We start from the raw sequence: 56,620 nt of genomic DNA, 5'->3' as shown, positions 1-56,620 counted from the left end.
AAAGGCGCTCGAGGAATTTAGGATCGCCGCGGCCGCGTTGCCGAACGACAGCGACATCGGTTACTTCAGGGCCGCGATTCTCCGCCGGCAGGGTCAGTTCAAGGAAAACCTGGAACTGCTGAAGACTACCCAGGCGGTGGACCCGGGCAATGTGCACGTCGCCCTCGAAATCGCCTTTACCTACGCGATTCTTCACGACTGGCCGCAGGCCGCGCGGGCTTACGATCGCGTGGTCACTCTCGCGCCGGAATCGGCCAACTATAAGATCAACCGGGCCTACATCGATTTTTACTCGACTGGAAAAACCGCTCCGCTGAAAGCGGTCCTGGCGCAAATCTCACCGGGAATCGATCCCGCGGGCCTGGTCACGAGGGCGCGCTGGGATTTGGCCATGATCGAACGCGATTTCGCGGCCGCCGAAATGGCCATGAGCTCCTGTCCGCTCGACGTCTTCGAATCAAACGGTCTCCCGACGCCAAAGAGCTTTTATCGCGGATGCGTTGCCCTCGCCCGCGGCGATCTCGCCGCCACCCAAACCCAATTCGCGGCGGCTTTGCCCGATTTCGAAAAGGCGGTCCAGGAGGCCCCCGGCAACGGCGTGCGCCACGCCAATCTCGGCCTGCTCTATTCGTTTATGGGCCGAAAGGAAGAAGCAATCCGGGAAGGCCGGCGGGCCGTCGAGCTTTTGCCCGAATCCAAGGACGCGGTGGACGGACCTTGGGTAAACGGATTTTTGGCAATGATCTATGCGCGGACGGGCGATGCCGATTCCGCGTTACCGCTTTTGGAACGTTTGCTCGCCACGCCCGGCCAGGTCGACAACACGAATTGCTGCATCACGGCCAGCGATCTGCGCTCACGCTGGCAATGGGACCCAATCCGGAATGATCCCCGTTTTCAGAAACTCCTGGCCAAACCTTGATCTTCTGTAGCCGTCGCCCTGTGGGCGACGCCGAGGCGGGGCGGTCTTCGCCCTGATCGGGTCGCCGCCCAAAGGCGCCTCCCACGTTCGCTTCGCACAGCGAAGCGGCTACAGAAGCAATTCCCAGAACGCGGCGCCGAGATTGTCGAGGACGTCGCGCGGCAACAACGATTGTTCGGTTTGGCCGCGCTCGACGATCGCGACCTCTGACGCACGGCCGCAGGCCCACGCGCCGATTCGGGCCACGTCGTATAACGAAACTCCCTGGCCCATCAAACCGGCACAAACGCCGGTAAGCACATCCCCCATCCCGCCGGTCGCCATGCCCGGATTCCCGGTTGAGTTGTAACTGAGCGGCTTCCCGCGTTCGCAGACAACCGTCCGGGCCCCCTTGAGCAGCAGAGTCACCGGAAACAAATCGGTGAAACTGCGGGCGAGGCCGGCGCGTGACATTTTGCCCGGATCCATCAGCCGTTTCATTTCGCCGGGATGCGGCGTGAGAAGGCGGGGACCGGCGCAACGTTTCAGGACTTCAACGTCGTCCGACACGATGTTCAGACCGTCGGCATCAACCACCATCGGGGCGGTCGCGCGCTCGATTAGCCGCAGGACATCTTTTGCCTGCGATTTGCCCAAGCCGGGTCCCACCGCCCAGACGTCGATCTTCTCCTCCAACAAATCCCGGTACGAGCGAACGGCCTTGACCATGGCCTCGGCCGGCGCGGCCGCGGCCACAATCGGATAAATCTCTTTCGGGACAAAAACTTCGACCAGACCCGCGCCCGAACGCAACGCGCCCTGCGCGGTCATCAGCGCCGCGCCGATAAATCCCGGCGACCCGGCGACGACGCCGATCCTTCCGAACTCATTCTTGTAGGCGCCGAATCTTCGTCTCGGCAAAAGCGCGCGGAGCGATTGGTCGGTGGCCAGGAGATCGTTCGCCGGAACCTGTGGAGTGACCAGATCGGCCAGCGGAACGACCGCAATCCGCCCGACGAGATCGATCACCCGGTCCGCCACCAGGCCGTGCTTTGCGAATGCGATCGTGCTGGTAAAATCAGCCACGACGCAATCCGGATCGCTGTCGCCGTTGTCCCCGTCGAGCCCGGTTGGCAAATCGACCGCGAAAACGAACATCCTTTCCTCGCGTCGAAGACGATTGATTTCCTGCGCGGCTGTCCGGACGGGTTCCCGCAAAAGGTGTTTCGACCCAAGCCCCAGCACGCCATCGAGAATGATGGAAGCCGAGGGACGCATTTCTGCGAGTCCATCGACGATCGAACGCTCGGCCGTCCTGCATTCCTCCAGCTTCTTGCGGGTCAATTCCGCGCAATCGTTCTCGGGAAAAACCAGACGCAGATCGATTTCCCATCCCGCCTCCTTCAAACACCTGGCCGCCACGAGCGCATCACCGCCGTTGTGGCCTTTCCCGACGAAGACGAGCGCTTTGCCCGGCTCAGGAAAGAATTGCCGGACTGTCCGGGCAACACCGGCGCCGGCGCGATCCATCAATGCTTCCACCTCGACACCGTTGGCAAATGCGGCCTCTTCCGCCGCCCGCATGGCCGCAGAACTTACGATCGGCGATTCCAATTAATCCTCCGACTTCTTCTTCTTCGATTTTTTCTTCTTCGGCTTGTCGCTGTCGCTATCGCTGCTCTTAGATTTCTTGCTCTTGCGCGAGGACTTCGAGGATTTCGACGACTTCGACTTCTTCCGGTGGCCGGAACTTTCCGGCGGAACGCGCACGAAGTCGTTCCCGAGCGACAGACTTCTCAAACTGGCCGTGAGGGGCTTGGAAGACATCGGAGGTTGCCGGTTAATGCCCCGCGCGATTTGCTCCGCCAGGCTTTGGCGATATTCCGCGCTCAAGGCGAGCCGCCCCTCGGTCGGATTGGTCAGGAACCCGCATTCCACCAAAACCGAGGGAATCGCGGTGCGCCGCAGGACATAAAAACCGCGCCGGCGGATTCCGCGATTTTCCGAAGGCGAAATGGAAACGACGTTGCGATGAATGCTGGCCGCGAGCGACGCGCTGTCGGAACGATAATAATAAGTCTCGATCCCGTTCGCTCCCACGCGGGAGGCGCAGTTGAAATGAATCGAGACGAAGCTCGCTCCCCGGTAATTGTTCGCGATCGCGGTCCGCGTTCCCAGGGGGATAAAGACGTCGCTGTCCCGGGTCATGATTACGCGATACCCCTGGGCCTGCAGGATCCGCTTCAAACGCTGGGCAACATCGAGCGCCTTATCTTTCTCGCTGATCCGCTGGCCGGGAACGCCTCCGCGGTCAAAACCGCCGTGCCCGGCATCGATTATAATGGTGCGGGATTGGCCGTAACCGGACGAGGCCAGCGCCAGGAAAAGCGCAAGCAGAGCGCAGCGGCTCCAGGAAAAATGAAATCGATTCATCGCTGAGAATTAACGGTGCTTCTAATCGTCCGCCACGGGGTGCGGAGGACGGTTGGATACTTTCGGCGCGGGACTGCGCTTCGATTCAGCCACAGGAACGTAAAGCATTCCACCACGCACCGCGATAACGCCATCCGCCGTGTGTCGCAAACGCGGACGCGATTTTGTTTCGAGAAAAGTTGAGTGCGCCAGGAGTTCCCCATTCAGTCCCACATGAGAATAACTCCAGGTTCGGGGGGCGGCGCAATGAAGAACGTGAAGCTGGTTGGCGCGGTCGAGTTCGGCCTGCGGCTCGTCGTTCGCGATGGTTCGGCCTAACGAGTAAGTGGTGTAAACCACGCCCCGGTCCTTGTTTTCCACCCGCACATAAAGAGAGGTGTAATCGGGGAAGCGATTCGAGAGAAGCGAGAACGTCCGCACCTCCCCTGCTCCGGCCGTGTTCTCCGGAATCCCCACGGTCTTTTGCCAGATCGGGCGCGCATCGGACACCTGGAAAACCTTGGTCGCGGAATAGAAGAATTTGTTGAGATCGGGAAAATAAACGTTCGCCCGGACATGGTAGGAACCGAAATCCTGCACCGGGAAAAGAGAAGTCAGGTTGATCTTTCGGGTGACGGTTTTGCCGGCCTCGACGTGAAGAGCGGGCTCTGGTGCAGCCTGGCTGAGAGGCGCCAGGAGGCGGCCTTCGCTCGAATTGATTTCGAAACCGAACCATTGGTGGCCGCTGTCGTCCCGGAGATCGATGTCGCGTCCGGAGAAGTTCGCGATCTTGACCGTGGCGAGGATCGGCTCGTGGGCAATGTATTGCAGCCGTTGAAATTTTAGTTCCACCTGGATTTGCGCGGGCGCGTTAACCGTTAGAAAAAAAACCGTGATCAGGCTGAGGGACCATTTCATCGGGTTTCAGAATAACGCATCTCGCTCAGGGAAGAAAGAAGGCACTGGCTGGCGGCAATCTTTTAACTGCGCAGGAGCCCGGCAAAAAACCCGCGCTTCTTCGGCCGTGGCGGTTCCACGGGCCGGGGTTCCGGCCTCTTGGAAGGCGAGCTGGCCTTCTCCCGCTTCTCCTCTTTGGGAGGAGCTACCTCGACAAGGGCCTCGGTCCACGACAGGAAGATTGTCTCCGGGACGCGCGCTTCGGAATCGTAGGCAAATTCAACCTCGTCCCAACCGGCGATTTGCAGGAGCGCCTCTCGGCCACGCGTGACCGCGCCCTCCGCGTGCACAATCTTGCCCTCCCGCAGATAGACAATCCCGCTCCGCTCCCCCTTCACGATTTGCACCGCGCCAGTCCGCTGGCTCAGGCAGCACATCTGCAAGACATCGAGAACGTGAAACAAATCCGCGTCCGTTTCCCGCGGGTTCGCCGCGGCTTCGATCGCTCCCAGCACGCGTTCTCCATCGATCGGTTCCGGAAAAACCTTCGTCCTCGCGATGTCGAGACACCGTTCGGCCGCGGAATACGCAGGCAGAAATAATACCTGCAACCCTGGAAAAATTTCACTCAGCACCCCGCCGAGAGAAAGACCATCGACACCGCTACCCTCCAATTGGGCAAGAAGGAGATCGCAGCGCGCGTGGGTCTGCGCCCAGCGGAGCGCCGCCGCGTCATTCGCGACCAGATCGCACTGGTGGCTCGTGTAGTCGGCCACCATTCCCGCCAATTGTTCCCCAACCTCAGCGTCGTCGTGGACGATGAGCAATTGCATCACTGCGAAGGGGCACTAAGAGGCGGCGGGAAAATGTTCAGGAGTTTGGTGGGATCGGCGCGGGCGACCTGTAACTGATCGTTGTAATAAATGCGCACGATATATCCCAAATATTTCCGGTGACCGCCTTCGCCGGGCGACTGCGCGGCCTGGTCTTTTTTCGCCGTGGTTTTCTTTTTCGTCGTCGCCGACGGCGTTACGGAAGCCGCCGCGGCGGCCAGGTCCGCTTCAGTTGACGCGGTTTTCTTCGCCCGCAGGTAAGTTACCGCCAGCACCTCCGGATTTGTGTCCTTCCAATCGTGATGAGGCGTGAGCCATTCGTAACTGACGTCGGCGTCCGTCAGGACGACATCCTTGTTATCAACCGTGTCGTAAAAGAAGACCTGAATTTTTACCTTCGTATGATCGATCGGCGTATTCGGCTTCACTTTCACGCTGATCTTCAGCTTCATGTTGGTATCCGCCTCGGGATCCGGCGTGTCCGTGGCGGTCAGTTCGGTAATCCCGAAGGTCGAGCCGTCCGGGATGCCATCGGCGTCGGTCCGGGTCGTTCCTGCGTCCAGCGGTGCCGTTCCGGTCAGGCCCGGGCCCGTTGTGGTGGCGGGCGCCTGCGTGGTTGGCGCGGCTTTCAATTTCATTTCAGCCAGCTCATAAAGCGGGCCGGCCGAGGGACCAATCTCCTCGATTTTTTTCCAGGTCTCGGTCGCGCGGTCGGGAAGCTGGATCGACTCGTAAATCATGGCCATTTCCGCAAACACTCTCGCGTTTTTCGAATCGCGCTGAGCGGCTTCCTGAAGCCGGGCCAGAGCGCTCGTCGTGTCGCCCTTGTCGCGCAGTTCCGTCGCTTCCTTCAAGAGCTGTTCCGCGACCGACAGCGCGGCGGAGCTCGGAGAGGATTGGGCCGTGGCCGGCTGGCTCGTGGTGGTTTCGGCCACCGGCGGGGCCGATGCCGCTGGACTCGCGGCCGGCGCCGTTACTTTCGGATGCGACGCGATGTATTCGGTGCGCCACCGGTTAATGTAAAAAACACTGAGCCCGGCAATTTCGGCCGCGCCAAAGGCCAGGACCACCAGCATGGCGATCCGAAACACCTTGTCGGGTGGCGGCGTGGGAGAAATGGCCTCGGTTTCTGCGTCCATAGGATTTCTGGAATTATGCCTTGGATTCGTGCGGGCGCAAAACCGTTCAAATTAATATCCTATCGCAATCGTGCTCGTGATCGAAACGCGGCCAGATCGAGCACGAGCACGAGCACGATTACGAAAGAAGCCTACCGCGAAATATCCGCCTGGCTGAGAAGCTTGAAGCCTTCCCCCAGGAGAACGGACGACGCGCAGTCGGTGTCGTCGACATGCAAGGCGAGGGCGGCGAAACCCCGGGGATGGGTCAAAAGCGGGTAGGTGAAATGCACATTGACCTCAGCCATCAGGAGCGCGGCCAGGAGTTTCGCAAGCTGAGTCGCCACCTCGCGCAGTTCCACCACCACCATCGAACAAACCCCGAAAGCCACGTTGTGTTCCCGAAACAATTCCTCGACCCGTTCCGGATCGCTTACCACGATCCGCGCGATGGCAGAGTCGGTGGACTCCGCAATGCTCATGGCGACGACATGGGTGTTGTGGGTGTGCAGCAGTTTCACCACATCGAGCATGGCCCCGACCTTGTTCGGCAGGAAAATCGAGAATTGTTTGACGAGCGGTCCCTCGGTTTTCGAGGCGGTTTGTGGCAGATCAACGTCCATAAGGAAAGGTCGCGCCGGGAGCTCGAGCGAGCCAGGACGCGCGAAAGTATCTCATCGGGTCGGTTTTCTTTGCAAACGAATAAGTGGAGCGCTGTAGCCGCGCCGCGATGACGCCCCGACTGAGCAGGGCGCCTGCAGGGCCGATAAAGGCTGTTCATTTGAAGGCAGCGCTCTAAATTCGCACCCACAGTGGACGAAGAGAATCAGCTCATAGCGCAGCGGCGTGAGAAATTGGAGGCGCTCCAGGCCCGGGGCGCCAATCCTTTTGGCAGCGCGTACGAAACGTCCGGCACCATCGCGGAAGTGCGCGAAAAATTCGCCGAAGGCGTTTCCCTCCGGGCGGCCGGTCGCATTACCGCCCACCGCGACATGGGGAAAAGCCATTTCGTCGACCTCCGCGATTCCACGGGGCGAATCCAGGTTTACATCCACGCGAAAGAAGTCGGCGATGAGCTGATCGACCTGTTCAAGCTGGTCGATCTCGGGGATTTCATCGGCGTCGAGGGGAGCTGTTTTCTGACCAAGACCGGCGAACCGACCCTGAAAGTGCACACTCTCCAGATCCTGGGAAAAGCGCTCCGACCGCTCCCCGAGAAATGGCATGGGCTTCAGGACGTCGAGACGCGCTACCGGCAGCGGTATCTTGATCTGATCACGAACGAACAATCACGAGCGGTCTTCGAAAAACGGATCGTGATTGTGCGGGAGATCCGGCGATTCTTTGAGGCGAAAGGCTTTCTCGAAGTCGAAACGCCAATGCTCCAGGCGGTCGCGGGCGGCGCGGCGGCAGAACCGTTCCGGACCCACCACAAGGCGCTCGGGCTCGAGCTTTTCCTTCGGATTGCGCCCGAGCTTTATCTCAAGCGATTGCTGGTCGGCGGCTTCAACAAGGTCTTTGAGCTGAATCGAAATTTCCGAAACGAAGGGATCTCGCGGAAGCACAATCCGGAATTCACCATGCTGGAAGCGTATTGGGCCTACGCCGATTTCGAAAAGATCGCGGACCTGGTGGAAGAAATGATCTGTCATTTGGCGAGCGTTTTGGAGGGCGGAGCTCCAGCGACGCCGGACGCCGAACCTCGCGGGAGCTCGACCCTCCAGATCGAACACAAAGACGCGGAAGGAAATGTCACGCGCACTCTCAACCTCACCCGTCCCTGGCGACGCGCTCGTTACCGCGACCTGATCCGCGAAATCGATCCGGAGTGGTTTAACTACACCACCGAAAAACGACGCGAACGTTGCGGCGAGCTCGGGGTAGAGATCAATCCACGCATGGAAGATTATGAAGTGACGCAGCAGGTTTTCGAAAAGCTGGTTGAGGAGAAAACGTTCGACCCGCTTTTCGTGACGCATTGCCCGAAGGAACTGGTGCCGCTGGCGAAGCAAAATGTCGAAGACCCGACCTTGGTGGACGTTTACGAACTGATCATCAACGGCCAGGAAATTTCGCCCGGCTATTCCGAGCTGAACGATCCGATTGTGCAGCGGCAACGGCTGATCGAGCAGGCGGGCGAAGAAACCCAGAAGCTCGACGAAGAATTTCTTCTCGCCCTCGAACACGGCATGCCTCCGGCAGGCGGGTTCGGCGTCGGGATCGACCGGCTGGTGATGCTTTTGACCGGCGCGGAATCGATTCGGGATGTGATTTTGTTCCCGCTGCTAAAGCCGCGGAGGTGAGGAAGCTTCTGTAGCCGTCGCCCTGTGGGCGACGCAGCGTGCGGTTATCCACGTCTATCTCACGCTTCGCACAGCGAAGCGGCTACAGAAGACCTAGATCGCCCGCTCGGCCACCCACTGGACGGCGAAACGCGCGACTTGCCGCGCGTTTTGCAGATTCAGCTTTTCCTTAATGTGCGTCCGGTGCGTCTCCACGGTCTTCGGACTGAGGTTGAGCGCCTTGGCGATCGCCTTGACCTCTTTCCCGGCGCCAATCAGTTCCAGCACTTCCAATTCGCGGTCGCTTAACCTGTCCGTAATTTCCTCATCCGGCGCGACCCGATTGACGACTACCTTGGAAATCACCTGGCTCGCCATCTTCGGGCTGAGGTAAGTGTGGCCATCCATCACTTCGCGCACGGCCTCGAGGACACTGCCGAGCGCTTCCTGTTTCGTGACGTAACCGCGCGCGCCAGCCCGGAGCGAGCGCACCGCATACAGCGACTCATCGTGCATGGAAAGAATCAGCACCGGCATCTGCGGGAACTCGGCCACAATCATTTTCGTCAGCTCAATCCCATTGGTGCCTTTCAAGCCGAGATCGGCGATGACCAGGTGCGGTTTTACTTTGCGAAGGACGTCCATTGCTTCCCCGGCGCTGTTGGCTTCGCCACAAACCGCGAAACCGTCGTCCGAATTCAAAAGCTGAATCAGGCCATGGCGGAAAAGCGGATGATCGTCAACTACCACGATCCGAATCGATTCCGGCAGGGCGCACTTCGGGTTAGCGACCAGCCCGCTGCCGAGCGCGCCGGTCGATTTCACATCGGGCTCGATGGCCAGGCGCCGCGCTTCTTTGGCGCTGGGGCCCGAGGTCGGCTTCTTCGCCGACGATGGGGCCTTGGCAGGCTTCAATTTTGGACCGGTAGCCATGGCGTAATCATAACAACATCGCGCCCGCTCCGGCGAGTGTTCGCATAATTCTGTTGCGACTGAAAACGTCGCCCGCAGGGCGGCGGCTACAGAAAATCCCTCTGCTGCTGACAACGGCTACAACGTCACAGGCAATCACCGCTTGATCGGGATCTTGCAGGTTATGTCCATGCCGCCGGTCTTGCGGCGCTCAATGGATAGCTCGCCCTCCAAGGCGTTTGCACGGTAGCGCATCATATGGACACCCAAACCTTTTCGCCGTTTTCCGAGATCGAACCCTTTGCCGTCATCTTGCACGCTTACGCAAATGTGAGTCGCGCTCCGATCCAGCGCGATCAAGATGTTATGGGCCCCGGAATGTTTGAGCGCGTTCGTCACTGCCTCCTGCGCGATCCGGTATAAATGCAGTGCAACCGCGTCATCCGTAACGCGAACACCCCGGGCAGCTTTGAAGTGACAGTTTACGCCGCGATTTTGATTCGCGGACGCTGCCAGGTCGCGTAGCGCATCTTTCAATCCGGCCGCCCTTAGCTCGACTGCTTGCAATCCGCGCGCCAGTTCCCGGGCGATGCCGACATTCCGGTTGACGGTCTCGGCGGATTCTTCCAGCGTTTGGGCCGCAGCCTCGTCCTTCCGCGCGAGCTTCTTCGCGGTCGATTTCAAATACAGCGCCGTGGCCGTCAGCTCCTGGCAAACCATGTCGTGCAGGTCCTCGCCAATCCGCCGCTTCTCGCGCTCGCTGATCTCGAGCAACTCACGCTCGAGCTGCCGGCGCTGCGCCATCGTTCGTTCCAGCTCATTGTTCGTCGCCACGACTTCGCGCGTTCGCTCGATGACGCGCTGTTCCATTTCTTCCTTGGCATGGAGCAACGCGTCTTCAATCTCACGCTGTTCGGTCGCATCGCGGCAGATTTTCGCGAAGCCGCGCAGTCCCCCGTCCCGTCGATCGATTCGACGCATGACTCCATCCGCCCAGAGACGCGACCCGTCCTTCCGCCGGTGCCAGCGGCGGTCCGGCGCCCGGCCTTCGCGGACAGCAGTTTCGATCTCTTTTTCTACTTCGCCTTTCTTCTGGTCGGCGTCGGTGAAAATGATCGCGCCTGTCTGCCCGACTGCTTCCTCCGCGGTCCAGCCGAACACTTTTTCCGCGCCCGTGCTCCAGAAGGTGATTACGTTTTCCGGATCGAGGAGGAACATCGCGTAATCCGGCGTCCCCTCGACGAGCAACTGAAAGCGTCCCTCCATTTCACGTGTGCTTGCTTCTGCCAGCTTGAGATCGTGGATGTCGGTGGCCGTTCCGAACCAGCCCGTGATGCGATTTTCCTTATCGCGCAGGGGCACGTTGCGCCCGATGAACCAGCGATAGTCACCGTCCGCATTTCGCAGCCGGTATTCGCTGTCGAAAACTTCGCCGGCCTTGAGCGCCTTCTGCCAGCGATCCCTGGAGGCCGGCGCGTCATCAGGATGAACGACCGCCTGCCATCCTGGCCCGGCGGATTTCTCGAAGGTAAGGCCCGTGTAGTCGTACCAGCGGCGATTAAAGTAATTCGCGGTCCCGTCCACGGTATTCGTCCAGACGATCTGCGGAATGGCATCTGCCAGACGCGCCATGCGTTCTTCGCTTTCTCGCACGGCGTCCTCCGCGCGATGCCGGCGCGTAATGTCGATAAAGGTCACGACGACACCGGCGATGCGATCCTGCAGCGCGCGGTACGGAGCGATTCGCACCAGATACCAGCGGGCCTCTTCCTCCCCTCCATCCGGCCGGTCTCGAGCTACTTCGCGCTCAATGGTCGTCAAGCGATCGAGCACGTCTTCCACGTCCGACATCAGAGCGTCGTAGTCGATATGGTGAGTAATGTCCGCCAACGGCCGGCCAATATCGGTAGGGAGCAGATTGAAAATCTTTTGCGCGCTGGGGGTGAAGCGATGGACCCGCAGTTGGCGGTTCAAAAAGATGGTGCCGATGTCGGTTGACCCCATCAGGTTGTTGAGGTCGGCGTTCGCCCGGCTCAATTCTTCCACGCTATTCTTCAGCTCGGCGTTGACCGTCGTCAGCTCTTCGTTGCCGGACTGCAATTCCTCCTTGCTCGTTTGCAACTCTTCCGTGGCCGAGCGCATCTCTTCGTTGATCGCCTGGAGCTCTTCGTTCGATGCTTTCAGCTCTTCGTTGGTCGCTTCGTATTGCTCGACCGCGGTGGCGAGCTGCGCCTTCAGGAACGCGATTTCCTCGTCCAAACCGCGCGCTACGTCTGCCTGGAGGAGCTGATTCTCCGCCGCGGCGCCGGGCTCGTCCTGCCGCTGGAACAGGACGAGGAAGAAGTGTTCGCCCTGGTTCGTCTCGACGCGGCGGACATGGAGAGCGACGACTTCGTCATGCGAGTCGAAGTGGACCGTCTGCGGCGAGCTCCGCACGTTTTGATCCCGGTTTTGCCCCGCGCTGAAAAGGGCGGTGCGCAATTCCACCTGGAGCTCCGGCCGGACGAGCTTGAAGATATTTGCCGAAGGTTCGCCCGCAGTAAAACGCAGATAGGCCCCGGCGTTCACCGAAAGATGAACGACCTCGTGCTCGGCGTTCACCACCACCGAGGGTGGCGCGTACTGCTCGAGCAACCGTAAATGCAGTTCGCCAAAAAGGGCGCCGCGCCGCTCCAGGCTTAAGGTGTCGCTGGCCTCCGATCTCCTTCCGGCATCCTGGACCGTCGCCTGGGTGAGCGGTGGCAGCGCGGCTTTCGGCAAGGCGCGCGCCGGCGGCTCCTGCAGCGGCACCGACACCGGCACCACCGGGATCTTCCAAACCGGGCGCGGCACCGAGCGGCGGGCATAGATTCGGTGGTTCGTATCCACCGGCGAAAAAAGCGCGTGCCCTGCGCTGGTTTCCGAGCCGCCCAGGAAAAGCAGGCCGGCCGAGCGCAGTGAAAAATGGAACACCTCGAAGGCCTGTTCCTGCGCTTTGCTGCCGAGATAGATAAGCAGGTTGCGGCAGGAAATCAGATCGATCCGGGAAAAAGGCGCGTCCCTCAGGAAATTGTGGGCGGCGAAAAGAACTTTCTCGCGGAGATGCTTTCGCACCCGATAGCGTCCCTGGTCCTTGCTGAAGAAGTGCCTCAACCGGTCCTGCGAAATATCGGCTTCGATGGTATGCGGATACAACCCTTCGCGCGCTTCCAGCAACGACTGTTCGTCGATGTCGGTCGCGAAGACCTGCACGATCGGGGGCGACTCGAACCGTTCCGCATATTCCGTCAGCAGCATCGCGACCGAGTAAGCCTCTTCGCCCGTCGCGCAACCGGCCACCCAGGCGCGGACCTGATCGTCTTTTGTTTTGCCACTAAAAAGCTGGGGGATGTTTGCCTCCAGCGCGGCGAACGCGTCCTGGTCGCGGAAAAAATGAGTGACGCCGATGAGCAAGTCCTGGAGAAGGGCCAGAGGCTCGTCCGAATGGCGGCGCAGAAAGCCGAGGTAATCGGGAATGCTTTCGACCAGGTTCACCTGCATCCGCCGCGCGATCCGGCGCAGGATCGTGGCCCGTTTGTAATGGGTGAAGTCGTGGCCGGTTTGCGCTCGCAAATGTGCGAGCACTTCCATGATCGCGTTCTCATCGGTCCGCGACCGGGTTTCGTCCGAGACCGTTTCGCCGCCGGGCGCATCCTTCAACTTCGCGTCGCGCTCCGGAGCGTCTGGAATTTCCGGCGGCAACTTCATCGCGTGTTCGTTGCGGACGAAGTGAACCAGCTTCGGAGGGATCTCGGCCACCGGCAGCACCCAGTCCACCATTCCTGTGCTGATCGCCGTCAGCGGCATGGCGTTGTGTTCCGCCTCGTCCGGGTCCTGCGCGATCGTCACGCCACCCTGCGCGCGAATGTGCTTGAGCCCGATCACGCCGTCTGAATCGGACCCGGAAAGAATGACGCCGACCGCGCGCTGCCCGAACGAGTGCGCCAGGCTGCGAAAGAAAAGGTCGATCGTCACCGGACGCCCGTTCGGCGGCGGCCGCTCGAGCAGCTCGAGCATGCCGTCGTCAAAGGCGAGTTGGTTGTTGGGCGGAATCACGTAGGCGTGATTCGGTTTAACCTTCACCCGGTGAGTCACCTGTAAGACAGGCATCGCGGTGTGCTGCTGAAGGATGCTCGCCAGGCTGCTTTCGTGTTCCGGCGAAAGATGCATCACGACCACGAACGCCAGCCCGCTGTCTACCTGCATGTCGGCAAAAAATTGCTGCAACACACTCACGCCACCCGCGGAAGCTCCCAGACCGACGACCGCTACCGGCTCGTTCGGATCACGGCGTTTGCGGGCCCCGTCATGCAAGTTCGCACCCGGCATATCGGCCGCCGCCGCATCCAGTTGCGCCGCCGGCGGGGCGCCGTTATGCCTCGCCCTTGTTTCGGTTCCCAGTGGCGCGTTCTTGTCGGACATGACGTTCAGCCCCGCTTTCGAGGGGGGCCGCAACCCGACTCTACTGCGGTCAGGTTTCCTTTACGAATCTAAACGCATCCGCTTTGCCTGCTGGATTCCTCCTGCTCATGATCGTGGTCATGATCCCACCTCTACGAATAGTTACGTCGCCAAACGCTCGAGCGCCGCGGCTGACTGGCTTCCCATACGCGCAAAGCGGCGTTGAGTAACGCGACAGTTCGCGTGAATTGGGCTCGCGACGGGGCGGGCTGTCCGGCGGTCTCTGCCGTTCCGTGCACACGGCGCTTGGCGCGTCGCGGCCGCGTTTCATTCCGCACTTCTCCTGAATGCTCGATTCCGCTCTTCATGCCGTCCCTTATTTCCCTCTGGCGATAATTGAAACGGCCTTGGCTCCCGCCACGGATGTAACCCTTTTCCAAAACGGGGATGATTCACTCACACGCCGGGGTAAGATCGAACAGCGGCCACGCCCACACACGCGCCCACCTTCAACCGGAACGGTTGCCGTGAAAGCCCGGGCAATCCGGCCAGCGCTCGGCGAGGGAGGCGCGCACCTCGGCGGCAACCCGCCAATGCTCGCCATACTGAAGCGCGTCGACAATCAAAACGCCCACGACCTGGCGCATCTCGTCCGAGGCTTCGGTCGGGTGAAGCGGAAACTCTCCCATCGAGAATGCGAACGCGTCTTCGATTGGGATCGTGATCCGAAACTCCAACTCTTCTTCGTCGCTTTGCACCGGTTCTAACTCGCCTCTCTGAAGGAGATACGCGGCGCGACCTGGAAAAGGATTGCCTCGGAGATCACGGCGACTCTACCGCGGCGCTGTTATGCCCCTTCGGTCCGTGCGGGAATTTTCCGATTGGTTTCATTATTGATCGCGGGAGTTACGCCATTCATTGCCCGCCTCAGCCAGGTTCTGTTCGATACGCTCGATCGTTGTTGAGAGCTCGCTCACTTTTTTCTGAATTGTAATCGCGCGCTCGTGAATATTCATGGTGGCATCCTCCCCTTCGGAGGCCGGACGTTGATCAGACAATGAGGAATTCTCTTCGAACATCGCCCAAACAACCCTCTCAGGAGTGATGCCGCAATCGGGAGCCACCACCATTGATTGATCGGGACAATCCCGATTGAGCCCCGGCGGCGCGGGTTGTGTGGCGCTCGCGAGCAGGTCGCATTGCGGGCGACAGCAGCCGCCAGGATCGTCCACGGCCTCGTTGTTAGCAGGCGGATTGCCCCAGAATGTTCAATAGCGTGCGTAGCTCGTGGAGGTCGAATGGCTTGGTCAGGTAATGATCAAAACCGGCGTTCTTCCCTATCTCGTAATCCTTTTCGGAACCTCGCGCAGTCAACGCGATGGCCTGAATCTGTGGTTGCAGGGTCTTGGCTTTCGCGACGAGATCCAGCCCGTCACCGTCGGCAAGCCCGAGATCGCTCAGAAGAACGTCGACCGGGGTGTGCCCCAGAAGCTGCAACGCCTCCGTAACTCCGTCGGCCGTGATCATTTCATGACCGGAGCGCTCGAGGAGCGCGGAAAGCACGCGGCGCGTATCAGTATGATCTTCGACGAGGAGAATAGTCACGGCTCCCGTCTCAATCGTTTCCGGCGCCGGATTTGATTGCGTGAATGTTTAGTGCCCGCACCTTTCGCCGCTAGCCCCGAACACGGATCAGGCGGCGTGCCCGCAGTGGATTGCTCCGAGAATAATCGGGCAGTGTGAGAAAATTATGCGCCCCGCAGGCGCGCACTCTACTTGCCAGTTCCGTTCTATACCGAAGGGTTCAGAGGGGCATGGGAAAATCAGGAGAGGGAAAGAGCAAAATTGGCGAACCGAACCAATCCTTGCTCGCCAGTTGCGAGACTCTTCGCGCCGACGTCGCCCGAGCGATCCAAGCCTCGCGGGAGCGTCGTTATTGCTTCAAAACGAAGACGGTAAGCCGGTTGCCGGGAGGTCCAGCAAAGGACGCGGACGCCGCGAAAAATACACGACCCGCCCGTAGCGCCGACCAGGTCTCAGGCCGCCCGGCTTGAGTGGCGTTTATCGGCGGCCAGGATTTCTTTTCGTTTCCGGCCCGGCCGGGAATTCATCCGCGCGAGGACCATTTGCAGATTCAGGAGGTCGACCGGTTTTGGGTAATACATGTCAAAACCGGCATCGCGACACTGGCATTGGTCGCCCGCGGTGAAGTACGCGCTCATCGCGATCGCCATTACCTTCGAGTCTTTTTCCCGGACTTGAGCAATGAAGGCAAAGCCATCCTTATCGGGCAGTCCGATATCGCTCAGAATCACATCCACTTCATTCGTGTCCAGAAAGGCGAGACCGCGCGCCGATGAATCGCTCGTGGAAACCTCGTGTCCCCAGTTCCGCAACAGACCGGCGAAGGCTTGCCGGGTATCAGCGTGATCTTCGACGAGGAGAATGGAGCACATGGCGTGAGGCCGATGGAGGCCGTCATCGAATGGTTCGGGCTTCGATCCCAGCTTGGTCGGGTATTCGCTGATAATAACATAGGGATTTTACCGATGCAAAAGCCCAGCCCCAACGTGGGCAACGCCTTGCAGCGGGGCAGGGTTTTGGAAAAATTCTCTGCGCCGCTCAGCCAGAGCGACTTCATCGGCATTAATCCGACGCCGCAGGCAGCCTCGCGACCGATTGCCAAAAAAGCGGGGCGCTGGGATAGTGCATTATGGATTCGGAACCGGCCGGGCAAACAGGAGATGAAGCCCGGGCGGCCTTGCTCGCCCGCCTTTCCAACATTCTCGAAAACTCCCCTCGCCCGAGACGGCCTCGCTCCTTGCAACCAACCCCGGAGGCAGCCAAAAGCCGCCTGGCCAGGCTGCGGCGCAAGCAGCGGATGCTTTTGCAAAAATCGCCGCAACGAATTTCAAATTCGCCCGCGCCCGATCCGTTGGCGCCTTAGGAAAAATCTGTCCCGCCTAGCCCGTCACCTTCGAAACAAGGTTCTTGAGCGTCGCTGCCACTCCCGTTTTCTTTTCGGGTTTTTTCGGCACCTTCTTCGCCCGGAGGTTAATCACGGATCTGGCGAGCTTGGTCAGCTTCTTGTCAGTCGCGCTTTCCTCCTGGAGCGAAGTGTCCAGGAGGCGCGCCCCTTTCGTGTCGCGGAGAAGCTGGGCGTAGGTGTGGGCGCATCCGTAGCCAGCGATCTCGTAATGCTCCACCCGTTGGGCGGCAGCGATCAGGCCGGCATCGCGGACCTCATCCTCCGCGTCCTCCCTGGCCATCTTATCGCCTTCGGCAATCAGACCCTCCATCCCCTCGCATTTTGGGCCGCGGGTCGATTCGCCGTGGCTCTTGAGAATTTGTTCCAGCCGCTTTGCCTGGCGCTTGGTTTGTTGGAGATGCTGGTTGAACGCGGAGCTCAACTGCCGGTTCTTCGCCGCCTTCGCCATTTTGGGCAACGCTTTGATGAGCTGATTTTCCGCACTGTAGAGGTCTTTCAGCTCGTGCACGTAAAGGTCTTTCAAGGTTTCCAGTTCCATGCAGATCATTCGCGGCTCCTCCTGAGGCCGGTTTCAAATTGAAAGTTCGGCGAGCGGATCCCGCCGGCGGCCCAGGATTCTCCGAAATTGACCGAGTCGCGGATCAGGCTGCACTCCGATTGGGGACGGAGCGCCGAACTGACAGAGTGAGGCGTGAACGGAAGGAATCTCGCAACGGACCATGCCCTCCAGGAGAAAACTGATGGCCGATAGCGAATCCCCCGCCGACCGAAAGCTAAAACTGCTCCAGCGTCTTGATCGATTCAGGCCGTGGCACAGCACGACTGATCGCCGGCTTTGCCTCGTCTGCGGGCGATTGATCAGCGGCTGGCAGATCAACGTCAGGCGAAGCATGTATGGCCTCGGACTTCTGCGGTTGCGATGCCCGACTGAGAATTGTCGCTCCGGTCCGATCGACTGGGTGGAACCCGATGCGCCTTGAGCCAGCCCCAAAGCCTTCCTGCCCCTGAAGGCAAAAAGTTTTCTAGCCCCAGAAAGTTACTTCGGAACTGCGGTGATCGGAAGTTTTCGGACGGGAAGAGGCGTTCCCGCGGTAAAACCAATCGTTCGGCAACGCCGGGCAGCCTTGCGTTGGACAACTCAGGGAATATCCCCCGCGTGAATCACGGGTGATCTCGATCTGGCGGCCGGTAATAACTCGCCCGCACAAAACGCAGACCCGCTGATCGTCGAGCGAATGCCACTTCCGCCGCGGATCGGCCGCCTGCAGAATCGCCAGTTTTTCCTCGGATAATAAATGCGCGCCCATCGAATCAAGTGACTTGATTAAATACGAAAAGGGCGGGGTTTTCCATGAGTCGACTGGATGATGTGTCGATAGGTTAAACCCCTAAAAGAAACCAAAGTTTCTCAAGCGGGCCCACGCCTTGTCATCGGGATTTCTCCTACCGCTCGATGCTCCGGTCGGCTTATAGCCTCTTGCTGAGGCTAATCCGAATTAACGGCATGGCCTTATTTCCCGAACTGCAGATTTCGCATGCCGGCGGTCCCGAGATTTCAATCCTGGGCGACGAAACGTTGATGGAAAAAATCACGCAACGCCAGCAGCCGGCCCTGAGCGAGCTCTACGCGCGCTACGCCCGTTCGCTTCGCGCCCTGATCGGCAGCGTGGTCCATGAAGAATCGGAAGCGGATGATGTTCTCCAGGAATCGTTCCTCCAAATCTGGCGGGAGGCCCATCATTATTCGCCGAAAGCGGGGAAGCCGCTCGGCTGGGTGATCACCATCGCGCGACGCCGGGCTATCGACCGGGTTCGGCGGCGCGACAGCTATCGCCGGGCGAAGCAACGTTTCGAAGAGGAAATCAAGCCGCAGGCGCATATCACCAGCGCAACCGGGACCGCCCACGAAGTAACCCAGACCGATCTGCGGCGGTTTCTCGGGCGGCAAATGAAGACTCTGCCGAAGGTCCAGCGGGAGGCAGTGGAGCTTGCCTATTTCGGCGGCTTAAGCCAGCGCGAGATCGCGGCTACTACGGATACGCCGCTGGGCACGGTGAAAACGCGGCTTCAGTTGGGCCTGCGAAAATTGACCCAGGGCGTCCGGCCGCTTCGAAACAAAATATAGCGTTGGAGACGGCCTGCCCTCCGGCCGTTGGGGAATGACGCCGCTGCTCCCACGGCCCGATGGCGGGCCGTCTCCAACGCCTACACCAAATCGCAGGCGTCGCCGGGCATCCAGTGCGCGTCTTTCCCTTCCCACTTCACATTGCAGCCAATCGGGTTCGTTAACGGGACGCTGATCGGTTTCCCGGCGAGATGCTCTTCCAACGCGCGATCGAGATCGTGCGTCTTGGCCTTGTCGGCCTGGCGCGGATTGTCGACGGCGCGGCCCGTGTAAATCAGCCGGCGGTTCCGATCGAAAACATAAAAGTGCGGCGTCCGTAACGCGCCGTAAGAGAGCGCGATCTCCTGCGTTTTATCGTAGAGATAGATCCACGGGAATTTCTCCTCGCGCATCCGCTCGACCATATGGGGAAAATCATCCTCCGCGTAGGTGTTGGCGCTGTTGGAATTGATGGCCACAAAGCGCACCCCGCGCGGCGAGAATTTTTCCGCCGTGCGGCGGGTCGCCTCATCGGAGCCGATGACGTAGGGGCAATGGTTGCAGGTGAAGAAAATCACCAGGACCTGGTCGCCGGAAAAATCGTCGAGCGCGTAGCTCTTTCCGTCGGTGGCCGGTAATTGGAAGTTCGGCGCGGACTGGCCGATCTGCAGGGTAAAGCTCATCTGATTTCTTAGCGCCGCGAAGAGCGAATGCAAACGGTGGCGGCCATGCTACCTTAGCGGACATGGATACGCCAAAAATTACCGCCTATTTGAAAACCAGCTGCGGCTGGAGCAACGGAGTGCGCGCCGTGCTCGCCAAATACAATCTTCCTTACACCGAAAAGGACATCATCCAGAACCCGGCTTTCCGCTGGGAAATGGAAACGAAAACGGGCCAACCCCTCTCCCCGTGTGTCGAAATTAACGACAAAATGCTCGCGGATGTGAGCGGCGATGAAGTGGAGAAATACCTGGTCGAGAACAATTTGGTCGCAGCGAGCACTGCCGACGCCGGAGCGCCGACCAACGCGCCCTGCGCCCATGAACAGCACGACAGTGCCGTTCAGATGCGGGTTTAGCGTCGTCAAACCGCTTAAGGGTTGGATCGTTGAAGGGTTAAAGCGTTGAACAGTTGAAGCGTCGCGGCTCTCTAACGCTGCAACTGTTCAACGCTTTAGCCCTTTAACGACCCAACAATGAAGCTCCTCGCTCGCACCCGGGCCCGGACAAGAAGCCGGACCAGGATCCGCCTTCCGTGGAAGTTGGCGCTCCTGGGGTTGCCCGTCGTCGCCATTTTCAGCGTTCTCTTTTTCTACGCCGTCTGGGCCCAAACCTACGACCTGAAACGGGTCGGCGACATGCCGGAGCGCAACACCGTCTTCGACGTGGACGGGAAAATCTACAGCCGGCTCGCCGGAGCGAACCGGGTCAAGGTCGACCTCAACGAGGTCTCGCCATTTTTTATTGATGCGCTTCTCGCCCGGGAAGACACGCGATTTTTCGAGCATGGCGGGATCGATTGGCGCGGAATTGCGCGGGCGCTTTATCGCGACATTATGAGCGGCTCGGCCAAGGAAGGCGCCAGCAGCATCACCCAGCAGCTGGCCCGCAACAGTTTGCCACTCGGCGGCCGGACCCTCAGCCGCAAAATACTGGAAGCGATGGTGGCGCTGCGGATCGAGCGCGATTTTACCAAGCAGCAGATCATCGAGCTTTACATCAACCGGATCTATTTCGGCTCCGGCTGTTACGGAGTGCAGACCGCCTCGCTCGCCTATTTCGGCAAAGATGCCGCCAAGCTGAACCTGTCGGAGTCAGCCATCCTGGCCGGTTTGATTCGCAGCCCAAATCGGTTTTCACCGTTGAAGAATCCGGAAGGGGCCGCCTTGCAACGCGACGCCGTGCTCGATCGCATGGTGGATTTGAAAAAGATCAGCGCTGGGCAAGCCCAGGAAGCGAAGCTCACCAAGGTCGCCTCCCATCCCAGGAAGATGCCGCTAATCCAGGAGAACTACGCCATGGACGCGGTCCAACGTGACCTCAATCTGTTGCTCACGCCGGACCAGATCGATAACGGCGGCCTTTTCATCTACACCACGCTAGATCCCACGGTGCAAAACACGGCCACGCAGGCACTCGAAACCCAGCTCGCGAAGATCGAGCGCCAATCGAATTTCCATCATCCTGTCAAAGCCAACTACCGTCCCCCAGAGGAGGGTGAGGATTCTTCCATGCCTTATCTCCAGGGAGCGCTGGTGGCGATCGACAACGCGAGCGGCGGAATCCGCGCCCTGGTGGGCGGCCGCGATTACGCCCAGAGCAAGTTCAATCGCGCCCTCGCGCCGGCGAACCGACAGGTCGGTTCCTCTTTCAAACCGTTCGTCTATACCGTCGCGTTCAGCCATGGCCTTCTCCCGGGCGCGGCCGTAAGCGATGGCCCCATTCAGCCGGGCGAAATCCAGGGCGCGGGAAACTGGGCGCCGGGGAATTCGGACGGCACCTACGGCGGCATTCAACCGGTTTCCTACGGCCTGATTCATTCCCGAAACACGATGAGCGTGCGCGTCGGCGAAATCGCGGGACTCGATGGCGTGCAGAAAATCGCGACCACTCTCGGTCTCGGCGAAAACATTCCCCGCGGCCCGGCAATTTTTATTGGCTCGTTCGAGACCGATCTGAAGGACCTCACCGCCGCCTACACGGCTTTTCCGAATGGCGGGGTCCGTAAGCAGGCTTACATCATCGAACGGATCGACGACGCGGAGCACAATCCGATCTACCGCGCCGCGCACGTGACCGTGCCCGCGCTCGATCCCAGCGCCGCCTGGATGACCTCGCAACTGATGGAACAGGTCCTGATCAGTGGAACGGCCGCGAGCGCAAAGTCGCTGGGCTTCAAACTTCCGGCCGCGGGCAAGACGGGCACGACGAACGATTACAAGGACGCGTGGTTCGTCGGATACACCACCGCGTTGACCTGCGGCGTCTGGGTTGGGTTCGATCAACCGCAGACGATCATTCCGCACGGTTATGGCGCGGCCCTCGCCCTGCCTGTTTGGACGCAGGTAATGACAAAGGCGGCGTTGCGCTATCCGGCGCAACCCCTGGAACCGACAATGCCGCTGGCCCATGCGGCCGTTTGCTCCATTTCGAACCATCTCGCGACCACCGGATGCAACTCAGCCGGGACGGCCTACGAAATTGACCTGCCTAACGACAAGGTCCCAAACGTCGCCTGTGAAATTCATGGCGGTGTCCAAACCCAGTTCGCCCAAAAAATGCAGGACGTGGGACAAAAAGCCGTCACCCTGCCCGGCCGGATCTTTCAGTCGTTCCGCAAATTTTTCGGAGGCAAATGACACCGGTCACTCTTTTGCGAATCGCGGCTGGGTTTTGCTTTCTGGCGGTCGGCTTGGGCGCGTTCGGCGCTCACGCCCTGAAAGCGACGCTCCAGGGCAACGACATGCTCGACGTCTGGAACAAAGCCGTGCTCTATCACTTTCTCCACGCGATTGCCTTGGTGGCCATCGCTTTGCACGGGGCCGGAAATCGCGCCGCCTATTTTTTGCTCGCCGCCGGGATCGTCCTTTTCAGCGGAAGCCTTTATACGATGGCGTTGACGAATACTCGATGGCTGGGCGCGATCACCCCGCTGGGCGGTCTTTGCTTTCTGGCCGGCTGGGCCTGGCTGGTGATTGCGCCGAAGCTGTAGGTCATTCCGAGCGAAGCGAAGCGTGGTCGTCGCTCCCCACGGCCCGATGGAGACGGCCTGCCCTCAGGCCGTTTGAGTGTTGCGTCGTCGCTCCCCACGGCCCGATGGAGACGGCCTGCCCTCAGGCCGTTTGAGTGTTGCGTTGTCGCTCCCCACGGCCCGACGGCGGGCCGTCTCCAATGCAGCGCAACGGAACTTGTCGCCATCGACTTCGGGCTGCTAATCTAGGGCCAGGCAATGTTGCATTTCCTCGAGACCCAAAAGGCGACCGTCACGGTCCTGATCTTCTTCGGGACGTTTTTCGGCGCCCTAACGATCGGCCGGTTGCTGAAACGCCGAGCCGCGGTGCGTCTCGGGGTTCTTTTCCAGCTCTTTTGTCTCACCCTGGCCTTTTACGCGGCCATGTGGTTCTACGGCGTCAAGGCCGACTGGCGAAACCATGTCGGCGCGCTCGTTTTCATTCTCAGCGTCGCGTTCGCCCTTGCGCTCCTTGATCGCTATTTCTGGGATGCCTATTGGGAAAAAAAGCGGCGCGCGACGATTCCGCATTTTCTCCGCCAGGTCGTCGCCCTGTTGATTTACCTGGTCGCGCTTCTGTTGGTCCTGAGCATCGGCTATCACGCCGAAGGACAGCTCAAAGCTCTTCTGGCCGGATCCGGCATTTTCGCCATCGTCCTTGGATTCGCCCTCCAGGATTTGTTCGGCGGCATCGTTTCCGGCATCGCGCTTCAGATCAGCAAGCCCTACAAGGTCGGCGACTGGCTCCATATCGCCGACAAATATGCCGAGGTCATGGAGATCAACTGGCGTTCGACCAGGCTCCGAACCAACGACGGCATTTACCTCGACATCCCCAATTACCAGGTCGCGCGCAATCCGATCGTCAACCTTCATTACCCAACGGAGGTCCACGCCATGCGACTCCGGGTCGGGGCCGATTACAATGTTCCACCAAACCGGGTGAAGGACGCGCTGCACCGGGCCGCCACCACTGCCGAAGGCGTGCTCCCCGATCCGCCCGTCAAGATTTACGTGATGGATTTCGCCGACTCGGCCGTCATCTACGAAGTCAAGTTCTCGATGGGCAATCACCGATTCTATAACGACGTTTGCGACGCGATTCGGACCAACATCTGGTACGAATTCCGCCGCCAGCAGATCACGATTCCGTTCCCGATCCGGACTTTGCAAATCCAGCGCGGCAGCGCCCGCGCGGGCGATCCGAAAGCTGAAGCCCGCGCAATTATTCGCAACGAAGCGCTCTTCGACTGCATGAACGACCTGCAGCTGGAGAACGTTCTCCAGAATTCGCCGATTCATCGTTACGGCCGGGGCGAGCGCCTGATTCGTGAAGGGGACGAGGGCGATTCGATGTTCGTCATGCTGCGCGGTACGGCGGGGGTCAATATTGCCCGTAACGGCACCAGCGTCCGCGTTGGAACCATGCGCCAGGGCGATTGCTTCGGGGAATTTTCCCTTCTCACCGGCGACCCGCGCACCGCCACGGTCCAGGCTGAGAACGACTGTGAAGTTCTCGAAATCAGCAAGCCGATCATGGCGGAAGTGCTGCGCGAGTCCCCCCAATGCCTGTCCGCCCTGAGCGAGCTGTTGGCCAGGCGCAAACTCGAAGGCGAAGGCCTCGTGAAAGAGGCCATCGCGCCGCTGGAGCACGAACAGAAGGAGTCGGAGTATCGCTCCTCGCTCCTGCGGCGCCTGAAAACCGTTTTCGAATTGTAGTGGAGACGGCCTGCCCTCAGGCCGTGGAGGGTGACGTTGCTGCTCCCCACGGCCTGATGGCAGGCCGTCTCCACTGCAACGAGCATTTACCCGTTGCCAGCAGGACAAACCTAACTACAGTGCCCCGCTTTCAACGGAGCCGTCATGATTTTTCTTGCCCTCAACATTCTCAATTCCGGTGTTACGCTTTCCATGGTCTGCGCCGCCCTGGGGTTGCTCTTCGCCTTTTTCCTCATTAAGGCGGTCATTCGGCTCTCGCCCGGGAACGACCGGATGCGCCAGATCGCCGGCGCGGTCGAGGAAGGCGCCAAGGCTTACTTGAAACGCCAGGTCGTGACCATCAGCGCCATTGCCGCGGTCATTTTCATCCTTCTCTTCATCTTTCGCGACAAATTTACCGCCCTCGGTTTCGTGATCGGCGCGTTCTGTTCGCTGGCCGCTGGTTATATCGGGATGCGCATCGCCGTCCTGGCCAATACCCGGACCGCCCAGGCCGCCAGCCAATCCCGCTCCGCCGCGATGCGGGTCGCGTTCAATGGCGGCGCGGTCACCGGTCTTCTCGTCGTCGGTCTGGCGCTGCTCTCGGTCGGTATTTTTTACACGCTGGTAAATAACTGGGCCGGTCACGACATGGCCGTGAAAAGCCTGGTCGGTCTCGCTCTGGGATCGAGTTTGATCAGCGTTTTCGCGCGGCTTGGCGGCGGCATCTACACCAAGGCCGCGGACGTCGGCGCTGACCTCGTCGGCAAGATCGAGAGCAATCTCGAGGAAGACGATCCGCGCAATCCGGCCACCATCGCGGACAACGTTGGCGACAACGTGGGCGACTGCGCCGGCATGGCCGCGGACGTTTTCGAGACTTACGCGGTCAGCCTGATCGGCGCGATCCTGGTCGGCGCGCTCACCCTCGGCACCTATCCGGCCGCGATTATTTTCCCATTCGTCCTCGGCGGAATTTCTGTCCTGGGAGCGATCATCGGCATCCTCTTCGTGAACTTCAGCGGCGGAAAACCCGGCTCGGTTCTAATGGGCGCGGTCGGCGCCAGCGGATTGATTTCGGCCATCCTATATTGGCCTGCGACCCACTGGCTTTTCCCCGACCCGGTCACGATCGGCGGCGTTGCCCGTTCTGCTAACGACCTCTATTTCGCCTCGCTCGTCGGCTTGCTCATGACCGGCATCGTGGTCGTGATCACGAATTACTACACCTCCACCGCCTACGCGCCCGTCCGGAAGATTGCCAAGGCGTCCGAAACCGGCCACGCCACGAACATTATCGCGGGCCTCGCGATCGGCCAGCACGCCACGGCGTTGCCCGTCGGCTTTATCGGCATCGCCATCCTGCTCAGCTTCCATTTCGCCGGCCTCTACGGGATCGCCATTGCCGTCATGAGCATGCTTTCGATGGCGGGCATTATCATCTCTCTCGATGCCTTTGGCCCGATTACCGACAACGCGGGCGGCATCGCCGTGATGAGCAATCTGCCGAAGGAAATTCGCGGCATCACCGATGAGCTCGATGCCGTCGGCAACACGATGAAGGCCGTCACGAAAGGTTACGCCATCGCTTCAGCCGGTCTGGCCGCGCTAGTTCTTTTCGGTTCCTACGTCGAAGAGCTCAAGGCGCATTTTACTCTTGGGAATAAAGCGTATGCGTTCCAGTTTTCGCTGACGGAGCCCAAGGTCATTATCGGTCTGTTCATCGGCGGCCTGCTGCCATTCCTTTTCACCGCGTTCAGTATGGACGCCGTGGGTAAAGCGGCCGGCGCGGTTGTTCGTGAAGTCCGGCGGCAATTAACCGCCAAGCCCGGCATTTTGCGCGGCGAAGATACTCCGGAATACGGCACCTGCGTCGACATCGTGACCAAGGCGGCCCTGCGCGAAATGATTGTGCCGGCGTTGTTGCCGGTCGCGTTTGTTATCGCCGTTGCGGTCATCAAGCCGCTCGGTCCTGTGGTCCTGGGCGGCCTTCTCGTTGGCACCATTGTAACCGGCCTCTTCGTCGCCATCGCGATGACCTCAAGCGGCGGCGCCTGGGACAACGCCAAGAAATTCATCGAAGAAGGAAATCTCGGCGGCAAAGGCTCCTTCGCCCACGCCGCCTCCGTCACCGGCGACACCGTCGGCGATCCCTACAAGGACACCGCCGGCCCCGCGATCAATCCGATGATCAAAGTCGTGAACATCGTCGCGATCCTGATCATTCCGATTTTCTTCTAGGCTTTAGGTGGCTCGCGCGGGTCACTCAGCGGGACGTTTTGCTGACGCTGTTTCGCGAAGGCAATAACTTCAGCCAGATTTTTCGCATATCGCCCGATCCGCTTCTTCCTCTCGACCTGACGGCCTTTTGGATGGCACCGGGAATTACACCTAACGAGAACAAGATGAGGAACGGCTGGCGGGACGCCCCGTCGCTGCCGGTTGAGGGTGGGAATTTCATGGAGAGTGAGGAGCCAAAGCGGCCAGCCCTTCGCTCCATCGCCTGGTTAAATGCGTCATCGCACTTTGAGTGGAGGCGTCATGCGTAGCATATACTGACCTCGACCCGACTCTTGTCGAACGTCCTCCTTGTGAGAAAGCGTCGGACCCATGTCGAAGTAAATCTCCCTTTTTCCTTTAGGCGTGACAAACCACCAGTTGCTGATCGAATGGCCATTGTAATTCAGGATAGTATGACCCCAGCGGGTCGTCGCAGAAGCCCGTGCGTCACCACGCTTCGCCTTTTCAGTGACTTCAGCCACCTCATCCCTCTGCGCGAGAAGCGGCGTGTAACGATGGATCTTCATCATCCACTGCATTTCCTCCTCAGCGGCTCTGGTCGGGTCGCGCTGTTTCAATGGAATACGGTTAGCGATGGTCGCCCCATCCGGCGGCCCCGCGAGCGCTGCCGATCCCGTAATGAGTGCTATCGCTGTCAAGATGTAAAAGCGTTTGAGCATCTAACGAGAACAAGATGAGCGACGGCGGACGAGACCGCGCGTCGCTCGGAGTGAATGGGTGGAAATCATCTCAAATGTGAACGCAAAGCGGTCCGCTGTTCGCTCCGCTTCGGCTTGCTCAGGGCCTTGAGCTGTCGAAACGGGATCGTCTGGTTAGACCTCTTAGCGGTCATTGCGATACGCCCGATCGAGTGGCCAATCTATCTGGGGTGCTGCTCTCAGCAGTTTGTGGGTTTTGGGGAAATCCCGAATCTTGAAAAATCCGCTCAGGAAATGAGCGGCCGCGCTACGAATCTCCGGACGCTGCTTTTCCAACGCACTGGCAAAGTTCTTATCGCCCACAGCTGGAAGCACCTCTTGGAAGATACGGTGGATGGCCTCGAGGTCTTCGCCTCCGAGGAACGGCTGACTCAACCGAACATACGCGGCGAGAAAGCACGTACGAAGAGCGTCTGGAGCGCCGCGTTTTGCGAGGCCCTCCGCGGCTGTGCATGCGCGCCATGGGTCGAACACTTTTTCATAGGGAGCATCTAGCGGCGCCGGTTCGCTCTTTTCGGCTAACGCACATGATGCGCCAAGGAGGAAAAAAAAGAGAATGCGATGCATACGTCTAACGAGAACAAGATGAGCGACGGCTGGCGGGAATGCGCGCCGCTACGGGTTGAGAATCGAATTTCATAAAAGGTCAGGAATAAATGCTGCCAGCCATTCGCTCAATCGCTTGGTTAGGCTGTGTTCGAGTCTGGCGGATAAAACGCGTGACCTCCTCTGTTCTTAAAGCGCAGATGCTCAAGCAGGGTTGAAGCGTAAACTGAATCCACACTGAGTGCTGGTGGATCGCCTTCGTAGTGGGTGGCGTATTTCCCGGAGGTCCAATCCCGCAAAACCATTTCGCGCGCGCGCCCCTCCGCTGCCTCTGCTGACGCGGCGCGGACCGAACGGGTGACATAGAATCCAGTGCTCGGCGCCTCGCCCTCGGGATCGGGAACCCGAATGCCAGTACCATGTAGAATCACGCGAAAGAATGGCATACGCCAGCGGTCTAATGAGAAGTAGATTGGAAAAACCTGTCTTCAAAGGCGGGATTTTCCGAGCTATCAAGATTCGCGGTCCGGATGAATATTTTCCAGACTGGGAGGCATGTCCCAGAACGTACCCGCCGCGTTGGCCGGTCACAAGCCGAAACTGCTCGATGAGTCCGGGACGCCATTTGGCGAAGGCATTTCAGCATTCGAAGCGAACGAATCTATTGTGATTGGATCCGGCGCTTTATCCGAGAAAGGGACGGCGGTTTGGAAAGCGCCGCTCCTTGGGCTCGCGTCGAGGACGATGCAGTAGCCGCGGATTGATGCGGATGGGTGGGGATGAAGTGGCCCGCTTATTGGAACCACTTCAATCGCCTCGAGAGTGGAGGCCTGATGGAGAAAAAGCGCCGGCGCTCAGCAGCGTGGCCAAGCGCCGGCGGCATCCTAAACAAACAAACCAGACAGCGATCAATCCTCGTCGAGGACGACGCGGCTCACCACCATGTCTTCGCCTTCGGTGGTGTACTGCACGTGGACCGGAATGCCCACCTTGATGCGGGTCTTCACGGTCTCTTCATCGAGCGTCTTGCCGCTCTTGGTCACGTAGGTCACGGTCTTGCCGAACTTGTAATGCCGCGGCCCGCTTGTCTCCTTCAGGACGATTACGCTGCCAGGCGTGTACTCGGTAATCGTTCCGCCGCCATCCACCGTCTTTGTTGTCGTTGTTGTCGTGCTTGTGCTGCTCGTTTGCGCCCAGGCAAATGGTGCGACCACAGCCAGCGCGATGCTAAGAATTGTCTTCTTCATCGATTCCCTTTCGTTGTTAACGTTCCCTTTCACGGACGCAGGACTGCTCGAGCGAGCAGCTCGTCCGCTCTCTTATGATTCGAATGGACGCAGCCGTCTGGACGTTGCCGAACCGGGGATTCTCGCGCGCGTCTGCACGCGATTTAGTCCTAAAACGAAACTGCCCCGAAGAACCTTCGGGGCAGTCCCTAAAACAATCGACAGATGGAGACTTTACTTCTCTTTCTCGATCTTGGTGAGCTGCGAGGCGACCGCCATCCATTTACCGTCTTTCTTTTCAAAGACGTCCATCCCGCGAAACTCGCCGGAGAATTCCTTGCCTTCTTCCGTGCCGCTCATCTTCAGCGTAGCGGTCACAACAGCAGCGTTGTCGCCCAGCATCCGGCACTTGAAATCACTCATGGTGGCCGATTTCAGGACGAATTTCTTGTCGGTCACCGATTTAACATCGTCGGCTTTGGTCGAGACGTGTCCCTCTGGTTCGACGATGGTGTAGTCTTCCGTTTCCAGATTCTTGAGGAAGGCGGGGTCGCTCTTCATGTAGGCATCGAGCCACTTTTCCTCGATCGCTTTCAATTCGCTGTCCGCGGAGCCGCAAAATCCTGCCGTCGCCAGCCCGGCAACCATAACCAAGGTGAATAGAGATTTTTTCATGGCGGCGATTCTGATTTGACAGCATAGGCGCGTCAACCACAACTTGGCTTCTCGCTTTCCCGCGGCGCAAGCGGGCAGAAAATGGACGAACCACGCGATTATCAGCTTGTCTCCGCGGATCAAACCGCGCTGAAAAAGGAGCTCGCTAAACCTGATGCCGGCGCGACGCCGTTCAAGGTCGTGGTCGATCCGGAAATGCGAATCAAGCTGCGCCGCGCCCTGATCGAGCTGATCGATTACCACGACGAGGCGCTCGCGGAGCATTTCGCGGAGGGAAAGCTGGCGCTCGAATCCTACAAGGAATACATCGAGCTCTTCGCGCGCAGCCTCAAGGAAACCATGGAGAGCCGGGAAGGTGTTTCTTACCTGCTCCGCGCCGTTGGCTTCGAGGTGCCCCCGGCGGAGATCAATCTCCATCCTGATTTGCGCTGGAAAAAAGGAAAGCCGGGCGCTTTCGGTTCCAGCCTTCTTTAGGTGGATCGAATCCCGCAAAGCGGGACCGATGGATGTCATCGCCCGCGGAGCGGCCGATCCACCAACGACCGATCCACCAGGGTAAGGCGCTCAGCGAAAAACGCTTGTTTCCCCAGACGAGACTGACAGAATCCGGCGCTAGACACCCATGCCGACGGTCTTACTCATCGAAGACGACGTGGAGAGCCGCCGCCGAATCGCTCGGATGTTCACCCGTCATGGCTGGGAGGTGATCGAGGCACTGGAGGGCAAGGCGGGAATCGAGCTAGCCTTCGCCAAACGGCCGGATGCGATCGTTTGCGATCTGCTCCTGCCTAAAATGAGCGGGCTCCAGGTTTGCCGGGCGATTCGTGAGAAGCTGGATCTCACCCGCATCATCATTGTCGCAGGCCAGCGCTATCACATCGAGCGCGAAGCGGTCCTCGAGGCCGGCGGCGATGGATACTTCGTTAAGCCGCTGAAATGGGAAAAGCTCGCGGCCGCGATCAAACGTCCCCGGCGCCGGGCAGGCAGACTCACCAATCGCCACTCTCGCGCCCTGAAGTTCCATCCCCCTTCGACCCGGATAAAATTCTGGGGCGTCCGCGGATCGATTCCGGTCCCAGGTCCATCCACAATTGGCTACGGAGGAAACACGACCTGCGTCGAAGTTCGCACGAACGGCGACATCATCGTCCTCGATGCCGGGTCGGGGATTCGCGCGCTCGGGCTCGCCCTCAACGAAGAATTTGGCAGCGCCCCGATAAACCTAACTCTTCTGCTCACTCACACGCACTGGGACCACATCCAGGGGCTTCCCTTTTTTCTGCCCGCTTATCAGGCCAAGAATACGATTCGCGTTTTTGGCTACCAGGGCGCGCGCGAAGGTCTCGCGACAATTCTCGCCGCCCAAATGGAACTGCCCTTCTTTCCCGTGAGTTGGAAGGACCTGCCGGGCACGATCAAAATCCGGGAACTCAAGCGGATGCATTTCTCGGTCGGCAAAGTCCGGGTGCACTCGCGGTTCCTGAATCATCCCGGGATCTGCGCGGGCTACCGGCTTTTCACCAAGGAGGGCTCGATCGCTTTTTTGCCGGACAACGAACCCTTCGAGCCATTGCAATTAAAACTGGCGGAACGTGATGGCGTTCATGCCCAACGCGCCCGGGCCCAGGCGGTGGTGCAGCGCTCGAAACTGGTCGAATTCCTCAAGGACACCGATGTCCTCATTCTCGACGCGCAATACACGGATGAGAAATACCAGGAACACATTGGCTGGGGGCACGGCGCATTGAGCCGGGTGGTGTCGCTCGCTCTGGAGGCCCGGGCCAAAAAGCTCTTTCTCTTTCACCACGATCCCTCCCACGACGACCGCCAGATCGACGAGATGCTGGAACGGGCGCGTCTCCTGGTGGTGGAAAGTGGCCGGCAGCTGGAAGTGGAAGCCGCCCGGGAAGGCGCGGAAATCTGGTTGAGCGGACACACGCCTGCCCGATAGGCTGCTCCGCTGTAGCGACGGTCTCTAACCGTCGATGTCTTCGGTGGCATTTGGTTCGGCGGTCTGAGACCGCCGCTACAGCAGAGCACTTGCGAAATTCGGTCGAAGAGCTTACGTCTGTCGCCCAGTTAACGAAGCCTCGTGGTGTAATGGTAGCACAAGAGATTCTGGATCTCTTTGTCTAGGTTCGAATCCTAGCGAGGCTGCCACGTAAAAGACCTGCGGTCTCACGTGGCTTTTGCGACTGAACCCGGCAAACCGCGTGAGCGAAGCGATTACGGCAGGTTCAGGGCGCGCCGGACGGGAACGGTGAGGTGCCCATCCACATTCTGGACATAATTCTTTTGCACCTTCGCAATCGCGTCGGAAACGGCGTCGGACATGATTCCGTCGATCGGGCCGCAATAGTAGCCGCGATTTCGAAGCACGGTTTGAAGGGAAGCGACGTAGGCCGGATCACGGAGCAATTCGTGGCGCGATTTGAAATAATAATACCAGCGCGAACCGGAACGATGCTCGTAATCGGTTGGACTCACGTCCTTCATCTGGTGGAGCCGGCCCCATTCATCATGCGGCGCGAGCGGATTGGCCGAATGGAAGACATGATCTTCAGGGTCGGCGAATGCCCGGATGGAGAGAAGTGCACTGAAAACAAAAACGAGACAGAGCTTTGAGATCATAACGGCGAGTAGTAATCAGGACTTAACCACACGGCCCCGCAGCTGGCGAGTCCGAACTGTCACCCCTCCCGCGTTTTGGCGTAACAATAGCAGTCCCGGGGCATCGCGGAAACATTCGGATGCAGCGACCATTTTCGCAGGGTGCCTTCGCGCTGGAACCCATTGCGCTCGAGAAGCCGGGCCGAGCTTTCATTTTCGACATCGCAAACAGCCCAGACCCGGAAAATGGAAGGTTCGGAGAAAGCCCAGTCGACCAAGGCATTGACCGCTTCACTCATCAGTCCTTGGGCCCAAAAAGGCTGGGCGAGAAGATAGCCAAGATGCATCCCCTGCCCGTCTATTCGAGCCGCGATGGAACCGACGAGTTCGCCTCCCTCCCGCCGGAAAAGAAGCCAGCAGAATTTGCTGCCCGTCCGCCAATCCTCCAGGAAACGCTCAACCGCCTCCTGCGCGTCACTCAAATCGCGATGCGGTCGCCAAATCAAATAACGGCTGACTTCCAGATCCTGCCCGTAACTCGCGAAAATGAGCGGGGCGTCGGTCTCGCGAGGTTTCCGGAGAATCAGCCGCGCGGTCGAAAAATTTTCGGGAGGCGTGATTGAATCCGACATCGGGAACACTCTCCTATCGTCGAGCCGGGAAAACTCGCTCAGCCTTCCGCTACGTGGCTATCACTAGTTGACGCTGTAGATTTCGACCACTGCGGTACCAGACGTCTGATCATGGCTGCGAACCACGGCGGTATAATTGCCGGCCGGCAAAGTGGCGAAGATAGCTGATTCGTGGGTATCCGTCGGAGCGAGCCCAGTGGATGTGATCTGGGCTCCCTGGGTGTCCTGCCAATCATTATTCGAAGCTACCAGCGCTCCGCTCGAATCGCGCAATTCCAAGATTGGATCCGCGAGCGGGTTCGGGACGCTCCCGCCTGACAACGACGGCCCGATGGCGCGCAAGAGCACGGCGTTGTTCGCCAGCGCGCTGCCGCCGACGATAAAGCCGCCGATCAAAGTATCATCGCCAACGCCAACCCGGCCACGCGCGCTGATATTGCGAACCTTTTCCGTGACGGGCTCGAAGGCGAGTGCCCTTACCAGCAAAGGCCCCGGGGCAAAAGTTGTGGCCTGGCCCGAAGGGGTGAATTTTATTATGGCCGGCTCGGTCGAGTTGTAGGCATTAAGTCCCGTAAAAAGATTACCGGAACCATCGAAGGCCAGAGCATAATTAAACCTGTCGTTTGTCGCGAAAGTTGTTCGAGTTCCGTCTGGCGTAATCTTCAAAATCGACGACCCCCTGCGCACAAAAAGATCGCCACCAGTCCCAAATGCCAACCCGGTGATGGAAGCCCCGGGACCGGTGAACGTGGCAAATGTCGTTGCGCTCCCGTCCGGGGCAAACTTTACGATCGAACTCCCGGAACCGGAACTGGCATAGAGTTTTCCCAGCGAATCGAAAGCAAGCGGCCAAGCGCCCTGAGACGCGAACGTACTCTGTGCCCCGTCGCGGGCAATCTTGACGATTTTTGCGCCGGTCGAAACGAACAAGTTACCGGCGCCATCAAATGCCAGACCGAGCAAGGACAACGACGGAATCGTAACGAAAGTGCTTTGCTCTCCATTCGGCGCGATTTTGATGATGGTCGATGGCGGGCATTCGCAGATGATCTCTGGGATACAGCCGCAACTTCCCGGATTGGCAACAAACAGGTTGCCCGCGCGATCAAACGCCAGCGCTATCGGCTGGAAGATCCCCGAAGCAACTGTCTCTCTGGCTCCGTTCGGCGTATACTTATAAACGGAGTTGTCCCCGACGACATACAGGTCGCCAGAAGACCCGGACACCCGGTTCGCCAGAACAGATAAGGACGCAATGGCCGCGCACGCGATGATTCGGAAGGAGAAACGGGGAGCCACTTTAAACCTTTCAAGGACCTTTTACCGAAATTTGTTTTAGCGAACAAGTTTTTTCAGAATTCAGGCGGTTCTCGGCCACTCAGACATCGGGAACTTGCTCCCCGCGGCGCCGCGCTTGAAAGAACGATTGCAGGAGCGACGCGCATTCCCTCGCCAGAATTCCGTCCGTGATCTCACACCGATGATTTAGGGCGGGCATCTTAAGAAGATTTAGCAAGCCGCCTGCAGCTCCGCTCCGCGGATCGGCACAACCAAAGATCACCCGCCTCATCCGGACATGAACCAGGGCGCCGGCACACATGGCGCAGGGCTCTTTTGTGACATACAGATCGCACTCGTTCAGCCGCCAATCCCCAACCGCCGCCTCCGCCTGGGTGATCGCGAGCATTTCCGCATGGGCCGTCGCGTCCTTGAGCAGCTCTACCTGGTTGAAAGCGCGGGCGATGATTTTTCCCGCTCGCACGACGACGGCGCCGACCGGGACCTCCTCTTTTTCGAACGCCTTCCGCGCCAAACGCAGGGCCTCGTTCATGAAAGCCTCGTCGGTCGGCTGTTTGATAAGATCATCCATGCAAAATGCGCCCTCTCCCTTGCTTATACAGCCATTGCCTTTCGGGCGGGCGAACTAAGTTGTACCATGAAGACCATCTGCGCACTGCTCACGATTTGTTTGTTCCCCGTCGCCGGGATGTCCGCAACTGAACAGGAAATCGTCAACCAGTCGGCTCGCATTATCCGCCAGTTTCGCGCCATGCCGGAGCGCGGCATTCCGCGGAGCGTGCTGCGCAACGCAAAAGGATTGGCCATCATGACGGTCGTCAAGATTGGCTTCGGCATTAGTGGCAAGGGCGGCCAGGGGGTGGTCGTCGCGCGGACCGGCAACGGATGGTCCGGCCCCTCCTTCATCGGGACCGGCGGAGCGGGATGGGGCCCGCAGATTGGCGCACAAATGACGGAATACGTCTTTGTCCTGAACACCAACCGCGCCGTCCGCGCTTTTTCGCGGGACGGAAACTTCACCCTCGGCGCTGACGCCAGCGCCGCGGCTGGGCCGGTGGGTCGTGAAGCAGCGGCCGCCATCACGCCCACGGCCGCAATCTATACGTACAGCCGGGCGCAAGGTTTGTTCGTCGGTGCGTCGTTGGAAGGAACCGTGATCGCGGTCCAAAAAACGGCGAACCATCGCTACTACGGCCAGGGGGTAACGGCGCGCGATATTCTCAGCGGCGCCGTCCCAGCCCCTTCCCGTGCGAATAACCTCATGTCGGCGCTCGGTCGTTGACCGTTTCGCGCCTCTTCCGCGCCGCGTGTGAGTCGCGCTTTCAGGGCTAATGAAATTGTCTCACGCAAATCCTAGGGCGTTGCCCCAGGCTTTAAGTGAGGCTGCGCCTTTGGCGCGGAATAGCGAGGGTGGGCGCTTGTTTCGGATGAATGGGGCGCTGGTCGCTCAAACTTAGCGCCAACGGCGCGATTCACCGTAGCCTGGGGCAACGCCCCAGGATTTGATTCGAAACACAATTATTAGCGCTGAAAGCGCGATTCACATCCGGCGCGGACGTTGGCATGATTCACGCCATGCCCCAGTCCCTCAGTAACGTTATTCTTCACGTCATTTTCAGCACGAAAGATCGCGAACCCTGGTTGGATACGAAGGCGCGAGGGCAGATGCATGGCTATTTGGCGACAATTTGCCGCGACCTCGGGGCGGCATTCGTGCACGCCGGCGGGGTGTCGGACCATGTCCATATCGTGACGACATTGCCGCGAACCGTGTCGCAGGCGGAACTGATTGAAACGATAAAGAAGGTGTCTTCGAAATGGATCAAAACGCTTGATCCTCGGTATCGAGGTTTTTTCTGGCAACGCGGCTTCGGCGCGTTTTCGGTCAGTCCGAGTCAGCTTCAGGCGGTTTTGCGGTATGTCGACGACCAGGAAATGCATCATCGGACGCGCACGTTTCAGGAGGAGTATCGAAATCTGCTGCGAAAGCACGGCGTCGGTTTTGATGAGCGTTATGTGTGGGATTAACCCCCGCTCGATGGTGAATCGCGCTTTCAGCGCTTATCGTTTCCTGTATGTGGCAATCCTGGGGCGTTGCCCCAGGCTTTGGGTGAGCCTGCGCCTTTGGCGCGGCAGAACCCGAGTTGGCCGCTTGTTTCGGCTAAACAGGGCGATGCCCCAGGCTACGGTGAATCGCGCCGGTGCCGCTACGGCAATGCCCCAGCGCTGCGCGACGCGCCGTAGCCGCCACGCTTGACCGCTCACGCGGACAATTTGCTTTACAACCGGGAGCAAACTTCGCGACGTTCAACAATGTGCGGTTGATCGTTACCCCCCTGATGTTGCTGCTCGCTGTCTCGAATCTTTCGGCGCAGGAGCAGGAGAGCAAACTGGTCGATCGCCTGCTCAAGCCGGATGTCACCCTCAAAAATCCGGCACAGGACAAACAATTCGTGACCTCGAAAGCCGTGTCGGCTGAGAAGCGCATCTCTGTTCCCCGCGTTTCCCTCCGGCAAAAACCGCCCACGAAAACTTTTCCCGACCAGCGGGCCTTCATTGCGAAGGAATCCCCCGCGCGCCGTTTCCCCGCTGGCGATGCCGTCGCCGATGTCACTCCTCGCTCCCGTCCGACCAAGAGCGACTCCGTTATTAACCCTCCTGGCGTGACGGTTCAGGTCGCGCCCGAAAGCGGAACGACCAGCCCAACGCGCGACTTTGCGGGCAGTCGCCCTTTCCTTGCCGAGGGCAAGAGCCAAAAGGCTCTCCGGACCAAAAACAAACCGCTCACGATCGAGCAGGTGCGGGAATTGTTGAACAAGAGCAAGTAGTCCGCTACTGCATTGTCTCGCGGCATATGCAACCGGACGAAGCTCTTTCCATTCTCAAGCAGGGCGCGGCTCAAATCATTAGCGAAACCGAATTGCTCGCGAAGCTGGGGCTCGGGCGGCCGCTGCGAGTTAAGCTTGGGGTCGATCCAACGAGCCCCGACCTGCACCTCGGCCACGCCCTGATTTTGCGGAAGCTCCGGCATTTCCAGGACCTGGGCCACCAGGCAGTCCTCATCATAGGCGATTTCACTTCCATGATCGGCGATCCAAGCGGGCGCTCGGCGACGCGGCCCCAGCTCACCCGCGCACAGGTTCAGGCGAACGCCGAAACCTACCGCGAGCAGGCGTTCAAGGTGCTCGATCCCGCCCGCACCCAGCTCGTGGCGAACGGCGACTGGTTCGGCAAAATGAACTTCGAAGATGTCATCCGCCTCAACAGCATGGTGACGTTGCAGCAAATGCTCCAGCGCGAGGACTTCCGGAACCGGATCGACGAGGGCCATCCGATTCACGCCCACGAAATTCAGTATCCGATCATGCAGGGTTGGGACTCCGTCATGGTCAAAGCCGACGTCGAACTCGGCGGGACCGATCAATTGTTCAACAATCTGGTCGGGCGCGATCTGCAAAAACAGCAGGGCCAGCCGCCGCAAATCGTGATGGTCCTGCCGATTCTTGAGGGACTCGATGGCGAAAAGAAAATGAGCAAGAGCCTTGGTAATTACGTCGGGCTCGCGGAACCGGCCTCGGAAATGTTCGGGAAGCTGATGAGCATTTCGGACGAATTGATGGCGCGCTATTATCCGCTGTTGCTCGACAAACCGTTGGATTCTTCAGCCCATCCGCTGGAGGCGAAGAAGCACCTCGCCTCCTCCATTGTGGAGACGTATCACTCCCGCGCCGACGCCGAGAAGACGCTCGCGGATTGGAATGCGCGCTTCAGTGAGAAACGCCTGTCAGATGCCGCTCTGCCGGATTTTCGGCCCGAAAATGCCGATATCGTTTCTGTGGTTGTGGCAGCTTACGCAAACGCCTTTGCGATTGAGAAATCTCGGGCTGATGCTCGGCGCCTAATCGAGCAAGGAAGTGTTCAGGTTAACGGCGAAAAAGTGGTCGATCCAAAAGTCATTGTCCGATTTGAGCCGGGCCAAGTCCTACGCCTCGACAAGACGCACGCCGTTCGGATCAGTTAGAGCCGGATCAAACCCGAATTCCGAATTGCGAAACTCGAAACAATTTCCAATCTCCAAAGGGCGGGAATGTTCGAAACGAATCGTCCCAGCGGTTTCGATCATTTGGCCGATTTTTGATCTTCGATAATTGTTTCGGATTTCGGAATTCGGATTCGCCGCCGCTAGGAGGCGGCGGCTCATCCGTACAAAGTAAAGAGCACGAAGTCCCCCGAATTCGTGCTCTTTTGTTTAAGACAGCAGTCCCTCTATGCCGTTGCTGTCTCAAACATCGAAAGCATCGGCGTGCGCTCCACGACAGGCGCTGCGATCCCTTCGAAATGGGCGCGAATGCTCCGCAACTCCGAGTTCACGAATGCATCCACAAAATGGAACCGGCGATCAAGCCAGGCGAACAGTCTGTTCTTAATCTCGTAATGAAGTGCCAGGGTCACTTCCGTGCAGTTGGGCCGGATCTCGGTGAACTCCGCCAGGCCCATCACGTCGAGGTTTCCGCCTGTCGACTCGAAGGCGAACGTATCTGGTGAATCGCTCTCTACCGCCAGCAGGACCGTGCGGGCTTCAAAGCCCAAGGGCCCGCGAAAACTGAAATCAACCGTCTTCGAAGAAGTTACCGTGGCTTTCGTTACCATGACGAACTGCCGCCGATAAGACTGAATGCTCGCGAGGCGTGATTTGCACTCTTCGAGCGACTGGTTCATGTGCAGAGTTTTTTGTAGCAACATAGGGTTTTTGGGTTGTGCTACCTAATTTGAGCATTCGAGGTGCCGAACAAATCTCTCCTAGGGAACGCCTTCTGAAGCGTCAAAATCGTGTAAAGTTTGTTTACACTTGTGTAAATTTTCCCCCGATTTTGACACATCCGGGCGACCCCCGAAAAACGAACGTTTTGCTGGACGGAGCGACTGGCAGGCAAAGGAAATCCCGGGGGTGTCGGCTGGCGTTAAACCGAGGCCTAGAGTGGCCGTAATTGGCCTGTTTGAAGCGTTACGTCGCCCGTGCCCGCCGCGTTTCAATCATCTCCATCATCGATTGAAAGATTTTCAGACCGTCCGAGCTACCCAACCGTGCTTCGCATGCGCGATCCGGATGCGGCATCAAGCCGAACACATTCCCTTCCCGGTTGCAGATGCCGGCGATATTCTCCAACGATCCATTCGGGTTCGCCGACGCCTCGATCCGGCCATCGGCGGTCGCATATCGAAGAATGACCTGCCGCCGCTCGTTCAACTCCCGCAGTGTCTGCTCATCCGCAAAGTAGCAGCCTTCGCCGTGGGCGATCGGCAGGCGCAAGAGCGTTCCTTGCGGGCAACCGTGGGTGAACGCCGAATCCGGCACTTCCACTCGCGTCGTTACCAGTTCGCAGACGAAGTGCAGCCCGCGATTCCGCACCAGCGCTCCCGGGAGAAGTCCGATCTCGCACAAAACCTGGAATCCATTGCAGGTTCCGATGACCAGTTTTCCCTTGCCCGCTTCTTCCACGACGCTTGCCATGATCGGCGAGAACCGGGCGATCGCTCCGCATCGGAGGTAGTCGCCGTAGGAAAAGCCTCCCGGCAACACAATCGCGTCGAATCCTTCCAGGGACCGGGTCTTGTGCCAGACATACTCGGCCTGCAAGCCCGCCATGCCGTTCAAAGCCGCGAGGCAATCCTGATCGCAATTCGAACCGGGAAACTGGATGACTGCGAATTTCATTCGTTTGTTACTTCCGCTCTCCCGTTCTCAATTCTTCACCACTCTGTAATCCTCGATCACCGGATTGGAAAGCAAATCGCGGCAAAGTTCATCCAGCCTCGACTCGAGGTTCGGCGTCTTATCGTCCACTTCGATCTCGAGATATTTGCCGATCCGGACCGAGTTTACCTCCGGCATGCCGAGGTGTTGCATCGCGTCGCGCACCGCTGCGCCCTGTGGATCGAGGACCGCCGCTTTGGGCGTCACGAGGACTTTGACCTTCATGTCTCAATCAAAGCCTGAAATTTGCTCGAAGTCCAATTTGGTAGGGACGCCGCGCTGCGGCGTCCGCGGAACGCCCCCTAAAACTTTCCCGAATCGGACGGCGCAGCGCGCCATCCCTACCCAGACGGCCCCTCCCGCACCACCTCCCGCGGCTTCTTGTCTTCGCGTATTCCGAGGAAAACCGGCTGGCGCAGCTTTCCGTCCCGTGTCCATTCGGCGAACTTCACCTGGCAAACGAAGACCGGATTCACCCAATCAATCTTTCGCATCATGGATGGCGTGATGCCCTGGACCCATTGCCCGCCCTGTTTCGACGGCAGATCGGCGAACGGGCAATCGTCACGTTTCTCGCCGGTCAATTTCTTGTGGAGCGCGGCGAGCAACTTCGTGTCGAACCCTGTCCCCACTTTCCCGGCAAACAGCAGTTTCTTGCCCTCGTAATAACCGACCAAGAGCGCGCCAAAATGTTTTCGCGCTCCCTGGGGCGGCGTGAATCCCCCGATGACGAACTCCTGTTCGTTTAAGACCTTCAGCTTGATCCACGCGCCGCTGCGACTTCCGGGTTCGTAAGTGGAATTGCGCAGCTTGCCGATCAAACCTTCCAAACCGAGCCGTCCCAGTTCGCTTAACAGCGCCTCGGCGTCGCCGCTGATCTCGCCGGAATAGCGAACCGGATCGCTGACCTCGGCGCAAATGCGCGCCAGCAACTCCTTTCGGGCGGTGAGCGGCAGCGCGGTCAGCGATCGGCCGTTCAGTTGCATCAGGTCGAAGGCATAGAAGCGGATCGGCGTTTTGCGTCCTTCCATCTCGAGCGCCTGAAGCAATTGGAACGATGATCGCCCCTTCTCGTCGAGCGCCACCACCTCACCGTCCATCACGCATTCTTCTGCCGGAAAGTCCTGGAGCGCTTCGGCGATCTCAGGGAAGCGTGTCCGCATCTCGTTCCCGTTGCGCGAAATCAAACTGATCTTCCTGCCCTCCTTCACCGCGCAGACACGAAAGCCATCGAATTTCAGTTCGTAACTCCAGTCGCCGGAGCCCGGCGGCGAATCCACCAACCGCGCTTTCATCGGGTCGATGAATCGCGGCTTCGCCCTGGGCAGTTTCGCTAGAAGTTTTGTAGGGCGACCGCTCCGGTTGCCTCCCTTCTCGTTCGGCAGGCGATGCGCCTGCCCTACAATCTTATTTTCGCCCGCTGCTGGTTCTTCTTTGGCTTTTTTTTTAAGCGCCGCTTTTACCCGGGCTTTGAAGCTCGTTTTCGAATCCTCCTTCCGATTCGATTGCCACTCGGCATCTTTCTGGGCCGCAATCTGGGCCATCGTTCGTCCGGTTTTCACCGACTGATCGTCGCGCTTCTTCGAGATCGGCCGCACGCTCTGCCCACTTTTCAAAAGCAGCCACTGCGGCTTGCCGGCCTCCATCCGGGTTCGGATCAGCGACCATTCTCCCCTGGCCTTTTCACCATCCAGAACCATGTGCATCCGTCCGTTTCGAAGCGCTTTCAAAGGCTCCTCCCCGTAGACATGATACTGGCCCTCGTCCCACACCATCACGGTCCCGCCGCCATATTGGCCCTGCGGAATAATTCCCTCGAAGGTCGCGTATTCGACCGGATGGTCCTCGACCTCCACCGCGAGATGTTTCTCGGCCTTTTCCCAGGGAAGGCCCTTCGGCACCGCCCAGGACTTCAGGACGCCCTCCATTTCGAGCCGGAAATCGTAGTGCAACCGGCTGGCGTCATGTTTTTGGATCACGAACCGGCACGCACCCTTCACCAACTTCGGCAATGGCTTGCCGCTCGGCTCAGCCGTGACTTTGAAATCCCGCTTCTTTTTGTATTCGGTCAGTCCCATGGAGATCCGAAGTTAACCGCGGATTACGCGGATTTCACGGATGGATTACAGATGCATTTCTTATCCGTGTCATCCGCGCGAGGTGGATCGAGCGCTAAGTCGCTCGATGAGTGCACCGTCGCTGTGTAAAGTCGCCGTCGGAAAAGTTTCGATGCGTCAAAAATCGCGCGACGTAGCGCGCGATCCACCAACGAAATCGCCACCACAGTCCCGCGGACTATGGTGGCGATGTTGTAGCGTCCGCTGTCATCAGCGGACCATCCGGATGCGCTGGCGACAGCGCACCCTAAAACTATTTCCGTTTGCTGGATTTCTTCGCTTTGCGTTTCGGCTTTTCGCCGTTTTCTTCGGCCTCGCTCGCCTCGACGTTGATGACCGATTCGGCGAGCTTCGTCAGCTTCTTGTCCGTTTCAGCTTCTTCGTTGAGCGTTCGCTGCAACGTCTGCATGGCATCGTCTTCGCCCAGGAGCGACGCGAAAGTCCGGACCACCCCGTAGCCGGCGATCTCATAATGCTCCACCCGTTGCGCCGCGCCGATGAGGGCCGCATCGAGCACAGAACCATCGCCGTCCTCCTCGATGATCTCCTTGCCCTCTTCGATCAGACCTTTCATGGCCTTACACGTTTTGCCGGTCGGCTTCTCGCCCATCCCCTTGAAAATCTTCGCGAGCCGGTCGACGTGACCCTCAGTCTGCGCCAGATGGTCCTGAAACGCGCGCTTCAGCTCCGGCGCCGACGCTTTCTTGGCCATCTTCGGCAGCGCCTTCAGCAGCTGGTTCTCGGCGTTATAGAGATCTTTCAGTTCGTCCAAGTACAAATCTTTCAATGAATCCATGCTCATAAATATTTTCTCCTTCGGGTTGATGTTTGAAGGGCCGGGAAATCCCTCGGCACCCCGCGCGGTTTTCGATGGAAAACCGGCACAAAGAGAAAACGTAAAAAGGCACCCAGCCGGGTGTATTTTTTTTAGTCGAATTTCGAACTCTTCGAAATTCGGATTTCGAAATCTCCGGCCTTACGCCGCTTCCTGCTGAGCTTGCTCGGCCGGCGGCGCCGCTTCCACTTCCAGGGGTTCGCCCACCAGATAGCGCGTAAAACGCCGGATCACGATATTCTCGCCGAGCTCGGCGATCTTCGTCGCGATCAGTTCCCTGACGGTCTGGTCCGGGTTCTTGATGAACCCCTGCTCCACCAGGCAAACTGTGCTGTAAAACTTGTCGAGCTTGCCGCCGACAATCTTGTCCATCACGTTCGCCGGCTTGCCCTTCACCTGACCCTCGTAAATCGCCCGTTCGGAGTCGACCAGCTTCGCCGGCACGTCCTCACGATTAACGTAAAGCGGATGGGCCGCCGCGATATGGAGGGTGATGTCCTTCACGAACTCGCGAAACTTCTCGTTCTTCGCTACGAAATCGGTCTCGCAATTCACCTCGACGAGCACGCCCACTTTGCCCTGCAAATGGATGTAGGCCGCGACAATCCCTTCCTTGGTCGCGCGCGAAGCCTTTTTCCCCGCACTGGCGATGCCTTTGGTGCGCAAAGCTGCCTCGGCTTTCTCCAAATCGCCGCCCGCCTCAGCCAGCGCCCGCTTGCAATCCATGATGCCGGCGTTGGTTTTGTCTCGCAGTTGCCTGACGAGCTTGGGATCGATTTCCATAAGAAGTTGAGAGTTTGTAGTTGAGAGTTGAGAGAAAAGCCGAGTCGCTCGTTGGAGTCTCTCAACTCGCAACTAACGAGGCTCAACTGTCTCCGCTAAGCAGAGACTCCGGCCATCTCCAGCTGCTCGCGCGCGCGGGCATCGGCGCCCGCCGAAACGATCGCGTCCACCAGCTTCTGCAGCATTACGCGGATCGCGCGGATCGCATCGTCGTTACCGGCAATCGGATAGTCGATGATTTCAGGGTCCGCGTTCGTATCGACGATCGCGACGGTGGGGATTCCCAGGCGGCGCGCTTCGAGGACGGCGTTCGCTTCCCGGGTCGTATCGATCACGACCATCGCGTCCGGCAACGCGGACATTTCCAGGATTCCATCCAGATTACGCCGTAGCTTCGCCGCTTCACGGCCGAGCGCCGCCAGCTCCTGTTTGCCCATTTTCTTGTAATCAGGCGACTCCTCGATCTGCTCGATAAATTTCAAACGTCCGATGCTCTTGCGGATCGTGGCCAGATTGGTGAGGGTGCCGCCGAGCCAGCGTTGATTGACATAAAACTGTCCACAGGCCGTGGCGGCTTCCTTTACCGCCTCCTGCGCCTGTTTCTTGCAACCGACGAACAAAATCTTCCCACCGCGCCGGGTGACGTCCTGGAGAAAATCGGTAGCGCGATGAAGCTGGCGCGCGGTTTCATCGAGATTGATGATGTAAATCTGGTTCCGCTTTTCGAAAATGAACGGCTTCATCTTCGGGTTCCAACGCTTGGTCTGGTGACCAAAGTGGACCCCTGCTTCGAGAAGCTCAGGAATTAATTCTGCTGCTGTTGCCATAGGTAAACGGGTCCCGCGTCTGATCAGTGGAACACCGGCTTCAAGCCAGTGCCGCGAACGGACTTCCAGTCCGTTGCCTCCCCCGCGGAGCGGACGGGGAAGATGCGCTACTTCCCCCCGGGGCGCAACAGGAATCTGGGGGCCGTTTTCGGGCCCCGTTTTCCGATTTTTGCTGTAGCGGCCGTCTCTGACCGTCGACCTCTTTGGTTGCCTCCGATTCAAGCCGATCCGCCGGGCGGGAGGCAAACGCAGGCAGGTCCCCGCAACTCCGTTGCGCCTCGCCCTCAATCGCCCTCAATCCCCATAAAGGGCGTGGCCCCACGGGGCTTTACGCCCAAAATGAAATTCGAAAATTCCCTGAGTCGTTTTCTCCTTTCAAAAGTCACCCGCCCCGGGCATGGATACTCGCGGAGAAATCACAACATCAACCGAGGAACCAGAATGCAAAGATTCATCACCCTATTGATTGGCTGTTGCCTTACGCTCGCCGCCAGCGTCCAGACGGGACAAGCGCAGTTCCCGCAGATCAAGAAACCGAAAGTCACGGTGACGGTGCCGAAGCCTCGGGTGCCCTCGGTTCACGTCGACAAGAACGTGACCGTCTTCACGCCCCGGCACCTGAATTTTCGCGCGACCCCGAGCTCAACGATTGTCGGCGTAACGTTCAACCAGGACTTTCGGATCACAGCGGCCAGCAACTGGAAAGGTCCCCGTTACGAAGTCTACCGGACGTATCGGCCTCAGTGGCACGACCGGGTCTGGTGGAACGCGAATCATAAACACGTCGTCCTGATCGGTGGTGGCTGGTACTACTGGAACGCCGGGTATTGGTATCCGGCCTGGGGTTACGATCAGACCGCGGCCTATTACCCATATGACGGCCCCATTTACGTGGGCAAAAGCGCGAAACCGTTCGACCAGATCGTGGCCGATGTTCAGAGCGTCCTGCAAGAGCAGGGCTTATATAAGGGAGAAGTGGATGGCCTGGTTGGCCCGCTCACCCAGGAAGCATTGGCCGCATATCAGACCGCCCAAAATCTCGAGACGACCGGCGCCGTCGACCAACCGACGCTGGAATCGCTCGGTATGGGCTAAGCGAAATGCGGTCACAGACTGTGACCGCATCGCATCGGGAACACCGAAGAGAGGTGCCACGGCGGTGGTCGGGCTCCGCCCTCTCGGCGGACCTGTAGCGGCGGTCTCTGGCCGTCGTTGCAGCGTCGACTCTCCCCAGTCGAAGGGAAAAAGCCGCGGGTCCCTTTCCGCAATCGCAAATCGCAAATCGAAAATAGCCCGAGTCCCGCCGTTTCCTCTGGATATTTGGCGACCCCAGAACAAAAATGCGTCTCCCCCTGTGCCCTCCAAGCAACTAACGCTTTCGAATAAGGCGATCGACGACACGATCCGCGAGATTCGCGGAGTGCGCGTTATTATCGATGCCGATCTCGCCGCACTCTATGGCGTTCCCACCAAGCGTCTCAACGAGCAGTTCCGCCGCAATCGCCACCGATTTCCAGCGGATTTCGCCTTCCAGCTCACCTCGGAAGAAGCGGTCAGCTTGAGGTCGCAAATTGCGACCGGTTCATCGCAAACAATTGATCCTCAGGGACGTATGCGTTCAAGGTCGCAAATTGCGACCTTGAAGCGGGGACAGAATATCAAATATCGGCCCTACGCCTTTACCGAACACGGCGCCCTTCAAGCCGCGAACATTCTGAACAGCAAACGCGCTGTGCGGATGAGCGTGTTCGTCATCCGCGCGTTCGTGAAGATGCGAGACGAGCTTTCCACGAATGCAACCATTGTGAAGCGGCTCGCCCAGATTGATAACACCCTCTTTCTCCACGATGCCGCTTTGCGCGATCTCTTCCAGAAGCTGCGCCCGCTTCTCGCCCCGCCACCAGAACCACCCAGGAAACAGATCGGCTTTAGCCTCGAAAAATAGCCTACACGCTCCCGCATCGCGCGCCACGCATCTCGTATCCTGCATCTCGCATCAGCGAACGACATTATGAACAAGACCAACTTTGATCGATTCCTCGAAGAGCAACTCCGCGATCCGGAGTTTGCGGCGCGTTTCAAGGAAGCGGGCGAAGCCTGGGATATCGCCCTGCAACTGTCCACCTTGCGAGAGCAAGCTGGCCTTTCGCAAACCGAACTCGCGCGTCGTTTGAAGACAACCCAACAGCAGGTCAGCCGTTTGGAGTCGCCCGGATACGAAGGCCATTCCCTCAGTATGCTGCGCCGCGTCGCCGCCGCCCTCCACGCTCGGGTGCGTGTGGTGCTTGAGCCGCTCGCAAAGGCAGACAAAGCGGGCGAGGTGCGGGAGCAACCTGGCCGCTACCAGGCGAGACGGCGCAAACGTCTTTGACCACTGGTATCCCGGATCCCGCACCTGTAACGCCGAAGCGTAGCGAAGGAGGATCTCGTCACATGTCACCCGTCACATGTCACTCTGCCGAAATCAGCTCTTCGCCGAGCGCCCCAGATGCGACGCAATCAGCTCGATCTCGCGACGAGTCAGCCGCGGCTGTTGACTGACGAAATACGGCACGAGCCTATCGGCAGTGACTACTCGCGCGTTCGTCGTCTGCCACTCGTTTCGGACTCGCCAATCCCCCACGAAAACGAGGACGGCATCAACCCACTCATGGACGTTGCAATCTTGTTTGATCATGCGGCGGACTTCTGCGGCATTCGCAACCGCCTGATTGAGACAATCGTTTTCTTCCGGACGTCCATCGACGAACAGTCCTTCGCCGTTCCGGAAACTAATCTCTCCCGCGCCACTCCGGAATTTCGTCTCGATGGCGAAGACTCCAGCGGGGCCGACAACAACGTGATCGATATTGAATCCGTCGCGCTTCAAATCATGAAAAGGTTGGTAACCGAATCTGCGAAGTCCCTCCAGGACTTCCGCCACATGCAACTCTCCTCGCTCACCGCGATTCAGTCTGCGGAACTCGTTAAATAAGCGCCCAATAACGATCAGAGAAACTCCTGTGGCTACAACCGCGACGCAAAACATTAGCCGCGGCTGGGGTGGCTGGTGAGCCCACGATCTGAATTCATCCAAGCCCCAAAGAATCCAGAGAAATGCGGTAGCATAATAAAACGGTACGAAGCGATTGTCGGTAAGCCGCTCTTTTTCATCCCGAATGGATTGTCCAGCCAACCGGCGAACTGTCGGAAGAGTCGATCGTTTCTGCTTTTTCTTAGGGAACATGCCGGCCTTTACTGCGAAATCCGTGCCAGAAGCGCAGGCAAATGCCGTGCTTCGCGTCCCGCTCCCCACCACGTCACTTGTCACACGTCACAGGCTTCGCCCCGCTCCCTCATCACGTCACACGTTCGCATTAGACGAACCCGCCGTGGTGGGTCACATGTCCCAGGGCCGCGTCTTAATTCTTCCTTTCCCCCGCTTTCTTCGCTAAATATCGAATTCGAAAAGCCCTTTTTAAGCGCCGGGACAAGAAAGGTCGCGGCTGGACCCCAGAGCAAAAGGAAGATGCGAAAAATGTGTGTGGCAGGATGGATGAGTTTGCGCGACTCCTGCGCTTCACCAAGCGAAAGGAGATTATTGAGATTTGGCACGTCCCTGTCTCAAAGCTTTGGGAAGTCTTGGAGGAAATCGTGGAGGAAGAACAAACGAAGCATTATCTGAAATGGGCTGCATTTGAACGTTTCGCACGCGATTGCATGCGGCGGCGGCATCAAGATTAGTGAGCGTAAGCCGCCCTCGCACAGTTCGCCGAGATTGCGAATGATTTGAAAAAATAAGATCATGCCCACCCCTAAATACGACGAATGACCCTCCGGAGTACGCTTATTGTCGCAGACGGTATTTGGAGGAGGCGTGACGTTCCAATCAAAGCCTGATGTGGTCTTGCAGGTTCAAAGCTTGATACACATTCACTTATGCCCACAAGTGTACTGGTCGACAATTGGAGCCTCCAAGAGGCTGGGGAGCTCCTTGCTGAAGGACTTAGAGGCGACAAGGCCCACCATTTGTGGTTTTCAGACGACGGCGAATCTTTCGGCTATCAAGAAGTTTCTGCGGACGTTGTTCGCCTAAAGGCCCTCTGCCAGCTAATCACCAATATCGTTTTAGTAGACCAGCTTTTGGTCGATGCCGACTTCGTCGGTGCATGGCGTGAGTTCGAATCCATACGGAGGATTGAAGACAGTCAAGTTCTCGTACCGAAGCCTTTGCGAAAGGCTATAGATGATTGGGCAGAGAAGCGCGAGGCGATGGCAGAAGAGTTATGCGTCTCGGACTCAGTTCGTCAACGGCACAACGAGAATAAACAAAGTCATGAGAAAACAGGCAGGCCAATCCATAACTTCCTGTCACAAGTTCTTTGGGGCGGCGCAGGCGGGTTGGCACGGGCGGATTTCCTGCGCGTGCCGTATGTTCCCCATCCCACGCGAGCGCATTTATTCGCCCGTGCACAATTTTTGGAGGGGCCAGTTAATACCAACGCCAAGCTTATGGGTTTTATCCAAGGAGAGCGGGTAAAAATTTACCGACGCGTCGACGAAACAGGCTTTTTCTCCAGCTTTCTTCTTCCGCCCGTTGCGGCGGAAGTTCTAGCCGAATCAACAGACGTCAACGACATCATAACGAGGGCGATCGCCCTCCGAGAAGACTATCGCGAGCTCCGCGGTTGGATGTCTGAACTTCGAAAGGCATTTGTTGCGGAAGATGCAGCAGAGATCCTATCGAAGGAGAAGCTGTTTCAAAGCGTTAGCCGGAATGTTGACGCTCTAATTTCATCGAACCCGGTCGGCGACACAACTATGCAGATCGGATTTAGTTTCTTGAAAATAACGGGGAAGATCGGCGCTCCAATCAATTCGATTAAGAATCGTTTTGGCGTTCGGGCGCAACTAAATAAACTGATCTTGATGCCGGCCGGTCGAACTGCGCTCAAGCGATTGATTAAGCACTTTGGCGAAGGGCATTCGAAGCTCGGTCGAGCGCTCGAAAGGGATTTTCTTGCTCAAAGTTCTGGTTGAGTTGGGGTCATTCATCACTTTTGACACATGATCAGGAAAATGACGTGTGACGGGTGACGGGTGACGGGTGACGTGTGACAAGTGACATGTGACGAGACAAGTCGGCGCGGCAAAGAAGGAACACGACTACCGAAGACAATTTTCGATGGTCAGAGAGCGCCGCTCCAGCCGCTAATTCGCATCATAGTCGGTGCCACTTTGGGACATCGTCGGAGCCAATTCCCTCCTCCAATTGTGATGTCTGGAAAAGGTAACAATGTTGTTACCAAAGGGTTCATTTCAAATGCACGCGATGCTCGATTCGCTCCCGAACGAAGAGAAAGGAGCTCACGTCATGAAAAATATTCGCCTGTCGTGTTTCGTCGCATTCGTTTTCTTCGCCCTCGTCGCCGGCTCCCGGGGAGCCGGTGGGGGCTGGGCGGTTGTCCCCAGCCCAAACCTGGGCACCCAGGCGAATAATTTGTCGGCCGTGGCGGCCTCGGCGGACGACGATGTCTGGGCGGTGGGCGCCGGCTACGATGAAGACTTGTTCGCCTGGCGAACGGTGATCGAGCACTGGAATGGCGCCGATTGGTCACTCATCTCGAGCCCGAATGCGACCAGCGGAAACAATTTTCTTAATGGGGTCGCCGTCGCGGGCCCGAACGACATTTGGGCGGTTGGCCAGGCGGCGAACGGAGGAAATACTTACAGCACGCTTATTGAGCATTCAGCGGGAGGCACGCCTTCGCTCTGGAGCATCGTTCCCAGCCCCAATGTCGCGGGCAGCTCCTGTATCTTGAATGCGATCTCGGTGGTGGCGCTTAACGACATTTGGGCCGTGGGCTACTCGATCGACAGCAATTTCAACAACCAGTCTCTGACGATGCATTGGGACGGGGCAAACTGGCAGATCGTGCCCAGCCCCTCGGTTGGGGATGACATCCTCTATGCGGTCGATGCCATCGCCTCGAATGATATCTGGGCCACGGGCAGAACCAGGGTTGGATACAGTAGTAGCCGCACCTTGACGCTGCACTGGGATGGTTCGAACTGGATGGTGGTGGCCAGTCCGAACGACAGCACCGGAAACAACAGTTTGTATGGGGTTGCGGCCATTTCGGCTAACGACGTTTGGGCGGTGGGTGCGGCCGGGAGTTCGAAGACGCTGGCCCTTCATTGGAATGGTTTGAGCTGGAGTGTAATGCTGACCCCGGCGTTGAGTAATGCGCTCAACGAAGTGCTGGTCGGGATCGTCGCCGCCTCCAGCGGCGACATCTGGACGACGGGCCAGTTTAACCAGGACAGCGTTCAGAAAACGCTGACGGAACATTGGAATGGATCGGCCTGGACGTCTGTCCCCAGCCCGAATCCCGAATCTTCCAGTAATCGACTGCAGGGCATTGCCGTCACCTCAAAAGGGACGCTCTGGGCTGTGGGCACAACCGGCGTGTTTGGCCAGCCCGAACGAACTCTGATCCTGCGGTACCGGGCGAAGTCGGCGCGGCGGTGACTTCTGGGAAAGTGACCCACCACGGCGGGTTCGTCCCGCCTCAGGCGGGCGAACGTGTGGTGTGAATCTCCGGCGTCCGCCTTCCGCGCTCTGCCTCCCGACAAAGTCGGACCCTACGGCCCGTCCGGAACGGAGGTTCCGTTGAAGCGGACGATTTTGATGACTTTGTCGGGTTTGATGAGGTCCAATTCTACGTTCGAGCGGCCGGTGCTCGTCGTTCCCTGGGCGTCCTTGAGCTTGTAACGGACTTCGCAGGTGGCGGTGACTTTGCGGGATTTGGAGGGCGGACCTTCTATTTTCACTTCACCGACGGTGAATGAGCGGCTGGGGTAGGCGGAAAAGTATTGGCGCAGCTGTTGCGCGATGGCGGGTTTGCCCTGCGGACCGTAACTGTAGTAATCGACGGTGTCGGCAAAACTGGCCAGGATTTTACCGGGATCGTCCTGCTCCATGTCGCGGTAGAGGGATTTGACGAAGGTTTCTACTTCAGCCTGGATGCTTGCCTGGCGATCGGAACCTTTCGGGGCCGGAGATTCTGCTGCCCGGGAAGGAGAAGTTTCTTTCGGTGGCAGTAGCCCGGCCGCCATTGCGGACGCCGGGGTCGTTTGCGCTGAGGCGACGGCGCTGAAGGCCAAAGAGAGACCCAGGAAGACCGCGGATACGGAAGTGACGAGTGACATGTGACGTGATGGGGAGAGTGACGTGTGACGAGTGACGTGTGACATGATTGGGAAAGTGAAGTGTGACGTAATTAGGGAAGTGACGTGTGATATGTAGCGTGATGAGGGATGGAGACGGCAGCGCGTCGCATTTGCGAGACGAGCCCAAATTTCTCTTCGCCAGGAAATTTTGAGGTCAGTTCATAAATCGCGTTCGCCAGTGCAATTGCCTTCTTCCAAACAACTAAGTCTTTGTCGTTCCGGGTCTCGTTTGCATGGACGACGATCTAACAAACAACTTGTCACTTGTCACTTGTCACACGTCACTTCTTGGCTGCTTCGATTTTTGTGCCTTGGGAAACGATGAACTGCCAGGCGCCGTTCCGCTTCGCGAGCACATCGAGCCAGCGATATTGGCCGCTCAGATCGTGCCCGTCGTAATCGCCTTTGTCGGTGCTGCGATAGGTGACGATGGCCATGTCGGCCGTAACGACGTGAACTTTCATGTCGTCCAGCTCGTTTGATTCGAGCTTGAACTTGCGTGATTTCAGATCGGCGACGAACTGAGTTTTGCCTTGCGTGGTGCCGTCGGGATTCACGGCGTAAAAGGAATCGGCCAGCATTTTCGCGGCAGCGTCAGCGTCGGGCTTGGTGAGCGCGGCGCTCATGTCGTGCTCGAACTTGATAATGGCCTTCTCGAGGTCGGGGTTCGGTTTCGCGGCGTCATTGCCCTGCGCCAGGAGCGCCACCGGCAAGGCGAACGCGAACAGGATGCAAAACAGCTTGGTGTAATTCATTCCGACAGGTTATGGAGGCGTCGCTGGCCTAACAAGGCTAATTCGACGGGACGTCGAAAGTGACCAGCCTTCGTCCCGCAGTCGCGGGACTATGGCTTGGCGGGCATGTGACGAGTGACGTGAGCAGAGAAGCGACGTGTGACGTGAAAGATGGCGCGCCAGACTCATGTCACATATCACACGTCACTTCCTGGCGTCACTTCCCTGATCACTCCGCCTTGCGGGCGAGGAGCCAGAGAGCGTCGGAGAGGCGGTTGAGGTAGCGGAGGAGTTCGCGGTTGACGTTCGGGGTGTCGAGGAGAGCGGCGACGCGACGCTCGGCGCGGCGACAGGTGGTGCGGGCGTGGTCGAAGGCGGCGGCGGTCGGATTGGCGCCAGGCGTCGACCAGTCCTTGAAGCTGCGGCCTTTTTCGAGCTGATGGACCAGATCGGTCAGGCGATCGGTCATGGCGGCGGCGGTGACCTGGAAGCCGTCGCGCCGGTAGCGTTCCATGTCTTCGGCGGCAGTGGCCAGCTCGCCCATCACGATGACGAGCTCTTTCTGGAGAGCGAGGATTTGTTCGGTGAGAAAAGGATCGGTGGTGGCGGCCCGGGCGAGGCCGAGCGCGGAGTTCAGCTCGTCAACGCATCCGTAGGCTTCGACGCGGGCATCGGTCTTGGGGACGCGGCGCCCATACATGAGCGAGGTGTCGCCTTCGTCACCGGTTTTGGTCGCGATGGACATCAGTGGAGGGGGAAATGGAGTAATGGAGTGCTGGAGTAATGGGGTTTTGCGCTATGCATCACTCCACTACTCCATCACTCCAATTCCCCACTATCCGAGCGCCGGCCGCGCTTCGGGTTCCTCGACCAGCGAAGTCCCGACTTGCTCGCCGAGCTCCACGAGTTTGATCTCGCGCACCGCCGGGAAGCCTGTGCCCGCCGGGATGAGATGGCCCATGATGACGTTTTCCTTGAAGCCGCGGAGACGATCGACCTTGCCCAACGTGGCCGCTTCGGTCAGAACGCGCGTGGTATCCTGGAACGACGCCGCCGAGATGAAGCTGTCGGTCTCGAGCGAGGCCTTGGTGATGCCGAGCAGAACCGGAGTCGCTTCCGCGGGCTTGCCGCCCTGCTCCACGACCTTGGAGTTCTCCGCTTCGAAATCGAGGCGGTCCACCTGGTCGCCCCAGAGGAGCGAGGTGTCGCCCGGATCGGTGATCTTCACTTTCCGCAACATCTGGCGAACGATGATCTCGATGTGCTTGTCGTTAATTTCCACCCCCTGGAGACGATAGACTTCCTGCACTTCGTTGACGAGGTGCTCCTGCAAATCCTGCGGTCCGCAGACCTCGAGGATTTCGTGCGGCACAACAGGACCTTCCGTGAGCTGCTGGCCCTTCTTCACGAAGTCGCCCTTGAAAACAATGATGTGCTTGGTCAGCGAGATAAGGTGTTCCTCTTCGGCGCCGGTTTCGGGGTCCTTGAGAATAAGCTTCCGCTTGCCGCGAACTGTCCCGCCCATTTCCACGGTGCCGTCGATCTTCGCGATCTCCGCCGCGTCTTTCGGACGGCGCGCTTCGAAGAGTTCGGCCACCCGCGGCAGACCGCCGGTGATGTCCTTGGTTTTGGCAATCTTTCGAGGCGTCTTGGCGAGCAAGGCGCCGGCCCGAATCTTCTGGCCTTCCTCGACGATGACGTGGGCTCCCGCCGGAATGGAATAGCTCGCGAGCACTTCCTTCTTCTCGCCGACCACCACGATCTGCGGGTGCAAATCTTCCTTGTGCTCGATGATGACGGTGCCCATCAGGCCGGTCGCTTCATCGACGTCGCGCTTGATCGTTACGCCCGCGATCATGTCGCGGAATTCGATTTTACCGCTCTTGTCGGTCAAAATTGGAACGTTATACGGATCCCATTGCACGAAGGTCTCCCCCTTCTTTACCTGGGCGCCGTCCGGCTTCGAGATGACTGAACCGATCACGACGTTATAACGGTCGAGCTCGCGGCCTTCGGCATTATGCACGCCGATCGAGCCGTTCTTGTTCAACACGATCCAACTGCCGTCGAGCGCCTGCACTGTGCGGAGGTCGTTGAACTGCAGGGTACCGTCGTTCTTCGCCTTGATGATTGGCTGCTTGAACGTCTGGCTCGCCGTGCCGCCGATGTGGAACGTCCGCATCGTCAGCTGCGTGCCGGGTTCGCCGATTGATTGCGCGGCAATGATGCCGACCGCTTCGCCCAGCTTCACGAACTGCCCCGTCGCGAGGTTGCGCCCGTAGCATTGCGCACAGACGCCGCGTCCGCATTCGCAGGTAAGCACGGAGCGAATCTTCAGGCTCTCCACGCCGACCTTCTCGATCGCCGCGGCAATATGTTCGTCGATGAGCTGGTTCGCTTTCACAACCTTCTTCTTCGTCACGGGATCAACCACCGACTCGCAGCTCACCCGGCCGATGATGCGGGTCGAAAGATCGACCACTTCTTCGTCGCCTTCGTAAATCGAGCGAACCGTGATGCCGTTGACCGTTCCGCAATCCATCTCGTTGATGATCACGTCCTGGGATGCGTCCACGAGTTTGCGGGTGAGGTAACCGGAGTCCGCCGTCTTCAGAGCGGTGTCGGCCAGACCCTTGCGGGCGCCGTGCGTCGAGATGAAATACTCGAGCACGCTCAAGCCTTCCCGGAAATTCGAGGTAATCGGCCGCTCGATGATTTCGCCCGAAGGTTTCGCCATCAATCCGCGCATGCCGGCCAGCTGTTTCACCTGCTGGCGATTGCCCCGCGCGCCCGAGTCCACCATCAAATAGACCGGGTTCAATTCCTTGCGCCCTTCGTTGTGCTCGAGAGTGCGGAACATGACGTTCGAGATTTCGTCGCCAGCGTGCGTCCAGATGTCGATGATCTTGTTGTAACGCTCGCCGTCCGTGATGATGCCCTTGCGATACTGCTGCTCCACCGTCTTGATCGACTTGTAGGCGTTCTGCAGTTCGGTCTCTTTCTCTTTCGGAATGATCATGTCCGAAATTCCGATCGAGACGCCGGCCCTGGTCGCCCAGGTAAAGCCAAGCTCTTTCAGCTTATCGAGAGTTTCGACGGTGCCCTGCTGGCCGGCGACCTGATAGCAACGCCAGATGATATCGGTGAGCTGCTTCTTGCCCGCCGCCTTGTTGAAAAATCCCATCGCCGTCGGCCAGATTTCGTTGAACATGACGCGGCCGGCGGTGGTTTCGATGACGCGATCGTTCGCGTTGCCGTAAACCGTCTCCGTTCCGAAATTCGGGTTCTTGTAGCGGATGCGATCGTGGACGCGGACCTTGCCGTCAGCCATCGCGAATTCGACTTCGATCGCGTTCTCAAACAGCGGCAGGCGCGTTTCCTTTTCGCTGCCAGCGGCACGCCGCGGGTTCTGCGTCAGGTAATAACAACCGAGCGTAATGTCCTGCGACGGAGTGGTGATCGGCTTCCCGCTGGAAGGCGAGAAAATGTTATTGGGCGCGAGCATGAGCATGCGCGCTTCCATCTGGGCTTCGACCGAGAGCGGCACGTGCACGGCCATCTGGTCGCCGTCGAAGTCCGCGTTGTAGGCGGTGCAAACGAGCGGGTGAATGCGGATGGCTTCACCTTCGATGAGCTGCGGCTCAAAAGCCTGAATGGAAAGACGGTGCAGGGTCGGCGCGCGGTTCAACAGAACCGGGTGGCCCTTTGTCACTTCCTCGAGAATGTCCCAGACTTCAGGCGTCTGGCGTTCGATCATCTTCTTCGCGCTGCGCACAGTGTGCACGTAGCCGAGGTCTTTCAGCCGACGAATGATGAAGGGCTCAAATAAAACGAGCGCCATCTTCTTCGGCAGACCGCACTGGTGGAGCTTGAGCTCCGGACCAATGACGATGACGGAACGGCCGGAATAATCGACGCGCTTGCCTAACAAGTTCTGACGGAAACGGCCGCCCTTGCCCTTGAGCATATCGCTCAGCGATTTGAGCGGACGATTGCCTGCGCCGGTCACGGCGCGACCGTGCCTGCCGTTATCGAACAAAGCGTCAACGGCTTCCTGCAACATGCGTTTCTCG

General features: G+C 58.9%; 58 protein-coding genes and 1 tRNA gene (1 of these 59 cut by a window edge). 22 read left to right on the top strand and 37 right to left on the bottom strand.

Annotation, left to right across the window (positions count from 1 at the left end; translation table 11 throughout):
- Positions 1-922, top strand: partial view of a tetratricopeptide repeat protein gene (locus VJU77_12895; GenBank protein HKP04243.1) — the 3' end only. 1,109 nt of this gene lie to the left of the window's left edge; only the last 922 of its 2,031 coding nucleotides appear in the window; its start codon lies off the left edge, out of view; it ends in the stop codon at positions 920-922.
- Positions 923-1,030: 108 nt separating this feature from the next.
- Here the strand turns inward: VJU77_12895 and VJU77_12890 are convergent, their stop codons facing one another.
- The 6 genes from VJU77_12890 to VJU77_12865 form a co-directional block, all read right to left on the bottom strand.
- Positions 1,031-2,515: an NAD(P)H-hydrate dehydratase gene (locus tag VJU77_12890; protein ID HKP04242.1), complete on the bottom strand. Its 1,485-nt coding sequence runs from the start codon at positions 2,513-2,515 to the stop codon at positions 1,031-1,033.
- Positions 2,516-3,334, bottom strand: coding sequence for an N-acetylmuramoyl-L-alanine amidase (locus tag VJU77_12885; protein HKP04241.1), 819 nt, complete (start codon positions 3,332-3,334; stop codon positions 2,516-2,518). It abuts the gene before it with no gap.
- 21 nt (positions 3,335-3,355) lie between these two features.
- Entirely contained in the window at positions 3,356-4,231 is an 876-nt protein-coding gene (locus tag VJU77_12880; GenBank protein ID HKP04240.1) for a hypothetical protein, read from the bottom strand.
- A 62-nt stretch (positions 4,232-4,293) separates the two neighbouring features.
- Positions 4,294-5,043, bottom strand: a complete 750-nt coding sequence (locus VJU77_12875; GenBank protein HKP04239.1) for a DUF4388 domain-containing protein — start codon at positions 5,041-5,043, stop codon at positions 4,294-4,296.
- A complete protein-coding gene (locus VJU77_12870; GenBank protein ID HKP04238.1) occupies positions 5,043-6,182 on the bottom strand; it encodes a hypothetical protein in 1,140 nt (379 codons plus the stop codon). Before VJU77_12870 ends, VJU77_12875 begins: the two co-directional genes overlap by 1 nt.
- A 131-nt stretch (positions 6,183-6,313) precedes the next feature.
- Positions 6,314-6,784: a hypothetical protein gene (locus VJU77_12865; GenBank protein HKP04237.1), complete on the bottom strand. Its 471-nt coding sequence runs from the start codon at positions 6,782-6,784 to the stop codon at positions 6,314-6,316.
- A 189-nt stretch (positions 6,785-6,973) separates the two neighbouring features.
- Between VJU77_12865 and lysS the strand changes: the two genes are divergently transcribed.
- Positions 6,974-8,464, top strand: coding sequence for a lysine--tRNA ligase (gene lysS / locus VJU77_12860; protein ID HKP04236.1), 1,491 nt, complete (start codon positions 6,974-6,976; stop codon positions 8,462-8,464).
- Between the two features lie 93 nt (positions 8,465-8,557).
- On the opposite strand, the gene VJU77_12855 is transcribed toward lysS, so the two are convergent.
- The 7 genes from VJU77_12855 to VJU77_12825 form a co-directional block, all read right to left on the bottom strand.
- On the bottom strand, positions 8,558-9,376 hold the full coding sequence (locus tag VJU77_12855) for a response regulator transcription factor (protein ID HKP04235.1): 819 nt from the start codon (positions 9,374-9,376) through the stop codon (positions 8,558-8,560).
- Positions 9,377-9,511: 135 nt separating this feature from the next.
- Positions 9,512-13,795, bottom strand: coding sequence for a chemotaxis protein CheB (locus VJU77_12850; GenBank protein ID HKP04234.1), 4,284 nt, complete (start codon positions 13,793-13,795; stop codon positions 9,512-9,514).
- Between the two features lie 488 nt (positions 13,796-14,283).
- On the bottom strand, positions 14,284-14,532 hold the full coding sequence (locus VJU77_12845; protein ID HKP04233.1) for a hypothetical protein: 249 nt from the start codon (positions 14,530-14,532) through the stop codon (positions 14,284-14,286).
- Between the two features lie 132 nt (positions 14,533-14,664).
- A complete protein-coding gene (locus VJU77_12840) occupies positions 14,665-15,006 on the bottom strand; it encodes a hypothetical protein (GenBank protein ID HKP04232.1) in 342 nt (113 codons plus the stop codon).
- Positions 15,007-15,016: 10 nt separating this feature from the next.
- On the bottom strand, positions 15,017-15,379 hold the full coding sequence (locus VJU77_12835; protein ID HKP04231.1) for a response regulator: 363 nt from the start codon (positions 15,377-15,379) through the stop codon (positions 15,017-15,019).
- 431 nt (positions 15,380-15,810) lie between these two features.
- A complete protein-coding gene (locus tag VJU77_12830; protein ID HKP04230.1) occupies positions 15,811-16,230 on the bottom strand; it encodes a response regulator in 420 nt (139 codons plus the stop codon).
- Positions 16,231-16,737: 507 nt separating this feature from the next.
- Positions 16,738-17,301, bottom strand: a complete 564-nt coding sequence (locus VJU77_12825) for a ferritin-like domain-containing protein (GenBank protein ID HKP04229.1) — start codon at positions 17,299-17,301, stop codon at positions 16,738-16,740.
- A gap of 202 nt (positions 17,302-17,503) precedes the next feature.
- On the opposite strand from VJU77_12825, the gene VJU77_12820 reads away from it, so the two are divergent.
- Positions 17,504-17,743: a hypothetical protein gene (locus VJU77_12820; GenBank protein HKP04228.1), complete on the top strand. Its 240-nt coding sequence runs from the start codon at positions 17,504-17,506 to the stop codon at positions 17,741-17,743.
- 42 nt (positions 17,744-17,785) lie between these two features.
- On the opposite strand, the gene VJU77_12815 is transcribed toward VJU77_12820, so the two are convergent.
- On the bottom strand, positions 17,786-18,070 hold the full coding sequence (locus VJU77_12815) for a hypothetical protein (protein ID HKP04227.1): 285 nt from the start codon (positions 18,068-18,070) through the stop codon (positions 17,786-17,788).
- Between the two features lie 197 nt (positions 18,071-18,267).
- On the opposite strand from VJU77_12815, the gene VJU77_12810 reads away from it, so the two are divergent.
- Positions 18,268-18,888 (top strand): sigma-70 family RNA polymerase sigma factor, encoded by a 621-nt coding sequence (locus VJU77_12810; protein ID HKP04226.1) that lies wholly within the window; start codon positions 18,268-18,270, stop codon positions 18,886-18,888.
- An 80-nt stretch (positions 18,889-18,968) separates the two neighbouring features.
- On the opposite strand, the gene VJU77_12805 is transcribed toward VJU77_12810, so the two are convergent.
- A complete protein-coding gene (locus tag VJU77_12805) occupies positions 18,969-19,550 on the bottom strand; it encodes a thioredoxin family protein (protein ID HKP04225.1) in 582 nt (193 codons plus the stop codon).
- A gap of 62 nt (positions 19,551-19,612) precedes the next feature.
- On the opposite strand from VJU77_12805, the gene VJU77_12800 reads away from it, so the two are divergent.
- The 5 genes from VJU77_12800 to VJU77_12780 all read left to right on the top strand — a co-directional run bounded on the left by VJU77_12800 (position 19,613) and on the right by VJU77_12780 (position 26,538).
- A complete protein-coding gene (locus VJU77_12800) occupies positions 19,613-19,948 on the top strand; it encodes a glutaredoxin (GenBank protein ID HKP04224.1) in 336 nt (111 codons plus the stop codon).
- 117 nt (positions 19,949-20,065) lie between these two features.
- On the top strand, positions 20,066-22,228 hold the full coding sequence (locus VJU77_12795) for a PBP1A family penicillin-binding protein (GenBank protein ID HKP04223.1): 2,163 nt from the start codon (positions 20,066-20,068) through the stop codon (positions 22,226-22,228).
- Positions 22,225-22,581 carry a DUF423 domain-containing protein gene (locus tag VJU77_12790; protein ID HKP04222.1) on the top strand — a complete coding sequence of 119 codons (357 nt, stop codon included), beginning with the start codon at positions 22,225-22,227 and terminating at the stop codon, positions 22,579-22,581. The genes VJU77_12795 and VJU77_12790 overlap by 4 nt, the downstream gene beginning before the upstream one ends.
- A 237-nt stretch (positions 22,582-22,818) precedes the next feature.
- Positions 22,819-24,318 carry a mechanosensitive ion channel family protein gene (locus VJU77_12785; GenBank protein ID HKP04221.1) on the top strand — a complete coding sequence of 500 codons (1,500 nt, stop codon included), beginning with the start codon at positions 22,819-22,821 and terminating at the stop codon, positions 24,316-24,318.
- Positions 24,319-24,462: 144 nt separating this feature from the next.
- Positions 24,463-26,538 (top strand): sodium-translocating pyrophosphatase, encoded by a 2,076-nt coding sequence (locus VJU77_12780; GenBank protein HKP04220.1) that lies wholly within the window; start codon positions 24,463-24,465, stop codon positions 26,536-26,538.
- 275 nt (positions 26,539-26,813) lie between these two features.
- Here VJU77_12780 and VJU77_12775 read toward each other — a convergent pair whose 3' ends face one another.
- From VJU77_12775 to VJU77_12765, 3 genes are all read right to left on the bottom strand, one after another.
- On the bottom strand, positions 26,814-27,257 hold the full coding sequence (locus VJU77_12775; protein ID HKP04219.1) for a hypothetical protein: 444 nt from the start codon (positions 27,255-27,257) through the stop codon (positions 26,814-26,816).
- Between the two features lie 162 nt (positions 27,258-27,419).
- A complete protein-coding gene (locus VJU77_12770) occupies positions 27,420-27,863 on the bottom strand; it encodes a hypothetical protein (GenBank protein ID HKP04218.1) in 444 nt (147 codons plus the stop codon).
- Between the two features lie 119 nt (positions 27,864-27,982).
- Positions 27,983-28,273: a hypothetical protein gene (locus tag VJU77_12765; protein ID HKP04217.1), complete on the bottom strand. Its 291-nt coding sequence runs from the start codon at positions 28,271-28,273 to the stop codon at positions 27,983-27,985.
- Between the two features lie 124 nt (positions 28,274-28,397).
- Here VJU77_12765 and VJU77_12760 point away from each other — a divergent pair, with 124 nt between their 5' ends.
- The gene (locus tag VJU77_12760) at positions 28,398-28,595 is read left to right on the top strand and encodes a hypothetical protein (GenBank protein ID HKP04216.1); all 198 of its coding nucleotides are present in this window, start codon (positions 28,398-28,400) and stop codon (positions 28,593-28,595) included.
- Between the two features lie 155 nt (positions 28,596-28,750).
- Here VJU77_12760 and VJU77_12755 read toward each other — a convergent pair whose 3' ends face one another.
- Positions 28,751-29,089 (bottom strand): hypothetical protein, encoded by a 339-nt coding sequence (locus VJU77_12755; protein ID HKP04215.1) that lies wholly within the window; start codon positions 29,087-29,089, stop codon positions 28,751-28,753.
- Between the two features lie 213 nt (positions 29,090-29,302).
- On the bottom strand, positions 29,303-29,743 hold the full coding sequence (locus VJU77_12750; protein HKP04214.1) for a nuclear transport factor 2 family protein: 441 nt from the start codon (positions 29,741-29,743) through the stop codon (positions 29,303-29,305).
- A gap of 81 nt (positions 29,744-29,824) precedes the next feature.
- Here VJU77_12750 and VJU77_12745 point away from each other — a divergent pair, with 81 nt between their 5' ends.
- The 3 genes from VJU77_12745 (at position 29,825) to VJU77_12735 (ending at position 31,903) form a co-directional block, all read left to right on the top strand.
- Positions 29,825-30,217, top strand: coding sequence for a hypothetical protein (locus VJU77_12745; GenBank protein ID HKP04213.1), 393 nt, complete (start codon positions 29,825-29,827; stop codon positions 30,215-30,217).
- 148 nt (positions 30,218-30,365) lie between these two features.
- The gene (locus VJU77_12740; GenBank protein ID HKP04212.1) at positions 30,366-31,694 is read left to right on the top strand and encodes a response regulator; all 1,329 of its coding nucleotides are present in this window, start codon (positions 30,366-30,368) and stop codon (positions 31,692-31,694) included.
- Positions 31,695-31,829: 135 nt separating this feature from the next.
- Positions 31,830-31,903: transfer RNA gene (locus tag VJU77_12735), tRNA-Gln, on the top strand.
- Between the two features lie 66 nt (positions 31,904-31,969).
- On the opposite strand, the gene VJU77_12730 is transcribed toward VJU77_12735, so the two are convergent.
- The 4 genes from VJU77_12730 to tadA form a co-directional block, all read right to left on the bottom strand.
- The gene (locus tag VJU77_12730; protein HKP04211.1) at positions 31,970-32,374 is read right to left on the bottom strand and encodes a peptidoglycan-binding domain-containing protein; all 405 of its coding nucleotides are present in this window, start codon (positions 32,372-32,374) and stop codon (positions 31,970-31,972) included.
- A gap of 59 nt (positions 32,375-32,433) precedes the next feature.
- A complete protein-coding gene (locus tag VJU77_12725) occupies positions 32,434-32,985 on the bottom strand; it encodes a GNAT family N-acetyltransferase (protein HKP04210.1) in 552 nt (183 codons plus the stop codon).
- Between the two features lie 63 nt (positions 32,986-33,048).
- Positions 33,049-34,212, bottom strand: coding sequence for a hypothetical protein (locus VJU77_12720; protein HKP04209.1), 1,164 nt, complete (start codon positions 34,210-34,212; stop codon positions 33,049-33,051).
- Positions 34,213-34,363: 151 nt separating this feature from the next.
- The gene (gene tadA, locus VJU77_12715) at positions 34,364-34,855 is read right to left on the bottom strand and encodes a tRNA adenosine(34) deaminase TadA (protein HKP04208.1); all 492 of its coding nucleotides are present in this window, start codon (positions 34,853-34,855) and stop codon (positions 34,364-34,366) included.
- Between the two features lie 66 nt (positions 34,856-34,921).
- Between tadA and VJU77_12710 the strand changes: the two genes are divergently transcribed.
- From VJU77_12710 to tyrS, 4 genes are all read left to right on the top strand, one after another.
- Entirely contained in the window at positions 34,922-35,566 is a 645-nt protein-coding gene (locus VJU77_12710) for a lipid-binding SYLF domain-containing protein (protein ID HKP04207.1), read from the top strand.
- 293 nt (positions 35,567-35,859) lie between these two features.
- Complete coding sequence (gene tnpA / locus VJU77_12705) at positions 35,860-36,312, top strand: IS200/IS605 family transposase (protein ID HKP04206.1); 453 nt, start codon at positions 35,860-35,862, stop codon at positions 36,310-36,312.
- Positions 36,313-36,605: 293 nt separating this feature from the next.
- Positions 36,606-37,112: a hypothetical protein gene (locus VJU77_12700; protein ID HKP04205.1), complete on the top strand. Its 507-nt coding sequence runs from the start codon at positions 36,606-36,608 to the stop codon at positions 37,110-37,112.
- A gap of 26 nt (positions 37,113-37,138) precedes the next feature.
- Positions 37,139-38,305: a tyrosine--tRNA ligase gene (tyrS, locus tag VJU77_12695; GenBank protein ID HKP04204.1), complete on the top strand. Its 1,167-nt coding sequence runs from the start codon at positions 37,139-37,141 to the stop codon at positions 38,303-38,305.
- 245 nt (positions 38,306-38,550) lie between these two features.
- Here the strand turns inward: tyrS and VJU77_12690 are convergent, their stop codons facing one another.
- From VJU77_12690 to rpsB, 7 genes are all read right to left on the bottom strand, one after another.
- Positions 38,551-39,027 carry a hypothetical protein gene (locus VJU77_12690; protein ID HKP04203.1) on the bottom strand — a complete coding sequence of 159 codons (477 nt, stop codon included), beginning with the start codon at positions 39,025-39,027 and terminating at the stop codon, positions 38,551-38,553.
- A gap of 262 nt (positions 39,028-39,289) precedes the next feature.
- Entirely contained in the window at positions 39,290-40,000 is a 711-nt protein-coding gene (purQ, locus tag VJU77_12685; protein ID HKP04202.1) for a phosphoribosylformylglycinamidine synthase subunit PurQ, read from the bottom strand.
- Between the two features lie 27 nt (positions 40,001-40,027).
- Positions 40,028-40,264, bottom strand: coding sequence for a phosphoribosylformylglycinamidine synthase subunit PurS (gene purS / locus VJU77_12680; protein HKP04201.1), 237 nt, complete (start codon positions 40,262-40,264; stop codon positions 40,028-40,030).
- A gap of 116 nt (positions 40,265-40,380) precedes the next feature.
- Entirely contained in the window at positions 40,381-42,117 is a 1,737-nt protein-coding gene (ligD, locus tag VJU77_12675) for a non-homologous end-joining DNA ligase (GenBank protein ID HKP04200.1), read from the bottom strand.
- 292 nt (positions 42,118-42,409) lie between these two features.
- Entirely contained in the window at positions 42,410-42,958 is a 549-nt protein-coding gene (locus VJU77_12670) for a ferritin-like domain-containing protein (GenBank protein HKP04199.1), read from the bottom strand.
- A gap of 174 nt (positions 42,959-43,132) precedes the next feature.
- Entirely contained in the window at positions 43,133-43,774 is a 642-nt protein-coding gene (tsf, locus tag VJU77_12665; GenBank protein ID HKP04198.1) for a translation elongation factor Ts, read from the bottom strand.
- Between the two features lie 95 nt (positions 43,775-43,869).
- On the bottom strand, positions 43,870-44,601 hold the full coding sequence (gene rpsB / locus VJU77_12660) for a 30S ribosomal protein S2 (protein ID HKP04197.1): 732 nt from the start codon (positions 44,599-44,601) through the stop codon (positions 43,870-43,872).
- Positions 44,602-45,042: 441 nt separating this feature from the next.
- Here rpsB and VJU77_12655 point away from each other — a divergent pair, with 441 nt between their 5' ends.
- The 3 genes from VJU77_12655 (at position 45,043) to VJU77_12645 (ending at position 46,972) form a co-directional block, all read left to right on the top strand.
- A complete protein-coding gene (locus VJU77_12655; protein HKP04196.1) occupies positions 45,043-45,696 on the top strand; it encodes a peptidoglycan-binding domain-containing protein in 654 nt (217 codons plus the stop codon).
- Positions 45,697-45,955: 259 nt separating this feature from the next.
- On the top strand, positions 45,956-46,546 hold the full coding sequence (locus tag VJU77_12650) for an ORF6N domain-containing protein (protein HKP04195.1): 591 nt from the start codon (positions 45,956-45,958) through the stop codon (positions 46,544-46,546).
- Positions 46,547-46,612: 66 nt separating this feature from the next.
- On the top strand, positions 46,613-46,972 hold the full coding sequence (locus VJU77_12645) for a helix-turn-helix transcriptional regulator (protein HKP04194.1): 360 nt from the start codon (positions 46,613-46,615) through the stop codon (positions 46,970-46,972).
- Between the two features lie 93 nt (positions 46,973-47,065).
- Here the strand turns inward: VJU77_12645 and VJU77_12640 are convergent, their stop codons facing one another.
- The gene (locus VJU77_12640; GenBank protein HKP04193.1) at positions 47,066-47,629 is read right to left on the bottom strand and encodes a nuclease-related domain-containing protein; all 564 of its coding nucleotides are present in this window, start codon (positions 47,627-47,629) and stop codon (positions 47,066-47,068) included.
- A gap of 890 nt (positions 47,630-48,519) precedes the next feature.
- Between VJU77_12640 and VJU77_12635 the strand changes: the two genes are divergently transcribed.
- Positions 48,520-49,620, top strand: a complete 1,101-nt coding sequence (locus VJU77_12635) for a hypothetical protein (protein ID HKP04192.1) — start codon at positions 48,520-48,522, stop codon at positions 49,618-49,620.
- 334 nt (positions 49,621-49,954) lie between these two features.
- Entirely contained in the window at positions 49,955-51,112 is a 1,158-nt protein-coding gene (locus VJU77_12630; protein HKP04191.1) for a hypothetical protein, read from the top strand.
- A gap of 113 nt (positions 51,113-51,225) precedes the next feature.
- Here VJU77_12630 and VJU77_12625 read toward each other — a convergent pair whose 3' ends face one another.
- From VJU77_12625 to rpoC, 5 genes are all read right to left on the bottom strand, one after another.
- Positions 51,226-51,837 (bottom strand): hypothetical protein, encoded by a 612-nt coding sequence (locus VJU77_12625; GenBank protein ID HKP04190.1) that lies wholly within the window; start codon positions 51,835-51,837, stop codon positions 51,226-51,228.
- A 26-nt stretch (positions 51,838-51,863) separates the two neighbouring features.
- On the bottom strand, positions 51,864-52,058 hold the full coding sequence (locus VJU77_12620) for a four helix bundle protein (GenBank protein HKP04189.1): 195 nt from the start codon (positions 52,056-52,058) through the stop codon (positions 51,864-51,866).
- A gap of 36 nt (positions 52,059-52,094) precedes the next feature.
- A complete protein-coding gene (locus VJU77_12615; GenBank protein HKP04188.1) occupies positions 52,095-52,568 on the bottom strand; it encodes a nuclear transport factor 2 family protein in 474 nt (157 codons plus the stop codon).
- Positions 52,569-52,776: 208 nt separating this feature from the next.
- The gene (locus VJU77_12610; GenBank protein HKP04187.1) at positions 52,777-53,292 is read right to left on the bottom strand and encodes a cob(I)yrinic acid a,c-diamide adenosyltransferase; all 516 of its coding nucleotides are present in this window, start codon (positions 53,290-53,292) and stop codon (positions 52,777-52,779) included.
- Positions 53,293-53,382: 90 nt separating this feature from the next.
- A partial coding sequence (gene rpoC, locus VJU77_12605) for a DNA-directed RNA polymerase subunit beta' (protein ID HKP04186.1) occupies positions 53,383-56,620 on the bottom strand: 3,238 nt, incomplete at its 5' end.

The sequence above is a fragment of the Chthoniobacterales bacterium genome, from assembly GCA_035274845.1.
Lineage (GTDB): Bacteria > Verrucomicrobiota > Verrucomicrobiia > Chthoniobacterales > UBA10450 > AV80.
The sequence above is the reverse complement of the archived record's forward strand: the minus strand, read 5'-3'. Positions and strand labels throughout refer to the sequence as shown.

Coding starts and splice junctions, on each gene's coding strand:
- VJU77_12885 (HKP04241.1), bottom strand. CDS start 3,334: ATGAATCGATTTCATTTTTCCTGGAGCCGCTGCGCTCTGCTTGCGCTT.
- VJU77_12880 (HKP04240.1), bottom strand. CDS start 4,231: ATGAAATGGTCCCTCAGCCTGATCACGGTTTTTTTTCTAACGGTTAAC.
- VJU77_12875 (HKP04239.1), bottom strand. CDS start 5,043: ATGCAATTGCTCATCGTCCACGACGACGCTGAGGTTGGGGAACAATTG.
- VJU77_12870 (HKP04238.1), bottom strand. CDS start 6,182: ATGGACGCAGAAACCGAGGCCATTTCTCCCACGCCGCCACCCGACAAG.
- VJU77_12865 (HKP04237.1), bottom strand. CDS start 6,784: ATGGACGTTGATCTGCCACAAACCGCCTCGAAAACCGAGGGACCGCTC.
- VJU77_12855 (HKP04235.1), bottom strand. CDS start 9,376: ATGGCTACCGGTCCAAAATTGAAGCCTGCCAAGGCCCCATCGTCGGCG.
- VJU77_12850 (HKP04234.1), bottom strand. CDS start 13,795: ATGTCCGACAAGAACGCGCCACTGGGAACCGAAACAAGGGCGAGGCAT.
- VJU77_12830 (HKP04230.1), bottom strand. CDS start 16,230: ATGTGCTCCATTCTCCTCGTCGAAGATCACGCTGATACCCGGCAAGCC.
- VJU77_12825 (HKP04229.1), bottom strand. CDS start 17,301: ATGGAACTGGAAACCTTGAAAGACCTTTACGTGCACGAGCTGAAAGAC.
- VJU77_12820 (HKP04228.1), top strand. CDS start 17,504: ATGGCCGATAGCGAATCCCCCGCCGACCGAAAGCTAAAACTGCTCCAG.
- VJU77_12815 (HKP04227.1), bottom strand. CDS start 18,070: ATGGGCGCGCATTTATTATCCGAGGAAAAACTGGCGATTCTGCAGGCG.
- VJU77_12810 (HKP04226.1), top strand. CDS start 18,268: ATGGCCTTATTTCCCGAACTGCAGATTTCGCATGCCGGCGGTCCCGAG.
- VJU77_12805 (HKP04225.1), bottom strand. CDS start 19,550: ATGAGCTTTACCCTGCAGATCGGCCAGTCCGCGCCGAACTTCCAATTA.
- VJU77_12800 (HKP04224.1), top strand. CDS start 19,613: ATGGATACGCCAAAAATTACCGCCTATTTGAAAACCAGCTGCGGCTGG.
- VJU77_12795 (HKP04223.1), top strand. CDS start 20,066: ATGAAGCTCCTCGCTCGCACCCGGGCCCGGACAAGAAGCCGGACCAGG.
- VJU77_12790 (HKP04222.1), top strand. CDS start 22,225: ATGACACCGGTCACTCTTTTGCGAATCGCGGCTGGGTTTTGCTTTCTG.
- VJU77_12785 (HKP04221.1), top strand. CDS start 22,819: ATGTTGCATTTCCTCGAGACCCAAAAGGCGACCGTCACGGTCCTGATC.
- VJU77_12780 (HKP04220.1), top strand. CDS start 24,463: ATGATTTTTCTTGCCCTCAACATTCTCAATTCCGGTGTTACGCTTTCC.
- VJU77_12775 (HKP04219.1), bottom strand. CDS start 27,257: ATGCTCAAACGCTTTTACATCTTGACAGCGATAGCACTCATTACGGGA.
- VJU77_12770 (HKP04218.1), bottom strand. CDS start 27,863: ATGCATCGCATTCTCTTTTTTTTCCTCCTTGGCGCATCATGTGCGTTA.
- VJU77_12760 (HKP04216.1), top strand. CDS start 28,398: ATGTCCCAGAACGTACCCGCCGCGTTGGCCGGTCACAAGCCGAAACTG.
- VJU77_12755 (HKP04215.1), bottom strand. CDS start 29,089: ATGAAGAAGACAATTCTTAGCATCGCGCTGGCTGTGGTCGCACCATTT.
- VJU77_12750 (HKP04214.1), bottom strand. CDS start 29,743: ATGAAAAAATCTCTATTCACCTTGGTTATGGTTGCCGGGCTGGCGACG.
- VJU77_12745 (HKP04213.1), top strand. CDS start 29,825: ATGGACGAACCACGCGATTATCAGCTTGTCTCCGCGGATCAAACCGCG.
- VJU77_12740 (HKP04212.1), top strand. CDS start 30,366: ATGCCGACGGTCTTACTCATCGAAGACGACGTGGAGAGCCGCCGCCGA.
- VJU77_12730 (HKP04211.1), bottom strand. CDS start 32,374: ATGATCTCAAAGCTCTGTCTCGTTTTTGTTTTCAGTGCACTTCTCTCC.
- VJU77_12725 (HKP04210.1), bottom strand. CDS start 32,985: ATGTCGGATTCAATCACGCCTCCCGAAAATTTTTCGACCGCGCGGCTG.
- tadA (HKP04208.1), bottom strand. CDS start 34,855: ATGGATGATCTTATCAAACAGCCGACCGACGAGGCTTTCATGAACGAG.
- VJU77_12710 (HKP04207.1), top strand. CDS start 34,922: ATGAAGACCATCTGCGCACTGCTCACGATTTGTTTGTTCCCCGTCGCC.
- tnpA (HKP04206.1), top strand. CDS start 35,860: ATGCCCCAGTCCCTCAGTAACGTTATTCTTCACGTCATTTTCAGCACG.
- tyrS (HKP04204.1), top strand. CDS start 37,139: ATGCAACCGGACGAAGCTCTTTCCATTCTCAAGCAGGGCGCGGCTCAA.
- VJU77_12690 (HKP04203.1), bottom strand. CDS start 39,027: ATGTTGCTACAAAAAACTCTGCACATGAACCAGTCGCTCGAAGAGTGC.
- purQ (HKP04202.1), bottom strand. CDS start 40,000: ATGAAATTCGCAGTCATCCAGTTTCCCGGTTCGAATTGCGATCAGGAT.
- purS (HKP04201.1), bottom strand. CDS start 40,264: ATGAAGGTCAAAGTCCTCGTGACGCCCAAAGCGGCGGTCCTCGATCCA.
- ligD (HKP04200.1), bottom strand. CDS start 42,117: ATGGGACTGACCGAATACAAAAAGAAGCGGGATTTCAAAGTCACGGCT.
- VJU77_12670 (HKP04199.1), bottom strand. CDS start 42,958: ATGAGCATGGATTCATTGAAAGATTTGTACTTGGACGAACTGAAAGAT.
- tsf (HKP04198.1), bottom strand. CDS start 43,774: ATGGAAATCGATCCCAAGCTCGTCAGGCAACTGCGAGACAAAACCAAC.
- rpsB (HKP04197.1), bottom strand. CDS start 44,601: ATGGCAACAGCAGCAGAATTAATTCCTGAGCTTCTCGAAGCAGGGGTC.
- VJU77_12655 (HKP04196.1), top strand. CDS start 45,043: ATGCAAAGATTCATCACCCTATTGATTGGCTGTTGCCTTACGCTCGCC.
- VJU77_12645 (HKP04194.1), top strand. CDS start 46,613: ATGAACAAGACCAACTTTGATCGATTCCTCGAAGAGCAACTCCGCGAT.
- VJU77_12640 (HKP04193.1), bottom strand. CDS start 47,629: ATGTTTTGCGTCGCGGTTGTAGCCACAGGAGTTTCTCTGATCGTTATT.
- VJU77_12635 (HKP04192.1), top strand. CDS start 48,520: ATGCCCACAAGTGTACTGGTCGACAATTGGAGCCTCCAAGAGGCTGGG.
- VJU77_12630 (HKP04191.1), top strand. CDS start 49,955: ATGAAAAATATTCGCCTGTCGTGTTTCGTCGCATTCGTTTTCTTCGCC.
- VJU77_12625 (HKP04190.1), bottom strand. CDS start 51,837: ATGTCACACGTCACTCGTCACACGTCACTCTCCCCATCACGTCACATG.
- VJU77_12615 (HKP04188.1), bottom strand. CDS start 52,568: ATGAATTACACCAAGCTGTTTTGCATCCTGTTCGCGTTCGCCTTGCCG.
- VJU77_12610 (HKP04187.1), bottom strand. CDS start 53,292: ATGTCCATCGCGACCAAAACCGGTGACGAAGGCGACACCTCGCTCATG.